This is a genomic window from Rhodoferax fermentans, assembly GCF_002017865.1.
Classification (GTDB): Bacteria; Pseudomonadota; Gammaproteobacteria; order Burkholderiales; family Burkholderiaceae_C; genus Rhodoferax; species Rhodoferax fermentans.
Genome location: NZ_MTJN01000002.1, coordinates 400470 through 457010 on the forward strand (window position 1 = coordinate 400470; position 56541 = coordinate 457010).

Sequence of the window (56541 nt, forward strand, 5' to 3'; positions counted from 1 at the left end):
CGAATCGGAGCCAGTGCGCACCGTAGAGACCACACCAATCAGGGCGGTTTGCATGCGATCCAGTGCCTGCAGGACCAGACCCGTTTCATCTTGGGAGGTGATGTTGATCTTGCCAGTGAGGTCACCGGCAGCCACACGGCCTGCAGCTTCCACCGCCTGGGTCAGCGGTCCGGTGATGGAGCGAATCAGCCAGAGACCGGCAATCGACGCCAGCACCAGGCCCACCAGGGCGGCGCCGATCATCATGTTGCGAGCAAAAATGTCCGCGGCATCACTGCGCTGGCCTTCAGCCACTGCACCGTCGTGATTGAGCTCCACCAGTTTGTTCAAGGTATCCGAGAAACGGCGGTAAACAGGGCTGCTTTCCTGATTCATCAAGGTTCTGGCCTGATCATTCTCGTTCTTGCGCGAGGCCTCAATCATGCGATCGTGTACCTGCAAATAAAGTTTCCAGTCGGTCGCAAAACTGTCGTACAGCTTGCGCTCCTGCTCACTGCTGATCAGCTTGACATAGGCATCGTGGTCTTTGTCAAAGCCTGCTTTTAACTCAGCCATCCGCTTTTCGACGTCAGCCATTTCCTGAGCGTCGGTGCTCAGCACATGTTTGAATTCCTGCGCACGGAAATTGGCAGTGGCGGTGTTCATCCTGTTGACCAACTCCACACTGGGCATCCAGTTGGTGGTGATCTGATGTGTGGAGGCGCTCATCACCGCCATTTGCCACAGGGCCAGTCCCGCAATGCCAAACAGCATGGCGGTCATGAACCCCAAAATCACCTTCAGGCGGGTGGCAATTTTCAGGTGGTTTAAAAAATCCATGGCTTTCCCCTTGTGTTAAACGACATATAACAGCTCAATTCAGCAAACTCGACACCGCCCCCCTGGCTGCGCCTGGCAGGCGCACCGGCGCAAAGGTGATCCGGTCAGACACCGTGTTCTCCACCATCCCAAAGGCCCGCTCGTCAAAACTCAGACTGATCGACACACTCACACCAAGCAGGTAGGCCTCACCGGGCATGTGTACCGGTGCAATGGCCAGATGCTTGAGGGGTTGAAGGCAGCGGATACCGTGCCCCTGCAGGATATCGATGCCCTCATCCTCACGCGCTGCGGGAAAACCAGACACCTGCGGCATGCCAATTCCTGCAAGTCAGCTGGAGAGACCACCGTGTCCACTGTGCTGCTACGCACTGTTGCTGCCTGAGCCATCTCATCATCTGACGCGAGCAGCGCAAAACTACATTATTTATCAAAATTATATATTTTTTAAAAACACCTTGCACACCACCTACGGTAACGAGGTGTTTATGGGTCCTGCTGATTTGAATGTCCCCAGGTTCGTCACAGGCTTGGTACAAACCCTTGGCACGAGGACGGCCGAACTCCTGGCGGCGACGCAGCAAAACCAGTAAGCGTGCAGATTCAGTCGGCGGGCTCCACCACCCAAAGCCGCCCCAGAGCCGACTTCAGGCGCCCAGAAGCAACAGCAGCAAGGCCACCCGTGCTTTGACGGGAGACAGCCCCTGCGCATGGGGAAATTCGCTCTGGGTGGTCGCCAACACACGGCCCTGGGCACAGCGGGTGGAGCGCACCACCTTCACCCCGGCCAACACCGCGCGGCGCAGCGCTGCTTCCAGATCGTGGTGCATCGTGCCGTTGCCAGTACCAGCTACCACCAGGCCACGCAGTGGCGCCACACCTTCACGTGGGCACAGCAAGGCATCCACCACCTCACCCCCACAACCGGCATAGTTCATCACAATCTCGACACGTGGCCAGAGCGCTGCATCTGGTATATCTTTGATAGCTACATGCCATTTATCCATAAGGGCTAGAGGCCAATTTTTTACCATCCTGACCTGCCCTTCCTCCACGTACGCCAGCGGGCCTGCGTCACCGGAGTTGAAAGCATCTATTTTGTAGGTGTGTCCCTTTTGCACGTCCAAGCCGCTGTGCACCGTGCCCGCACACACCACCACCACCCCATGGGCGCCGGGCGTCAGGGCCACGGCCGCCGCATCCATCAGGTTTTGCGGGCCATCCGGCGACTGCGCCGAGGCCGGTCGCATGGCGCAGGTCAGCACCACCGGCTTCTCATTGATCAACGCCGCAGGCAAGACAGCGTGTAAAAAATAAGCGGTTTCTTCCAGCGTGTCGGTGCCGTGGGTGATGAGCACCGCGCTTACATCGGCCTGCGCCAGGTGGTGGGCCACCCGTTGCGCCAAGCTCAGCCAGACGTCGAAGCGCATGTCCTTGCTGTCGACCTGAGCTACCTGCTCACTGACCAAGTCATGGTCGCTTAACACAGCTTTCAGGGCGGGCACTGCCGCCAGCAACTGCGCCACGCCGACCTGGGCGGCGGTGTAGCCAATGTTGTCGGCCGGGTTGCTGGCGGTGCCGGCAATGGTGCCGCCCGTGCCCAGCACCACCATTTTTTTGGGAATTAATTCAGATACCACTTGCACACTTTCAAAAACTGATTAAAAATACAGTTACTGGATAAGAAAACAGTACCACCCACAAGGAGTCACCATGCTCACCCGTCCCAAACTGACCGACCGCCAGCAACAGATCCTGGATCTTATCCAGAGTGCCATAACACGCACAGGTGCCCCACCTACACGCGCCGAGATCGCTGCAGAGCTGGGTTTCAAATCCGCCAACGCGGCCGAAGAACATTTGCAGGCACTGGCCCGCAAAGGTGCGATTGAGCTGGTCAGCGGTACCTCACGTGGCATCCGGCTGCGCAGTGATGACTTGCGTTCCATCAACGAGTCACGCCACGCCCAGCTGGCGTCGCCCCTGGCGGCGCTGGCCCAGTTGGCCTTGCCATTGATTGGCCGGGTGGCTGCGGGCTCACCTATCCTCGCACAAGAACATGTGGACAGAACCTATTACGTCGAAAACAGCCTGTTTCAGCGCAAGCCGGACTATTTGCTCAAGGTGCGTGGCATGTCCATGCGAGACGCCGGCATCATGGACGGCGACTTGCTGGCCGTGCAGACCACCCGCGATGCCAAAAATGGCCAGATCGTGGTCGCCCGTCTCGGTGAAGAGGTCACCGTCAAACGCTTCATGCGCAACAAAAACATCATCGAACTGCACCCAGAGAACCCGGACTACCAGACCATTGTGGTTGAACCCGGTGAGCCGTTCGAGATCGAAGGCCTGGCCGTGGGCCTGATCCGCAACACCATGCTGATGTGAACCCGCTCCTCCACCCTGCACTTCACCCCTGAACCACCTCTGTGAAAGCACGCACCATGAACCACGCATCCACCACATCGTCTGTTTTGCAATCGTTCAAGGTGCTTTGGCAGTGGCTGATGGCCAAGCCAGGGCAACCACTGCCACGGGGGTCCGTGCCAAGCACAACCTCAGAAAGAGCCGCCGCACTCACCCGGACAGATGCCAGCACATCGGACACTCCAACCCACACCACAGAGGCCAACAAGCAACCGGTGCGATCCAGTCGCCCCGTGCGGGTGCTGCAGGTGATGGAGTCAGGCCAAAATCCCAGCCAGTCAGGACGGTTGCGGATTTCCGGGCGCATGGCCGACGTGTGTGCCGAACTTGACCGACTGGCAGCCCGTGAGGCACTGCAACACTAGGCCTGGCTGACACGCTGCCGGCGCAGCTGGCCAGGCGGGTAAAAGTTGGTAATTCAGGATCACTGATTCCATCAGGTTGTCCCCGCCGAGGCACAATCGGTGGCATGAATATTGTGATTCTGGACGATTACCAAGACGTGGTGCGCAAGCTGGCATGTGCAGCCAAGCTGGAGCCACTTCAGGCTAAGGTGTACACCAACACCGTCAAAGGACTGGGGCAATTGACGGTCAGACTCAAAGACGCCGATGTGATTGTGCTCAACCGTGAGCGCACCCACTTGTCTCGTTCCGTGATTGAAAAGTTGCCCAAGCTCAAGCTGGTGGCACAAACGGGGCGGGTCGGCACCCATCTGGATGTCAGTGCCTGTACCGAGCGCGGTATCGCGGTAGCCGAGGGTACCGGCTCACCGGTGGCACCCGCCGAACTCGCTTGGGCATTGATCATGGCGGCCATGCGCCGCCTGCCGCAATACATCGGCAACCTCAAACACGGCGCATGGCAACAATCTGGTTTGAAGTCCAGTGCCATGCCGGTCAATTTCGGCCTGGGCACCACACTCAAAGGGCGCACGCTTGGGATCTGGGGTTATGGCCGCATTGGCCAGTTGGTCGCGGGTTATGGACGGGCTTTTGGCATGCGGGTGCTGATCTGGGGCAGGGCTCCGTCACGAGAGCGCGCCGTGCTCGACGGGTTTGAGGTCACCAGCAGCCGAGAGGAATTGTTTGAGCAAAGTGATGTGTTGTCCCTGCACCTGCGCTTGAACGAAGACACCACGGGTGTGATCAGTGCAGAAGATTTGTCCAGAATGAAACCGACCGCGCTGCTGGTCAACATCTCACGCGCCGAGCTGATCCAGCCCGATGCGTTGCTGGGTGCACTCAACCGGGGCCGCCCTGGCATGGCTGCGGTGGATGTCTACGAGTCTGAGCCGATTCTGCAAGGCCACGCTCTGTTGCGTCTGGAAAATTGTGTGTGTACACCGCATATCGGTTATGTCGAACTCGACAGTTACGAAATGTATTTCGGCGCCGCGTTCGACAACGTGGTGAACTTCATCAAGGGCCGCCCTACCAACATCGTGAATCCCGGCGCACTGCAGGTCAGGCGCTGAACACCTGCACAGCCGTTTCCCCACGACTGTGCCAAGCAGCGACTTTCAGAAAAGATACGCTGCCAACCCATCAAAAAAATAGCTGTTGTGCGGGCGGGCCAAAGTCACGCAGAATACCCTGACGCTGTTGTCGTACCGGAGCCAGACTGAGGCTGAACACATCTGAAGTTCTCGTTTCTTGTTGCCTTGGTTTGAGGCCAATCGATTGGGCGGCACAGCTATTGCTTTCAGCCATGCTTCGTTTCTTCTATTTTCGGAGTACCCAATGAAATTCGAGTTATTGATGCGACGCCTGAGCATCCGCCTGCGTATGTGGGGTGCGATCGGCATGGTGAGTACCGCACTGTGCCTGATTGGTGGCATTGGCATCGCTGCTCAGTTGTACGCCAACAGCATCACCGTCCATCTGGTTACCCGTGACGTCACTTCCATGACCGAGGTGGGACGCCTGCAACAGGCCATGCGTGACTTGCGAATCAACGAAAAAGACATGGTGATCCAGTATGAAAACTCGGTCGAAGCCTCAAAACACAAGGAAGCCTGGACAGCCGCTTATGCACAAATCGAGAAGTCAGCGCAAACACTGTCCCCTTTGCTTCCTGAAGAGGAACAACGCCAACAGTTAACGTTGATCCTCAACGACATGCAGCAGTTCAAGACCGAATTTGCCCCCATGGCGACACAGCTTGAAAACATGGGTTTCCCCTCTGCACAGGTCGCAGCAGCCACCATTGGCAAACTACAGCCCATCATTGACCGAGCCAATGCCAGCCTGACCGCATTGGCCTCGGAGCTGCAAACTGCCACAGAAACCAACCAGCAAGCACTGCAGCTGACCCTGAACAAGGTGATCTGGCTGATCGTTGGCATGACGTTGTTGGTACTGGCCATCATCATTCCTCTGACGCTGGCCAACATGAACTCCATTTGCCACCCGATTGACCAAGCAGAACGCATGGCACGCGCCATTGCCACTGGCGACTTGACACGGCAACAGATCGACACAGGCGGAAACGACGAAACCACGCACCTGCTGCTGTCCTTGTCCGACATGCAGACTGCACTCACCCAGTTGGTCGGGCAAGTGCGCAACACCACAGACAGTATTGCCACCGCCAGCGCTGAGATCGCCAGTGGCAATCAGGATTTGAGCGTCAGAACCGAACTGACCGCCAACCAGCTGCAACAGTCGGCCTCCAGCATGGACCAACTTACGGCCACGGTGCGCCAATCAGCGCAAGCCTCACAACAGGCCAACCAACTGGCGGCCTCCGCTGGTCAGGTGGCCGCACGTGGCGGCCAAGTGGTGGCCCAGGTGGTCAGCACGATGAACGACATCCAGGTCAGTTCCAGGAAGATCAGCGACATCATCAGTGTCATAGATGGCATCGCTTTCCAGACAAACATCCTGGCCTTGAATGCGGCAGTCGAAGCTGCGCGTGCGGGTGAGCAAGGACGCGGCTTTGCGGTGGTTGCCAGCGAGGTCCGCAGCTTGGCCGGACGTTCGGCAGCAGCAGCCAAGGAAATCAAAGGGATCATTGGTGCGAGTGTGGAACGCATTGACGCTGGCACGCGCCTGGTCACCGATGCAGGTCAGACCATGGAAGATATCGTCGCGTCGGTTCAGCGCGTGACCGATATCATGGCCGACATATCGAGGTCGTCTTCAGAGCAGGATCGTGAAATTCAAGGAGTTAATGCGGCTGTTGCCAATCTGGATGAAATGACACAACAAAATGCCGCCTTGGTGGAGCAATCTGCCGCTGCGGCTCAAAGCATGCGCGAACAGGCCCAAGTGCTGTCCACGCTGGTGGCTACTTTCAAATTGAACGACATCAACCAAGACGCACCCCAACTCGTCGGAACACCAAGCTTGCTAACCATGTGAGGCAGCATGCAACCCGGAGGCTCAGAAACTGTGCGCCAGTGAACCAGATCACGCACAGCAGTCAGTCAGCCTTAACGTGACAGATGACTGAGCCCTGACCATAAAGCATTGAGGTCCAGAAAGTTCCACTGTGCCGGGTCTTCGCGGTTGATGATCTTCTCCTGCGTCATTGGGTGCGACAAGTCAACCACGCACGGCACGATACGCATATTGGATTTGGTGGAGAAGAAGGCTTTGATGATGGGCATGGTGAGTGACTTGGGTGACTGCTCGATCACCACCCCAATGCGTCCGGACTTCAAACGCACCAGCGAACCCACCGGATAAATGCCCATGCTTTTGACAAACGCCTGAAACACCTTGGGGTCAAAGTGTCCACTCCATTCGGCCATGCGGCGTAAGGACTCTGCCGGATCCCAGCCAGATTTGTAAGGTCTGTTAGAGGTGATGGCATCGTAAACGTCACACACCGCAGCCATCTTGGCATACAGGCTGATGCCGTCGCCAGTCAACCCTTTAGGATAGCCACTGCCGTCCATTTTTTCGTGGTGATGGAGCACCACATCCAGTGACACTGCATCTACAGCACTGCTGGCGGTGAGTATCTTGTAGCCCTCGGCGGGATGGGAGCGTATGACTTCAAACTCGGCATCGGTCAACTTGCCAGGTTTGTTGAGCACATTGATCGGCATGGCCACCTTGCCCATATCGTGCAACAACCCCGCCATCCCGCACAGCCGCGTCTGAGTGTCATCCAACCCCAACTGCTTTGCCAATGCAACCATCATGGCGCACACTGCCACCGAGTGCATGTAGGTGTAGTCATCCGCCGTTTTGAGACGTGCCAGGCTGATGATGGCCCCAGGGTTGCGTGCAATCGAGGCAGAGATCTCTTCAACCAACTGCTGTGCGCCACCCACATCGACTGCTCTGCCCATCCGTGCCTCTTGAAACATGGATACCACAGCAGCTTTGGAGCGTTGGCAAATAAGCGCTGCACGCTCCAACTCCTGGCTGGCTGGCACCGTGCTGGCGTGTTGCGGCGACGGGGGAGAGATTTCAACACTCGGTTGCGTAGCAACTGGCGCCGATATCTCCTCTTGCCCAGCACCTGCCGTCACACTAATGGGCACATCCAAGCCCTTGCTGCAGTCGATCATCACCTCTTTGACGCTGCTGGCCAAAATCAACTCAATGTCTTTGGGGTCCTTGAGCACAAACTCGGTACGCCAGAACGGATGATCAATCCAGGAACCACAAAACTCCTTGAGGTGCATCCCCAAACGGAGCTGATCAACTTGAATACGTTTAAGCATTTTTTGATGGTGCCAGCACCCGTCCAACATCGGATGAAGCTGTGACAGTGCGACTCAATGCACTTGCCATGTCACAAGAGTTTGCCACAGACACATGAACAAAACCGGGAACCCGTTGCGCATTTGTGAATTAAGCCGCACATGCTAGATGTACTGTACTTGAGCCTCAACCACTCGGTTAAGTAGCACTGACCGATGAGCCAGTCAGTGGGACTAATGCAAATGACGGGGTTTGCGCCCCCCGCCGTGCCCCATGCCACTGGAGCCACCACCCGAACCACGTGGTGGCTTGCCCAACTGCAGGGAGTTGACCAAGTCGTCAAATCGCTGGCTGAACAAACTGTCGATGGCCGCAACCACACCGCCGAGTTCAGCGCCATCAAAGTGGCGTTCCATCAGATTGACCACATCCTGCACCAACAAATCACGTTGAACCTGCATGATGGATGCGGGATCTGGTCCAACAAACAGCATCACAAAATCATCGCGTGACTCGGCATCGGAGGCATCTTCTTCGTCTTCCTCGTCGAACTCGGTGTCGTAAAAGGTAACCTCAATGGCAGCACCGGATTGCGCCACGTCATTGAGGTTCATACACATCTCATCAAGCGCTTGGCGGAAGTCGTCATCACCCTCGACAGTCCAGCACATTTGTAACAAATGTTCCTGGGCATCAAACCGGATACCAGGCTCATCTTCGTAAAAACTGCCAGACGCAGCAACCAAAGATTTGGCACCCGCATACTTCCACAAGGGCTTGAGTGCATCCTGCAGATTGTCGAACGTCACATCGGTGCGCAAAGCCACCTGACCATGGACATGAATTTCAAAAGGGGCGTTGTAACGTGCCATAGCGCTGGAGTTTAAGTGGTGCCGAGACCGGAACCGCGTCCAGCCAGTAAGCATTTGATTTAATTGAATAAATTTGTAGCGTTAAAAATAAGTACCGTCAAAAGTACCGTCAATTCTCAATCTGTCTCAAATAAGCTACATCTTGACACCACGTGAATGGCTATGATTTTAACGCCTCGCACGCAAAAGGGAATGCGAGACGTTGCCAACGAAAGGACCGCCGGTAGCCCATAGCGGTCATGTCCGACAATTTACACCCAATCAAATTGGTACCGTTTCTGGCAGTCAAACAATCCGCATTTTTTTAAAAATGCCATGGGTAGGAACTGACAAAACTGACGAAAGCATTTGATATGACGCTTTCACAGGATTAGAAAGCCACATCAATCAGTTCTGAATTGACGTCAGCGTGTCGCCTTCAAAGTACAGATAGCCACCGTCGTACACCCATTGCTCATGTGTTCCATAGGCATTCGTTGTCCGGTTGACCTTGTTTGGCCTGCCCCATGAGCTATCAAGTGCATCTTGTTTACTCATGCCAATAGTGACACCTTCTTTTCTCTTCCTTGCCTTTTCGGCGCGCTCTTCTTTTTTCGCCTCAAGTGCAGCTACTTTCTGAGCCTTTGCCTCAATAGCTTCAGCATCTGCTATTTTTTTCAGTCTCTCCTTTTTCTGCGCTGGTGTTTCATTGGCCATTTCGTCGCGGAGCTTGTCGCACTGTTCTGGCTCTGCATTCCCAGCGCATTCCGGGTGTCTGGCGGTCTTTGACTGAACCGGAGATGCGGACACCTGCGTTATCGGCTGCGGTGGGGTGTCTCCTGGCTTAAACACCATCATGGCAACCGTGATAGCAAAAAGGCCACCGAAGAATATTGTGAACCTGCTTGTCGGCTTGGGCGGTATCGCGCCGCACTTTGGGCGGGCTTTTGCTTCGCTGCTGATCTCTGATCCGCATTCCTTGCACTTGATAAGCGCCATGATTCCCCCTATTTGGCTGTCCAAACCAACGGCTTACGGCCTTTGCGGCTCTGTTCACCAAAATAATACATTGGCTGGGTAGCTCAAATACTCCCCCCTTGTATATTGAAAGTTCGCTCGCGGTGCGTACTTATTGCGACGGAAAAACGGCTAAATCGTTCAGTTATTGTTGCGCAACAACCCGGCTTTACGGGTGTCTGTCATTGGGAAAACTGGCCTTTTTCTGTTGCGAAACAGTTAGGAAACTTTTGATACTGCTGCGAACTAAATTTGATTCTTCAGGCTGGCCATTTCCTGAACAAGCTGCTCAGGCGGGATGTGACACTTGGGCCAACTCTGCATCAGCGTCCAATCTACCTCGGTCGCGGTGTTGCCCTCAATCCGGCTTGCGAGTAGCTCAAGGTCTGATGGCTGCTCTACCCAGTAGAACGGTGCCACCTTGGCTGGTGCCCATTCGTTGCGCCAGTTGACTGATTCCCGCATGGCACTCAGGGCAGCGTGCAGATTAGCCTCTCGCACTGGGTCAGCCTTGGGCGGGCGAGCCTCCAGAGCTTGCAGGCGGGTTGCGAGTGATCCCATGTTCATCTGTCTTTCATCAGCGAGCGCCGTAACGCGGGCGTCAGTCCCAAGGATGGCAGCGAGTCCAGTAGTCTGGCGGCCTCGTCTGTTTCGGTTTCTGCGGTCAGTGCGTCACTGAATCGCTGTTCTGGCGTCCTCAAATCGCCGGGCGCGGGCGGTATCAAGGCCACCTGCGCGAGAACCAGCTTCATCAGTGCGTCAATCTGTCGGTCTTCTTCCGCTCGATTGGTGGGGCCTTTGGCCTCCAGGACTTGCAGGCGCTGTTCTAACTTCACGGCTGGCCACCATAGAACCGCTCCAGTCCGGTTACGTGCTCACGGATGGCGCGAACCCCACCAGGAACAGCAGCGACGGCGGCGCAGTCGTCATCTGTCGCTATGCCAGCGTCAAGCCGATCCAAAAGCACACGGCCCCCGCCTACCTTGTCAACAGCTTCAATCAGGTCATAGAAGTGGCTCAGGCCGCTGATCACCCGGCGCGATTTGTCGCGGGTCTCCAGTGATGCAAGGCGGGCGCTAAGTTTCTGCATTCTGTTGCTCCAATGCCGTGATGCGTGCAGCGAGTTCGTCAATCTCGGTGATCTTGGCAAGCGAACCAATCGCGGTGATCAGTTGCGCCGCTTGTGTGGGTGCGAGTTGGCCTGCAGCGACTGCAGACAGCACAGCATCGGCTTTGGCGGTCAGCGTACCGGACTCGGGAAAGTGCAGCGCCACCGCCTGTTCAATGGCTTTGACGGGTGGCAATACACGCTCCAGGATTAGGCGCGCGGCTTGTACATCGCCGGACTTTGCCGACGCGACCAGATTGGCGAGAATGCCTGGCAAATCTCTGGCAAGTGATGCGCGAAGCTTTGACACTTCGCTGGTGCCAGGCTTTCGCCCCTTGGGATTGCCGGACTCTCCAGCCTTCCAGCGTCCGGATTTTTTGGGCTTTTCTGTCATTGCTTTTTGCCTGCTATTGCAAGGTCAAACCTTTAAAGCTCCAGTGAGTACGGCGCAGATGTTCGGTTCGGCGTTTTCAAACCCTTTGCGAAGAAACTCCTTACTTGCCCCAGTCGCTTCCACGCTTTTAACCTGAGAATTCAACAATGTTGCCGTGTCAATGGGCATCAATACGCTGGCCCCGGATTGCCCGGGGATCAGCATCACATTAAACCAAGCTGGCAAAGTGTTGACAATTCCGATGCTTCGCATGATGGCCCCCTTAGATTGCTATTCCGTTGTGCAACCTGATCCCGGCCTGTGTCACCTCTGCCAGCATCAAACGGCCACCAATTGCCGCGCCAGGTAACGCCTCGCGGTGCTTTTGTACTTGAATCTTCACCAAGTCCGCCATGCTCTCCGGCGTGCTGACATCTTCAGATGGATAGCCCCAGGCCAGATCCCAGCACCCGACATAACCGGGGTCTTCAATTTCGAATTCTTCAAAGGCATCAGACATGCTTTCGCGGATGAAATGCCTGCAACAGACTCGCCCACCGGAATTCCCAACTAACAAGAACTCTTGACGCCCCATTTGTTCGCGTTGCGTTGCTGTCATATTCGCTGTCAGATTCTCACAAATGAACTTGTTCGCAGTTTCCAACATGGCGGGCATGGCATCACAAAGGGTGTCAAGGTCGGATATGTCTAGGTGCTGGATAGCCAACGAAAACACCGTAGAAAGATAGACGTTGTGTCCACGTTGCGCCATAACGACGCCAGCATGTGGAATAACAAGCAGCTTGCTACCGTCAAAGACTTGTCCAGTTAGAACAATTTGTGTTGCCGTGTCGGTCGCAATGAGTGCTCGCTCGGGAGATAGCCAAACATTAATGATGCTCATGATTTGTCACTCGCTGAGAAGGACACGCCACCGACAATGAATGGCGCGCTGGTCACAAATCCGGCGTTCATCATAAGGAACGCTCCTACAACTGTGTTTGATAAAAGCGTTGAACCGACATAAGAGACGGCGGCTGTAATGGCGGCTGGCATCACACACCTCCTTTACATTTTTGGGATTGGCTACCACTTGGTGACATTGATGGTTTCATGTTGATTTCACTTTCTAAAATTGCATCCAAACAGGTAAAGCGTGGATTCGCCCACCCGTGACTGAGTTACCTTGAATGACCAGCGTCCTGAGCGTTTGGGTTTGCCAGAAATGACGCTTTTCCCATTGGTGGCTACACCTTGAGGGAATCGGCAATTGCGGCGCGAATACTGGGCTCTGCGTTCTCAAAGCCCTTGGTCAGAAAAGACTTCTCAGCAGATGCGCGCCTGAATTCCTGCTTATGGTCAGGGTCGTGAACCACTGACGCATATTCAGCCTTGTAACCAGCCGTACCGACCACGCGCGTGGCGCTGACTTCGACTTTCTTATATTGCGAATTCAGCAGCGTGGACGTATCTATGGGCGTCATCACGCTGGCCTCAGACTGCCCCAAGATCAGCCCCTGAGTGATGCCATGGACTGCCTTGGCTTGCACCGTCGCAATGAAGTCAGGCAAGCGATTGATGATTCTTGTTTTTCCCATGATGAACTCCTATGCCTTGGTGTAGCGATTGGCGACACAGACGTCTGCCAAATACCCAGCGGGCACAGTTGCACTGCCTTGGTCGTAGTGGGCAACGACGATGTTTCCAGACACAGCAGCAGCCAAGCGCCCGCCACTGGATATGGTCAGTTCCTGCCCGGTGGCATACGTCCCAGCGGCCATAGCCCATAACACCTCATCTCCGGGCTTCAGCAGGTATGCCACCCCGTTTTGGCCGGATGTATAGGGTGTCATCAGCGGTTCAATGATCGAAAAAGCGAAGCTGAAAAGGCTACAAAAGTCCTGATCACCCAGCAGGGCCAGACGGCCACCAGAAGCGGCGGTTGCTTGGGTCAAGGTGGAAGCACCGACAAACACAGCGGTACCGGGCAGGTATGCGCCTGCAACAGCTCGGTCGGTGATGGTGCGCGGATTGCCGCGAGCACTGCGAAAAATTCTGTTTGCCATGGTGATGCCTTACAGGTCGTTGATTGAATAGTTTTCAAATTCGTCAGCAGGCTGGCCAGCGTTGCCAGTCACGGCGGCGGGTTGGTCGCCATTGGGGTTATTGAAGTCATACCCGGTAAATTCATCAGTCACGGCATTGGCTTGCATGCCACGGGCCTGAATCAGACGGTCGATATAGCTCTGCGCTTGGCTCAGGGCTTGTCGCGCCCCCGCCAGGTCGTTGGTATTGACGCAATAGCTCGCGTCGGTTGCCTTGCGGCTGGCCAGCTCTTGCAATAGTTGGGCGTCGGTAGGCATGATGGGTTTTCCTTTCGGGGTTGGGGTGGTAGCAGGCGCGGTCGCGTTAAATGCAGCAGCGGGCGATTTGATGTCCGTGGTGGGCTTATTCAGCACCGGGCGGGCGGCTGGCGTTGGGGCGTCACAAGTGACAAACATGGGGGCGCTTTTCATGGTCAGTTCCCCTGTTCTGCTTGGGCGCGGATGCGTTCGGCCTCAATTTCAAACCTTGTATCGTTCACCACGGTGTAATGCTCTACCCGGCGTCCGAAGTCACCAAAGGCGGCAATCCGGCTGGCGTGAAACGACAAAACCAGCTTTTCAAAATCTTCAGCAGCGACTGCAAGCGCCAGCTCAGCACAATCGGCGTGCGCTTTCAAAATCTCAGCTTCAGCGGCGCGGGTTGCCTTGTCAGCTTGCACCAGGGCGGTGTTTGCTTGGTCGATACGTTTCTGCGCGGCTGGGATGGCGTCATTCAGCAGGGCGTCAATCTTTAAATTGGCGTTGTCCAGAAGCTTGCCAGCAGCAGCGGCGGTCGTTTCCACTTTGTCACCAAACCCCAGCTCTGCCAATGTCGCGGCGCGTTGCAACAGGCTCGCAGCGGTCGCCTTTTGCTTTTCAGCCTCAAGAGCCGCATTGATGGCGGTCATTCCATCCTGGGCGTCCTGGGCGGCGCGGGTCGCAGTGACTTGTGCGTCAGCAGCATCACGCCAGGCTTGCCGGGCATTGGCCAGTGTCTCGCCAGAATTGAGCATCCGGGTCAGGTCGCTGGACTCTTGCCGGGCTTGGTTGATTTGGCCTTGCAGCTTGTTGAGGGCGTCCAGAGCGTGCGCCGTGCGTTGCTTTGCGGCGGCGCGGTCAAGGGCCATGCGCGGCGTTGGGTCGGCTTTATGCTGTTCGACGCACCAATCAAGCTGTTTTTGTGCGGTGGCGTGCGCTGCCTGCAATTTGGCCAGCTCAGGGCTGTTAATCACAGCTTTGACGGCTTCCAGTTTGGCGGTTAAGGTTTGGGTGGACATAGTGGTGGTGGGTGGTTAAGGGTTGATTGATGGAATGGAAACCAGCGTGTAAAGCGCCACGTTGTTGTGGCTGAAGCCGTCGCCGTCCACAGTCGTGATGCGGTCGACGTCGAAAACATAGCCGTCGCGGATCAGGTCGTTCACACGTCCCGCCGGATGGCTTATCCCGGCTCGCCTGAGTTCATACGTGTGATGCGGGCGGGTCTTGGTCAGCGAGATCAGTCGCGCAAATTGGGCGGCGGTGTCCGTTGCCCGTGATATCTTCTTGCGCTGCTTTTTGGGTGGTTTTTTATCTTCCATGCTGTCATGCTTGGAAGGGTTTTGGACAACGTCCAGGCCTTGCTGTCCAGATTTAACGCGGCCCCATGGCAATAGCCACCTTGACGCGGCGTTGGGCTGTTTTGATATCGACGCTGTAGCGGGCAGCAATTCGGAATTGAACAGCACGCGCAGCCAAACCACTGACAAGCAGTTGACGTGCAAACACAATCGAGCAATACCGGGTGAAGGCTTGTCGAGTGCTGGCAGGTGCAATGCTGGCCATGATGGCGATGGCGTCTGCTTCGCCCAATTTGGTTAACAGTAGGTCGAACTCACGCATAAACTGGCGCGGCGTGAAATCTGGCCGTCTGTTTGGCGGGTCTGGCAGCGTTACCTACCTTCAGGTATCGAGCGGTTGGGCGTGGTGGGCGCTGGCGTGCGCGGCGGGCCTGTTCTGCCTCTATCGCTTCCACGGTATCGGCATAGGGGTAAGTGATGCAGCGGGTGATGCCTATCTCGCGCTCGATTCGCCGTCCGACGATTGGGCGTCTGTCCGGTTCGGGTAGCCACTGAATCGGGCAGGCGTCCAACTGAAACACCTCGCACGGCCCCGCCGGGTGCAGGGGTGTCGCCAGGGTGGCGTTTACCGTGCGCTGGGTCACTGGCATCAGATCAATTTCATCATCATCTTGTTCCATGTCTGAACATGTTATGGAGACACCAATTTCGGCAGACACAAAAAGAATTGACGGTACTTTTGACGGTACTTTTTCATCAGTTGCCGTCAGAAAATTGGCGTTTTCATTGTGGAATTGGTTTTCGATGTGGTTCCCCGTAGAGGAATCGAACTGGCTAACAGCCATTGCCATCCAAGGTGGCGGGTACCGCTTTTGGTCCCGTTGTCTTCGCCGCTCATCCCGGCGCGGTGGCTTTTTGCGCATGGTGGTGTCCTCAAAAGTGGGCGGGCTTGCCGTTGAAGTGGTCTAGAAGGTCTTGCTGTTGGTGCGCTGGCACTGCCAGCACGTCTAGGCGCATTTGCTCGCGGGCGGTTGCGCTGTCGTTGAACTGATCACAGCGGCGCATGGCAGCCGCTATCGCTTCATTGGCCAGGCGCATGGCAGCAAAGGAAAGTTGCGAGTTGCGCGGGGTAGCAAACGCAACTCGCAACTCATCGTCTGAATCGCCTTGAGTTGCGCCTGTTTTTGGTGCCTGTTGCGCCCTTGTTGCGATGGCTGTTGCGCCCAAAACCCTTACTTCTTGCGGGTTTGCGGGGTGTTGTTGCGCTTGGGTTGCGATGCCTGTTGCGCTGTTTTCTGTCAGAGTTGCGGGTTGCGTTTGCTTAGGTGCGCAACTCGCAACTGTTGCCTTCAGTTGCGTTCTGAGTCCCATCATTTGCCCTCCGGTTGCACATCACCAAGCTCACGCGCTTTGCGCATATGGCGGCTGACGTTGCTCTTGTTCAGTTCAAGTTCGTTGGCAATTTCTGATTGACTCAGGCCTTCTTTGGCCAGCGCCACCACGCGGTCATAGGTCGAGGCTTCCACCGTGCGGTAAGTCCAGGTAGCCCTGTCGTCTGTGCCGCCTAGCTGCAGTTCCAGACTTTCAACAGCGTCACCTGTCAGAGCGCGCGATTTGGTGAACTCGCTGACAAAGACCGCGCCTTGAGTCGGGTCGTAGTCTTTGGGGCGGCTCAGGCCGATCACCACGTCGAGCAAGTCCTCGCGTTTGCTGGTGCCGCGTTGCTGGCCGCCCTTGCCAGCGTGATGCACCATAACCACTGCGATGCCGCGCCTTCTTAGGCTCAGAATCCAATCCGCGATAGGCAGCCAGGACTCAGCCTCGTTTTCGCGTCCTGAGCGTGCCCAGCAACTCAAGTTGTCAACAAAAACCACTTCGGCATCCTGAATCATGTGATCAATCGCTGCTTGTCCCTCCAACGTGGAAACGTCAGGCATCAATCTGCCCTCGGGCAACAAATCCGGCGTAAAGACGCGCAAATAACCCGGCTCAGGCTCCACGTCAGGGCAGTGCATCAGTAGGCGCTGTTGCATCACGCCACCGGGCAGTTCACCGTCAAGGTAAAGCACCTTTCTGGCCTTGGGTGCGCTCCACTTCGCAAACGCGCCGCCTGTCGCCACTGCATACGCAACACTCAGGGCAAAGTGGGTTTTGCCGATACCCCGGGCGGCGAAAACCATGCAAAGGTCTTGCGAGTGCAGCCACGGGTCAAGGATCACGTCGCGCATCTTGAATTTCATTTGCGCCAGGACGTGCACGTCCATGGCTTCGATGGGCAGCAGCTTTTTCAGTTCGCTGTAGGCGTCGCGCTCAGGCGGCTGATACATGGTCGCTGCCTTGGCGTCAACTTCGCTTAAGAGAGTGTCGTCAAGCATGCGTTCTCCCGGTCTGGTCGTTCAGTAGGCCAATGCGCCCGGCTGCCAGGCGTAAGCGTTCGGTGTCCGCTGGCGTCAACGTGATGCCGCGCAGGTAGTTGGTCAGGGCCACCGCGACAAACAGGCTCTCGCTGGCCAGCAGTTCAAGTGCCTGACTAGCGGTCAGAAGGTTGGCTATTTTTTTGGGTGCGTTGGCAGGAATATCACGGGGTGGGAATAGGTCGGTCATCTGCAGGCCCATAGCGGCCACCACGTCAGCGGTTTCGCAACCGCCAAAGCAGTGCAGCAGAACCGCGCCGTCTGGTGTCTCTCTCACGCTCAGGGACGGGCCTTTGTCATCGTGTGCAGGGCAGCGTGCTGACCACTGGCCAGGGCGACCGCGACGAACTTTTTCAAGTCGGTCTAGGACGTTTTCAAGCGGGGTCATGTTTCACCCCCACTTGTCTAGCAAATTGCGCCAGGCTGGCCAGATCAGGGCAATGCAGCGTCAGCCCCCAGCGTGAAGCCAAGAACCCTTGACCAAATCGGCTAACGTGGTGGCCTGCCGTTGCCAGTTGCGCTATTAATTGCGTAGTGCGCTGTTCGAATGTGACTTCTGCAGCGCTGTCGTGTGGTGCCAGTTGTTCAGGCGTGACTAGGCCCGGCATGGTGCCTTGTGTGGTGGTCATAGTGGCCACCTCTCAAACCGTCGCCAGTGCGCTTTTGCTGCGCTTGGGTGTACCCGTTGCCGGGGTGTAGGTCTGCGCTGCCTGAGCTGCCATCCACTCTCTGATTTGCGAAACTCGCCACGCTGTTACGCGCGTGCTTAGCTTGTGGGGCTTCGGAAAGCGTGAGTCGCGCACCATGCGCCACAGCGTTGGTGCAGAGAATGGCAGGGGCGCTGTCGAGTTTGGCCGCTTGGGGCTTTGGACTAGATCCGACTCGCGGATGTATGCGCTGTCTGGCAGTCGGTCAAATACTGCCTGAGCGGGTGCTGTAGTTGCCGCTGGCGTTGGTGCCGTAGGCTTGGTGGGTGCCTTGCCCACCGTGGTGGTGGGTTTGGTTTTGAAGTTGAAACCTTTTGACATGCTGTCCGTCCTTATGAAGTTGACGGGGTGCAATGTCGTTCTGTTTTGCTATCTTTTTTGCGCATGGCTGGCCAGCCGTTACGCGAAGCCAGCCATCCGTAGCGCGTAGCGGGCTACACGTTTTTTTTCAGTTTCTTATTTATGGCTTCACGGATGATCCGCTCGGGGTCGTTCGATGAGTTGGCTAACTCTATAGGCACTTTTTTCATCAGTTTTCGTGCTCTTTCGGTAGCATTCCCGCGCACCATATTTGAGCTTTCTGAAATCGCCCAGGCTTTTAGTCCGGCAGTTTTTTCCGCCCGCTTATTTCCTCCCGTCTTCCCGCGAATCGATTGCGCTTGACGACTCACACCGTCCTCGTGGATCACGCCAAAAGCCGCCCCTCGGCAAAAACCTATCTCTTCTGCCGCTTTAATCAAAAAACGGCTAGAGAATTCGTCACCTTCCTTGATGGCAATTTGCCTCGCTGAAAGGTGGGCAGCTGCAATGCACATCGCCTTAATCACATCCTTTGGAACTGTGATTTCCAGACAGTGAATGTGGTCCGCAAATGTTGCGTTGCTTCGATCTATTCCCTCTATAAAAATTTGAAGCAACCCATTGCAACCAGCATCCGAAAACGCCTTGAAAGGCAATTCAAAAAGCCCAATCCACTCCTCTAGGTTTGACCGAAGATGAGTTGCTTCTTCTTCAAATTTATCCATCCCGTCCCCCTACACGCCCCGATAAAGAACCAGCGCCAGCCGGGTCAGGGGTGTCCCGGTTTTCACCATCGGGGATCAGCCGATAGCTAGGCGTGGTCAAACTGGTTAGATGTACGGGTCGAATGCGGCCTGCACGCCTTGAATGCGCTCAATTGCCTGCCGTATCAGGCGCTCACCGCTTTCGCCTTGATTTTTGAATGGCAGTTCACGCGCGCCCTCAAGTAATGCAATAACGTCCCATAGTTCATCGCTTTGCGTGTGAACAACGGCGGCCAGCGTGGGTGCATCAGACATGGGACACCTCCAGCAGCTTGTCAATTTCTTGTTCGAATGAAATCAAGTTCTTGTTATCTCCAAGCATGTCGAAAATAACGTGGCACAGGATGCGGGTGTTGTGTAACTCCTCGCGGTCTTTGATGGCGCTGAAGATTGCGTCAGTAAGTGCGAACACTTGCTCTCGCTCCTCCTCCCAGCACTTAAGGATAGTCTTCGCGGTGTAACTTGCTTGGGTAAGATCCGGGTTAGCCATGATTGATCCTTTCTCGATCATTGTGGTCAGGGGTTGGAAAGTGCGTGAACACTTTCCTGCCCCGCCTTTTGCCCTGAATAACCAACGTCAGGGCTTCGCTGTTTCTATTAAGGATGGTGGTTCGGTTTCCTTTTCCCCATCTATCTTTCCCCTAATCCATGGGCCACCGCCAAGGCGTTTAAGCTTGTCCCGTTGCTTTGGCAATAGCTTCACAGTCACGGGCACCATGGCCTCGCCTTCCGGAAGTGGCTTCCGGCCTTGACCTCTTCCAGGTCCACCACGACCAGTAATTTTCTTTTCCATTTTGTTTATGGTAATACCAAAAACATTAAAAAGCAACATCCAATCGAAAATCTACTTCAATGATTTCAGGAGGCGGCATAGTTGTGGCAGAACCAACAAGGGACTTCCATGCCATCCAATCTCACTGAACTGCCGGGAAATTTCGACGGGCGTCACTTTTCAACGTACGTTGATCAAGTTAAAACGCTTCGGCGTTTGAAGCGAGACGACTGTGCTGCAGCACTGCTGTTACGGTTGCTGCCGGTAATAGAGGAAGAAGCAGTTTCAAGGGGTCCAAGATGGCCAGTTGCGCCGTGGTACTACGAACAGCTGGCAATCATCTACAAGAAGGCTAAGCGGTTTGAAGATGAGGTGGGCATTTTGAAGCGCTACGTTGATGCCCACGCATGCATTGAAGAAAAGCCGTTTGAGAAACTTGTTCAGCGGCTACAAAAGGCAGAGTTAGGGCTTCGCTGAGATCATGCTTTTTTGAGCTGGATCACGTCCGCCCCAATGCGCAGCTTGTCCAGATAGTCCGCCCACCGCTGCATCATGGCCCGGCGTGCTGGTAGGTGTGCGGTGCGGTTGTAGGCGCGTCCGTTGGGGTCTTTGACGGCATGGGCCAATTGGTGCTCGATCAGGTCGACCCGTTCCTCTAGAACTTCATCCATGATGGTTCTGGCCATTGCCCGGAAACCGTGCGCTGTGTGTGTGTCGGTGCCGTAGCCCATCGCTGCCAACGCGCTGTTGATGGTGTTTTCGCTCATGGGACGATCTTCACTGCGTCCAATGCTGGGGAAAACGTAGCGACGGTGCCCGGTCAGCTTTTTCATGTCCTGCAATACAGCAAGCGCCTGCGTGCAGAGCGGTACCAGGTGGTCGACATTCATTTTCATTTTGCTGGCCGGGATCACCCATTGCGCCGCGTCCAGATCAAACTCTGCCCACTCTGCCCCGCGCAGTTCGCCGGGTCGGACAAACAGCATGGGTGACAGTTTCAGCGCCGCAATAACAAAGGGGTGACCGGTGTAGTTGAAGATGCTGCGCATCAGGTCACCGGCCTGCTTGGGGTCTGTGATGGCCGCGTAATGTGCTGGCGCGTGTTTGGCCAGCGCACCTTTCAGATCCTGCGTCACGTCACGCTCTGCGCTGCCCGTCGCCACTGCGTAGCGAAACACCTGCCCGCAGATCTGCTTGACCCGCTGAACGCTGTCCAGCGCACCCCTGCCCTCCATATGCCGCAAAGCTGCCAGCACGTCACGCGGGCCAATGGATGATATAGCCATGCTGCCAATGTAGGGGAACACGTCCTTTTGCATCCAGGTCGTTACCTTGCCTTGCGTGCTGGCCATGCGGTCAGCTTTGGTCTTGTCCAGCCATTCCAGTGCGACACGCTCGAACGTGTTGGCAAGCACTGCCGCCTGCGCTGCCTTAGCTTCCTGTTTTGCTGCACCGGGGTCGACGTTGTGGGCAAGCTGTTTGCGTGCTGCCTCGCGCCGTTGTCTGGCCACCGACAAGCTGATCTCGGGGTAAGTTCCCAGCGCCAGCGTTTTGCGCTTGTCAGCAAAGCGGTAATCCATGCGCCAATACTTGCCAGCCGCCTTGACCAGCAGGTACATGCCGCCACCGTCCGCGTGTTTGTCGCCAGCAGGTGAACCCGTGTACTTCACATTCTTTGCAAACGTGTCTGTCAGTGCCATGCTGCCCCCAAATTGGTGTTTTGACGGTATCTATGTTTGTCGGTATCTACTGGTACCGTCACAAGTACCGTCAAATTGTCGGTATGTCATGATACGACGTGAGACCCGATAAGGCAAAGAAAAACCCGCTACGCTAGGGAAACGTGCGGGTTTTGAGTCGTTCTGATACGGTGTGAAACCGTTAAATGGTGCCCGAGACCGGAATCGAACCGGTACGCCCGTTATTCACGAAGCGGCGGATTTTAAGTCCGATGTGTCTACCTATTTCACCACTCGGGCACGGGTCTATTGTGAAACAAAAAAGCCCCGCACATAGAACTTGCGAGGCTTGCTTGAGCATTATTGAGCCCGTATCTGGAGGCGCGACCCAGAGTCGAACTGGGCTAGACGGATTTGCAATCCGTTGCATAACCGATTTGCTATCGCGCCAAAACTTTAACAAAAAGGGAAGCGATCGCTTCCCTTTTTAAATATCTGGAGCGGGAAAAGAGTCTCGAACTCTCGACCTCAACCTTGGCAAGGTTGCGCTCTACCAACTGAGCTATTCCCGCAAGGATGCGAACAACAAGTCCACATCAAATAAAAACTGGAGCGGGAAAAGAGTCTCGAACTCTCGACCTCAACCTTGGCAAGGTTGCGCTCTACCAACTGAGCTATTCCCGCGTTGCAAGCCCATTAGTATAAGATAAAAAAGGGCTTGTATGATCTAAAAATTAAAAACTTTGTCAGTGTTTCACGGCACCTGACAGTTGTGCGGGTGCAATCACCACCTCAGTTGATGCGGCGGCGGCCACAGGTTCTTCTTCGGGCAGCGGTGTTGGCATGCGCTCCAGCGCAATCTCCAGCACCTTGTCGATCCAACGTACCGGCACAATTTCAAGTCCATTCTTGACGTTCTCAGGAATGTCTTGCAAGTCCTTGGCGTTTTCTTCAGGGATCAACACGGTCTTGACATTGCCACGCAAGGCCGCCAGCAGCTTTTCTTTCAAACCACCAATGGCTGTGACCTCACCTCGCAAGGTGATCTCGCCAGTCATGGCCACGTCGCAACGGACTGGAATACCCGTCATGGCCGACACAAAGGCCGTAGTCATGGCTGCCCCCGCACTCGGACCATCTTTGGGCGTTGCTCCATCAGGGACGTGGATGTGGATGTCTTTTTTCTCAAAAAACTCATCCTTGATCCCCAGCCTGCGAGAGCGACTGCGCACCACCGTGCGTGCCGCCTCGACCGACTCTTTCATCACATCACCCAAAGAGCCGGTACGCGTGATCACACCCTTGCCAGGCATCATGGCTGCCTCAATGGTCAACAAATCGCCGCCAACCTCGGTCCAGGCCAAACCCACCACCTGTCCCGCCTGATTTTTCTTCTCGGCCCGGCCATAGTCGTACTTTCGGACACCCAGAAAATCGTTCAGGTTGGCACCGTTGACCGTCACCAGACCCGACATTTTCTTGAGCTGCAAACCCTTGACCACCTTGCGGCAGATCTTCGAGATCTCTCGTTCAAGAGAGCGTACGCCCGCTTCACGCGTGTAGTAACGCACGATGTCACGTACCGCTTCTTCGGTCACCAGCAGTTCAGACTCCTTCACACCATTGTTCTGGAGTTGCTTGGGCAACAGATACTTGATCGCGATATTGGTTTTTTCATCTTCGGTGTACCCCGCCAAACGAATGACCTCCATGCGATCCAGAAGCGCCGGTGGAATGTTCATGGAATTCGATGTCGCCACAAACATCACATCACTCAAATCAAAGTCCACCTCGACGTAGTGGTCGCCAAACTTGTGGTTCTGTTCTGGGTCCAGCACCTCGAGCAGCGCACTCGACGGATCACCACGGAAGTCTGTGCCCAGTTTGTCAATTTCATCCAGCAAAAACAATGGATTGCGTGTGCCAACCTTGGACAGGCTTTGCAGCACTTTGCCTGGCATGGCGCCGATGTAGGTACGTCGATGTCCCCGAATTTCGGCCTCATCACGCACCCCCCCCAGCGCCATACGGACATACTTGCGCCCGGTGGCCTTGGCAATGGATTGCCCCAGAGATGTTTTCCCAACGCCCGGAGGCCCAACAAGGCACAGAATAGGCGCCTTGACCTTGTCAACACGTTGCTGCACCGCAAGGTATTCCAGGATACGGTCTTTGACCTTGTCCAGCCCGTAATGGTCTTCGTTCAACACGGCCTCGGCATTGGCCAGATTGTGTTTGATCTTGGTTTTGGTGGTCCAGGGCATGCCGGTGAGCACATCAATGTAGTTACGCACCACCGTTGCTTCGGCTGACATGGGCGACATCAATTTGAGCTTTTTGAGTTCAGCCTCAGCCTTCTTCAAGGCCTCTTTCGGCATCTTGGCAGACTTGATCTTCTTCTCGATCTCTTCAATGTCCGCGCCGTCTTCACCTTCACCAAGTTCTTTCTGAATGGCTTTGACTTGCTCATTCAAATAGAAATCACGCTGGTTCTTCTCCATCTGCCGTTTGACCCGGCCGCGAATTTTCTTGTCCACATTCAGAATGTCGACTTCGCGTTCAATCTGACCGTAAAGGTTTTCCAGACGATCCTTGATGCTGGCCAGTTCTAGAACAGCCTGTTTGCTTTCAAGCTTCAAAGGCAGATGTGCTGCGATGGTGTCCGTCATACGACCTGGATCGTCGATGCTGGCAATCGAGGTCAAAATTTCTGGCGGGATCTTCTTGTTAAGTTTGACGTACTGGTCAAACTGTTGCATCACCGCACGGCGCAGAGCCTCGATTTCACTGGCTTTGTTCTTGGACTTGCCCTCCACCTCGGCGACGACCTCAACCGGTGTGATGCTGGCGACAAAATAAGACTCACCATCAGCCACTTTGGTCACCACCGCACGTTGCTGCCCCTCGACCAGCACCTTGACCGTGCCATCGGGGAGTTTGAGCATTTGCAAAATGGTGGAAATACAGCCCACGTCAAACATGTCGGTGACCAACGGGTCATCCTTGGCAGCCGCTTTTTGCGCCACCAACATGATGCGCCGATCCACACTCATGGCTGCTTCAAGTGCTTTGATGCTCTTGGGACGACCCACAAAAAGCGGGATGACCATGTGGGGAAAAACCACCACATCGCGCAATGGCAGCAGCGGCAGGTCAAGAGAATCAGCAGGTAATGGTGTGTGGTCAGACATAAGACATCCTTGTGTTACCTGTCGGATATGGAGCGACGTGGCCGCATTTCAAGCGGCCAGCCCATTATCTGCAGATCATAAAAACGCGATGGGGGCAAAAAACCCCCGAAGACAGACCAAATCAAGCCTTTTTGGCCACTTCGCGGTACACCAGCAAAGGTGGCTTGTTTTCTTCGATGGTGGATTCGTCAAGCACCACTTTTTCAACGTTCGAAGCATTGGGCAAGTCGAACATGGTGTCGATCAAGGCCAGTTCCAGAATAGAGCGCAAACCGCGCGCACCTGTTTTACGAGCCAGCGCCTTTTTGGCGATGGCATTCAAGGCCGACGGGCGGATTTCGAGATCAACCCCCTCCATCGCGAGCAACTTGCTGTACTGCTTGACCAAGGCATTTTTGGGCTCGGTCAGTATCTGCACCAGTGTCTCTTCGCTGAGCTCTCCCAACGTCGCCACCACGGGCATACGACCCACCAGTTCCGGGATCAAGCCAAACTTGATCAGATCTTCTGGCTCAACCTCTTTGAACACCTCGGTCAGATTGCGGTTTTGCTTGCTTTTAACAGCAGCACCAAATCCGATCCCTGATGATTCTGTGCGGTTGTCGATGACTTTTTCCAAGCCAGCAAAAGCACCACCGCAGATAAACAGGATGTTGGTGGTGTCAACCTGAACAAAATCCTGATTGGGGTGTTTGCGCCCGCCTTGCGGCGGCACACTGGCCATGGTGCCTTCAATCAGCTTGAGCAAAGCCTGCTGAACACCTTCGCCCGACACGTCACGGGTTATCGATGGGTTGTCAGATTTGCGTGAAATTTTGTCAATTTCATCGATGTAAACAATCCCGCGCTGCGCACGCTCCACCTCGTAGTTACAACTTTGCAGCAGTTTGAGGACGATGTTTTCGACGTCTTCACCCACATAACCTGCTTCGGTCAAGGTGGTGGCGTCCGCCATGACAAACGGCACATCCAGCATACGTGCCAAGGTTTGCGCCAACAGCGTCTTACCCGAACCCGTGGGGCCAATCAGCAAGATATTGCTTTTGGACAACTCCACATCGTCTTTGGAAGACTTTTCCTGGTGCTTCAAGCGCTTGTAATGGTTGTAAACCGCCACCGCCAAAATACGTTTGGCCGGCTCCTGACCAATCACATAGTTGTCCAGATTGGCCTTGATCTCGGCCGGCGTGGGCAACTCGTTCTTGCCAACCGTGTCGGTGGACTGAGGCAATTCATCACGAATGATTTCGTTGCAGAGCTCAATACACTCATCACAGACAAAAACCGAAGGGCCAGCGATCAGTTTCTTGACTTCATGCTGGCTCTTGCCACAAAACGAGCAATACAGCGTTTTTTCGCCGGAGGAGCCTTTTTTTTCGGCCATTTGAACTACGCCCTTTTTGAGATAACCTGGTCAATCAGACCATATTCCTTGGATTCATCAGCCGACATGTAGTAGTCACGTTCGGTATCGCGTTCAACACGCTCCAGCGGTTGCCCTGTGCGCTCTGCCAAAATCTTGTTGAGCTGCTCACGCGTTTTCAGAATTTCACGTGCCTGAATCTCGATCTCTGTCGCCTGGCCCTGACTGCCACCTGAGGGCTGGTGAATCATGATCTTGGAGTTGGGCAACGAGAACCGTTTGCCTTTTTCACCCGCAGCCAGCAAAAACGCGCCCATGCTGGCGGCAAAACCGGTACACAGGGTGGAGACCTGCGGCTTGATGAAGTTCATGGTATCAAAGATCGCCATACCGGCGCTCACGGAGCCACCTGGCGAGTTGATGTAGAACGAAATGTCCTTGTCAGGGTTTTCGCTCTCCAGAAACAGCAACTGCGCCACCACCAGATTGGCCACATGGTCATTGACCGGGCCGACCAAGAAAATCACACGTTCCTTGAGCAGACGCGAGTAAATGTCGTAAGAACGTTCACCACGGCCTGACTGCTCAATCACCATGGGCACCATGCCCAAATTCTGTATGTCCATTGCACTCCCGCGAAGGTTTGGGTTAGATCTCAAAAACTGGCTCTACTGTAGCTAAAAACACAAGCCAATAAATGAAATAGGGCTTGTTTGTCTGACTACAAGCCAGACCCAAGCCCCAATTTAAAGACCGACAGTGGCAAACGCTTAGTTTTGCGCCATCAGCTCGTCAAAGCCAACCGCTTTTTCAGTCACTTTGGCCTGGGACAACACAAAGTCAGTCACATTGTTTTCCAGAACAATGGCTTCCACCTCGGCCAGACGCTTGTTGTCGCTGAAATACCAACGCGACACTTCGGCGGGTTTTTCGTAGCTGGCAGCCAACTCATCCACATGGGCCTTGATTTGCTCCATCTTGGCCTGCAAGCTGTTGGCACGCACCAACTCAGCCACCACCAGACCCAAACGCACACGGCGCTCAGCTTGGGGACGGAACACATCATCGGGAATCGTGACCTTGTCCGCATCTTTGATACCGCGTTGCTTGAGGTCAGCGCGGGCACCTTCGAGCAAACGGGCAATTTCAGCCTGAACGCTGGCATTGGGCAAATCGAGTTCAGCCTTGGCCACCAACGCATCCATCACGGCAGTCTTGTTGCGAGCCAGCAGACGGAACTTCACTTCACGCTCCAGATTCTTCTTGATGTCAGCGCGCAAACCTTGCACGGAGGCATCTTCAATACCGAGCGATTTGGCCAGCGCATCATCCACCTCTGGCAGGTGAGCTGCTTCGATCTTCTTGACCGTGACCATGAAGTCAGCGGTTTTGCCCGCCACATCCTTGCCATGGTAGTCAGACGGGAAGGCCAACGGGAAAGTCTTGCTCTCGCCCGACTTCAGACCCAGCGTGGCCTCCTCAAACTCCTTGAGCATCTGACCATCACCCAGGATGAACTGGAAGTCTTGCGCCTTGCCGCCGTCAAACGGCTCGCCGTCAATTTTTCCTTCAAAGTCAACGGTGACGCGGTCACCCGTAGCAGCCTGGCTGTCATGGGCACGCTGCGAGAAGGTGCGACGTTGTTTGCGCAGGATCTCCAGGGTCTTGTCGATGGCGGCATCGGTCACCTCTGTGGTGATTTTTTCCACCTCAGCGGTGGACAGGTCACCAATTTTGACCTCTGGATAAACCTCAAAAATGGCTTCAAAGGCCAATTCACCCTCAGGTGCACCGTCTTTTTCGTTGATCTTGGGCTGACCTGCCACGCGCAATTTCGCTTCGTTGGCGGCATTAAAAAACGCCTCACCCACCTTGTCGTTCATCACTTCGTACTGAACCGAATAGCCGTAACGCTGGGCCACCACATTCATCGGCACCTTACCCGGACGAAAGCCATCCATCTTCACGGTGCGGGCCATCTTCTTCAAACGCGCGCTCACCTCTGCCTGAATGGTGTCCAGGGGCAGGCTCAACGTCATTTTGCGTTCGAGCTTCTCAAGAGTTTCTACAGCAACGGCCATCTTTCATCTCCAAAAATATGAGTGGTGCGCGGGGCGGGACTCGAACCCGCACACTGTTGCCAGCGTCAGGACCTAAACCTGGTGCGTCTACCAATTTCGCCACCCGCGCAAATTAATGGGGGCTGGTAAAAACCGCCCCCAGAAATTGGTCAGCCTCGGATTTTAACCTGAGGCACAGCCCCCACTTGCTCCACCCCAGCGCTTAAATCTTGAGAAATTGCCGCAGCTCAGTTATTTGCTGTGGACAGTCACCCTGAACCAGGCGGCATACATGGCGGGCAAAGCCAACAGCGTCAGCACCGTTGCCACGATCAACCCCCCCATGATGGCCACCGCCATCGGCCCCCAGAACACCGAGCGCGACAGCGGAATCATCGCCAGCACCGCAGCGGCTGCGGTCAGCACAATCGGGCGCAGCCGGCGCACAGCGGCCTCCACAATCGCCTCCAAGGGAGCCACGCCGCGGGCGCGGTCCTGCTCGATCTGGTCAATCAGGATCACCGAATTGCGCTGGATCATGCCCATCAAGGCGATCACCCCCAGCAGCGCCACAAAACCGAAGGGTCGATTCAGCAGCAACAACGCCGCAGCCACACCCACAATGCCCAAGGGCCCGGTCAAAAATACCAGCACCGCCCGGCTGAAGCTGTGCAACTGCAGCATCAGCAGCGTGAAGGTAATGAACAACATGATCGGGATACCCGCCACAATCGCCGCCGATCCTTTGGCGCTCTCCGCCACCGCACCGGCCACCACAATGCGGTAGTCACCCTGCCCGGCCTGCGCCCATTGGGCCTCCAGCACCTTGAGCTGCGGCAGCAACTCCTGGGTCACGGTGGCGCCCTGTTTGCCGTCGGCAATGTCACTTTGCACGGTGATGGCGTAGTCCCGCCCCTCGCGCCAGAGCACACCGGGCTCCCAGGTGAACACCGGCTTGGCGATTTGCAGCAACGGCACCGACTGGCCCGAGCTGGTGGGCACATAGGCATTGGCGATGTCGGTGATGGCGCTGCGCTCATCGAGCGGCTGGCGCAACACGATGTCAATCAGTTTGTCTGCCTCGCGGAACTGGCCAATGCTGCTGCCGCTCAGCGTGGTTTTGGTCGCCTGGGCAATGGACTGGCTGCTGACACCCAGCGCACGCGCCTTGGTCTGGTCCACCTCCAGGCGCATGACCTTGATCGACTCATTCCAGTTGTCATTGACACCCCGGGTGTGCGGGTTTTGCCGCATCAGCGCCTTGACCTCGTCGGCACGTTTGCGCAAGCCCTGCGGGTCTTGGCCGATCACCCGGAACTGCACCGGGTAGGCCACCGGTGGCCCGTTGGCCAGCAGTTGCACCCGCCCCCGCACCTCGGGAAACTCCTGGGCCAGCAGCGCTGGCAGCTTGTGGCGCAAACGCTCACGTGTCGCCAGATCCTGGGGCAACACAATCAGCTGCGACACATTGGTCTGCTGAAAAATCTGCTCCAGCGGCAGATAAAAACGCGGCACGCCAGAACCCACCCATTGCGTCACCGACACAATGCCCGGCTCGGCCAGCAGACGTGCCTCCACCCGTTTGGCCACCTCTTCGGTGTTGGCAAAAGCGGTTCCCTCGGGTGACCACAAGTCCACCGTGATTTCCGGGCGCGCCGAATCCGGGAAAAACTGCTGCTGCACCTGGCCCATGCCCAGCAGTCCCAACACAAACAGCAACAGCGTCACCGCGATGGTGAGCCAGCGTCGGCGCACACAGGCGCTCACCGTGCGGCGAAACCAGTTGTAAAACGGGGTGTCGTACATGTCGTGCACTTCGCCGTTTGCCAGCACCGCTCCACTCTCGGCATGGGCCACCACATGCGGCGGCGCAGTCAAGAGGCGCACACCGAGGTAAGGCACAAAATACACCGAGACGATCCAACTCAAACACAGCGCAATCACCGTCACCGCAAAAATCGCAAAGGTGTATTCACCGGTCATCGACTTGGCAATGCCAATCGGCAAAAACCCGGTCGCGGTGATCAGGGTGCCGGTCAACATCGGCATCGCGGTGATCTCGTAGGCGAAGGTGGCGGCGCGCACCTTGTCAAACCCCTCTTCCATCTTGCGCACCATCATTTCCACCGCAATGATGGCGTCATCCACCAGCAGACCCAGCGCAATGATCAGCGAGCCCAGCGAAATCTTGTGCAGCCCGATGCCCCAGTAGTGCATCGCCAAAAAGGTCATCGCCAACACCAGCGGAATGGTGATGCCCACCACCAGCCCAGGGCGCATGTCGAGCGTCCAGCGCTTGAAAAACGGGTGGTTGCCGGGGCGCTTGTGCAAACCCAGGCTCAGAAAACTCACCGCCAGCACAATCGCCACGGCCTCGATCAACACCCTGACAAACTCGTTCACCGAGTTGGCCACCGACTTGGGCTGATCCTGGATTTGCGCCAGTGTCACCCCCACCGGCAAGGTTTTGCCAATGTGCTGCGTGGCCAGGTCCAGCGCCTTGCCCAGGGCAATGATGTCGCCCCCCTTGGCCATCGACACACCCAAGGCCACCACCTCCTGCCCCTGAAAACGCACTTTCACCGCCGGTGGGTCCACATAAGCCCGCCGGATGCTGGCAATGTCGCCCAGTCGGAGTTGTTTGCCCGCCACCCCAGGGGCACGGATCGGCATCGCAGCCAGCTCATCCACTGCGGTGAACTGGCCCGCCACGCGCACCTGCACCACATCCAGCGGGGTTTGCACCGCACCGGCCGACTCCACCGCATTCTGTTGTGTCAGTTGTGCCAGCACGGTGTTCATGTCCAGACCCAGCTGGGCCAGCCGTTTGGCCGAAATCTCCACAAACAGTTTTTCCGCCTGGTCACCAAACAACTCGACCTTGGCCACATCGGGCACCCGCAGCAGTTGCTGGCGCACCTCGTCAGCAAAGGTTTTGACTTCGGCATAACTGAAACCAGGTGCCTGCAGCGCGTAAATCACGCCAAACACATCCCCAAAGTCGTCGTTGAAAAACGGACCTTGCACACCCTGCGGCAAGCTGCTGCGCATGTCGCCAATCTTTTTGCGTGTCTGGTACCAGACGTTGGCCACCTCATCGCCGCGCGCATGCTCCTTGATCTGGAAGATGATTTGCGACTCACCCGGCTTGGAGTAGCTGCGGATCTTGTCGGCATAGGGCACCTCCTGCAGCGTGCGCTCGAGCTTATCGGTGACCTGCTCGGCCATTTGCTGCGCGCTGGCACCGGGCCAATAGGCGCGCACCACCATCGCCCGAAAGGTGAAGGGCGGGTCTTCGTCCTGACCGAGCTGGAAGTAGCTGGCCGCGCCCAGCACCATCAGCACCACCATCAAAAACCGTGTCAGCGGCGCGTGCTCCAACGCCCAGCGTGACAGGTTAAACCCTTGGTTGTTGTCCAGATCGGGGCTCGTCATACGCGCCTCACTGCGCCGGGGCCGACACGGCAGCGGCAGGGGCGGCGCCAATCAGCGCCTGGGGCGCTACACCGTTGATAGCTGTCTGCGCTTGACTGGTCAGGGCTTGAGGCACATTTGGCTTGTAAATCGTGACTTTCTGGCCGGGTGTCAACACATGCACACCGGCCGTCACCACCAACATGCCGGGGCTCAGGCCGCTGGCCACCACCACCTCGTTGCCGTCGGCGGTGGCGATCTGGATTGGCTGCCATCTGACCGTCATCGTGCCGGTGTCCAGCAGCCAGACCACGGTGGCCTGCCCCTCCTGGCGCAAGGCGGTGGTCGGCAGCTTGATCGCCTGCTGGTTGCTGCGCTGCAAACCGGCAGGCAACACCGACACGGTGCTGCCCAGCGCCAGATCGCTGGTGGCGGGTAACGACGCCTTGACGGTGAAGGTGCGTGTCACCGGGTCGGCGCTGGCGGCCACCTCGCGTATCTTGGCGTTGTGTGAGCTGCTCGCCACCCAGCCACGCACGGCCACGCTGGCGCCCACCTGAATCCCGCCCAGTGTGTCCTCGGGCACGGCAAACACCACATCACGCGCACCGTCCTGTGCCAGCTGCACCACCGGCGTGCCTGCTGCCACCACCTGACCCACTTCGGCCTGTACCGCCGTCACCACACCGGGCCCATCGGCCACCAGGGTGGCGTAGGCCGCCTGGTTGGCCTGCGCCGAGAGTTGCGCCTGGGCGGTGTCCAGCTGCGCTTGTGCGGCTTTCAGGCTGGTGTCGCGGCGCTCCAACTCGGCCGCACTGATGAAGTTCTGTTCTTTGAGGGACTGGTAACGCTTGAAATCAGCCGCCGCCAGGTCGCGGTTGGTGCGGGCTGCTGACACCTGAGCGCGTGCCGCATCCGCCGCCAGTTTGAGGTCTTGCGGGTCCAGCTGGGCCAGCACCTGTCCGGCCTTGACACGCTGGCCGGGCTCTACGTTGCGACTGATCAGCTTGCCACCGACCCGAAAGCCCAGACGCGACTCCACACGGGCGCGCACCTCGCCCGCATAGTCCAGCCCGGCCACCAGCGGCTGGGCACCCACCGTCATCACCTTCACCGCACGCACCGGCTCCTCGGGGACCGCTGGTTTGGAGCAGGCCACCAGCAGCAGGCCCAAGGCTATAGTCAGGCTCAAACCCGGCCAACGGGTGGTGGATGCTTGCAAGGGCATAAGACGGTACTTTCAAAAAACAAACACACTACTGACCAATTGGTTATTAATTTTAGGCCATTGCACTGCCCTGTCAATTCATCAATTGCCCCGCCACCTCGCCCCACTGTGACGCCCTGAAACCGATCCCGCCATGAGCCCGTCAGCCCCCACACCCCCTGTCACCACCACACCGGCGCCGCAAGCCCTCACCCATTACGAGAACTTTCCGGTGGCCTCGCTGCTGTGTCCACCGCACCTGCGCCCGGCCATCACTGCCATCTACCACTTTGCCCGCACCGCCGATGATCTGGCCGATGAGGGTGAGGTCGATGTACGCACCCGCCTGGCTGACCTGCAGGCCTACCGTGCTGACCTGCTGGCCAGCACCTGCGGGCAAACCGACAGCGGCCGCTGGACGAACGTTTTTGCGCCTTTGCAACACATCGTGCAGACCCACCAGTTGCCGGTGCAGCTGCTCACTGACCTGCTCGACGCGTTTGAGCAGGATGTGCGTTACACCCACGAACAACGCCGCTACACCGATGAGCCCGAGCTGCTGGACTATTGCCGACGCTCGGCCAACCCGATCGGGCGGCTGCTGTTGCACCTGTATGGTGTGACAGACCCCCTGTCGCAGCAGCAAAGTGACCAGATTTGCAGCGCCTTGCAACTGATCAACTTCTGGCAGGATGTGTCGGTGGACGCCCAGCGCGGGCGCTGGTACATCACCCAGGCCGCGCTGGTCCGTTTTGGCCTGACCGAGGCCGACTTTTCGCCCGCCAGCCAGAACCCAAATGCTGCGCGTTTGATAGCTGACAATGTCCGCTCTGCGAGGGCTCTGATGCTCCAAGGTGCAGCACTCCCGATGAAGGTGCCGGGACGCGCGGGTTGGGAATTACGACTGGTGGTGCAAGGTGGGTTGCGCATCCTGGGCAAGATTGAGGCTTTGGGTTGTGTCACCTGGCAAAAACGGCCCAAGCTGGGTATTTGGGACGTGCCGGTGCTGCTTTGGCGGGCTGTTTGGATGAGATAAGAAATTGGCCTCTAGCCCTTATTTATAAAGGGCGAGTTGCTACTTATTTTGCACAACCTGTATTTCGCAGAGCCTATTCCACCACTGGCCAGCCGCCTGGTACGTCCTCCGTTTGGACACACGGCCAAATACGGCGGTTAAGCTCCTCTTTCCGCCCCGGCGGGGGTGGAAAGAGGCGGGGGAGATAGGGGGGGGATCAACGCGCGTAGCGAAACAACAAAGCAACGACCCAAGATGAAGTGTCATATTCATTGTCAATGGGTGCGGGCAGAACCAGCCGTATAAACTCAGCCCCAACCAACCAAACCCATGACTCCCCAAGACTACGTCCAGCAAAAGGCCGCCGCCTCCGGCAGCAGTTTTTATTACGCTTTTTTGTTCCTGCCACCGCCCCGGCGTGCCGCCATCACCGCGTTTTATGCGTTTTGCCGCGAAGTCGATGATGTGGTCGATGACGCCACCGACATCGGTGTGGCCGCCACCAAGCTCGCCTGGTGGCAACAAGAGGTGTCCAAATCTTTTGCTGGGCAAGCCAGCCACCCGGTGATGCAGGCGTTGATGCCGCTGACCCAGGAATTTGCAATTGAGCAGCGCCACCTGCAGGCGGTGATCGAAGGCTGCCAGATGGACCTGAACCAGACCCGCTACTTGGACTACCCCGGCCTCTCGCGTTACTGCCATCTGGTGGCCGGTGTGGTGGGTGAAGTGGCGGCGCAGATTTTTGGCCAGACCCAGGCACAGACCACGGCCTACGCCCACACCCTGGGCCAGGCGCTGCAGCTCACCAACATCATCCGCGACGTGGGTGAAGACGCGATGCGTGGCCGCATTTACCTGCCGGTCAACGAGTTGCAGCAGTTTGGCGTGACCGCACAAGAGATTTTGAACCGCAGCTATTCGGACCGTTTCACTGCTTTGATGCGTTTTCAAGCCCAGCGCGCACAAGGCCTGTACGACCAGGCTCTGACCCTGCTGCAGGCCGACGACCGGCGCGCCCAGAAGCCCGGCCTGATGATGGCCAGCATCTACCGCGCGCTGCTCGGTGAGATCGAGCGTGAAGAGTTCAAGGTGCTGCACCAACGCATCAGCCTGACCCCGTTGCGCAAGTTCTGGCTGGCCTGGCGCGTGCAGGCGCTGGGACGCATGTAACACCCTTGGTTGTGGCCGCAGGTTTGAACATTGCCGTGGTGGGCGCCGGCTGGGCTGGGCTGGCCGCTGCCGTGAACGCCACACAGGCGGGTCATACCACTACTGTTTTTGAAGCAGCTGAGACTGTGGGTGGAAGGGCCAGAGCCCTCAAAGCCACATTGCCCGATGGCACACCGGTGATTCTTGACAACGGCCAGCACATTCTGATTGGTGCGTATTCAGACACCCTGGCGCTGATGCGGCAGGTGGGTGTGGCGCCAGAGCAAACGCTGCTGGACCTGCCGATGCGCTTGCCGTTCCCCGATGGCCTGGGCATCCGTTTCCCCAAATGGCCAACACCACTCGACGCGCTCGGCGGCATCCTGGGAGCACGCGGCTGGTCGCTGGTCGACAAATGGTCGCTGTTGCGCGCCGCAGCAAGCTGGCAGCGCCAGGGTTTTGTCTGTGACGACGCGCTCAGTGTGGCCGCTTTGTGCCGCAGCCTCACACCCCGCATCCTGGCCGAACTGATCGAGCCGCTGTGTGTGTCGGCCCTCAACACACCGGCAGACCAGGCCAGTGGTCGCGTCTTTTTGCGGGTGTTGCGCGATGCCTTGTTTGGTGTGGCGGGTGGCTCCCATCTGTTACTGCCCACCACCGACCTGAGTGCCTTGTTGCCACAAGCTGCAGCCGATTGGCTGCAGCAACGCGGCGCTCAGGTGCTGTGCAAAGCGCGGGTGGAGGGCTTGCAGCGCTGCGGCACCCAGTGGCAGCTGGCAGGCACCGGTCTGGGCCCAGCGGCTGACAAGGGGTTTGACGCGGTGATCTGGGCCACTTCGGCCTCCAATGCGGCTCAGGCCCTTATGAAATATGGGCCAGATGCTCCTGAAAATATATCAAAGGCGGTGCTGAGCTGGGCCCAGACAGCGCAGGCCCTGCAGTTTGAGGCCATTGCCACGGTCTACGCCTGGTCGGCCAACGCGCACCTCAGCCAGCCCATGCTGGCGCTGCGCAGCAGTGCAACGTATCCAGCGCAGTTTGTGTTTGACCGCGCAGCACTGGGTGGCCCGAGAGGCTTGCTGGCCTTTGTGGTGAGTGCCGCCCAGGGCGACCGCGCCACGCTGCAGGCGCAGGTGCTGGCGCAAGCCAAGGCGCAGCTGGGACTGGACCTGTTGCCGGTGCTCACCGTGGTGGAAAAACGCGCCACTTTTGCCTGCACCCCCGGCTTGCAACGCCCGGCACAACACATTGCACCAGGGATCTTGGCCTGTGGCGACTATGTGGAAGGCCCCTACCCGGCCACGCTGGAAGGCGCCGTGCGCAGCGGCATCGCTGCTATCCAAGCACTGAGCCTGGGCGCCGTGGGCGCCTGAACACACACATTGGCCTCGTATGATGCGGCCATGAAACGGATTTTTGTCGCAGACACACCATGAAGCTGGCTTTCAAAATTTTTGCGGGCCTGTTGCTGGCCCTGCTCTTGGCGGCGCTGGCAGGTGGCTATTGGTACGTGTCCAACAAACAACCGCAACGCTCGGGTGAATTGACACTGAACCAGCTCAGCGCCCCGGTCACGGTGCGTTATGACGAACGTGGCATCCCGCACATCAAGGCGGCCAACGAAGCCGACCTGTACCGGGCACTTGGTTATGTGCACGCCCAGGACCGCCTGTTTCAGATGGAAATGGCACGCCGCCTGGCGCAAGGTGAACTGGCTGCGGTGCTGGGGCCGGATCTGGTCAAAGTCGATAAGCTGTTTCGCACCTTGCGCCTGCGTGAACACGCAGCCCAGGTGGTGGCCAAGCTCGACCAGAACAGCCCGGCCATCAAGGCACAGCTTGCTTACCTGGACGGCATCAACCAGTACCAGGCCAGCCACCCGGCGCCAATGGAGTTTGACTTGGTGGGTATCCCCAAGCGTCCGTTCACCCTGGCCGACACGGTGGCGGTCTCGGGTTACCTGGCCTACAGCTTTGCCGCCGCTTTCAAGACTGAACCGGTGTTGACCTATGTGCGCGACGAACTGGGGCCAGACTATCTGCGCATCTTTGACCTGGACTGGCATCCCCTGGGGGTGCTGAGCAAAGCCAACACCGCAAGCCTCCAACCCGACTGGCGGGCCCTGAACCAGTTGAGCCAGGCCGCCAACGAGGTGCATGAGGTGGCTGGTGTGCCGCTGTTTGAGGGCAGCAACGCCTGGGCCGTGTCGGGGCCCCGCACATCGAGTGGCAAACCGATGCTCGCGGGCGACCCGCACATCAACTTCAGCGTGCCCTCGGTCTGGTACGAGGCGCACCTGAGTGCACCTGGTTTTGAGCTGTATGGTCACTTCCAGGCCCTCAATGCCTCGGCCCTGATGGGCCACAACCGCCAATTCGTCTGGACACTGACCATGTTCCAGAACGACGACATGGACCTGGTCAAGTTGCGCACCAACCCCAACAACCCGAACCAGGTGGCCTACATGGGTGAATGGGTTGACCTGCAGACGACCCAGGAGACCATCCAGGTCAAGGACGGCAAACCGGTGACCCTGACCCTGCAACGCGCACCCCAAGGCCCGGTCATCACCAGCGCCTTTCGCGACAACCTGGGTGAGGGGCAGCCCGTGGCCATGTGGTGGACTTTTCTGGAAACCGAAAACCCGGTGCTGGATGCGTTCTACGAACTCAACCGCGCCGACACCCTGCCCAAGGCACGCGAAGCCGCCAGCAAAATCCACGCACCGGGTCTGAACATCGTCTGGGCCAATGCCAGTGGCAACATCGGCTGGTGGGCGGCCGCCAAGTTGGTGATCCGCCCGCAGGGTGTGCAGCCGATGTTCCTGCTGGACGGCGAAGAGGAAGAGTCGGACAAGCTGGGCTTTTACCGCTTCAGCGACAACCCGCAGGAAGAAAACCCGGCGCGTGGTTACATCGTCTCGGCCAACCAGCAGCCGCTGGCCACAAGTGGCCTGCCGGTGGCAGGTTATTACAACGCCTATGACCGCGCCCAGGCGCTTGAAGACCGCCTGGGTGATGACAAGATCCAGTGGAACGCGCTCAACACCCAGTCCCTGCAACTCAGCACCCAGACCGCCTACTACTGGCGGGTGCTCAAGCCCCTGCTGCCGCTGCTCAGCGAGGTGGTGCGTGACCCGATGGAGCGCTCGGTGTTTGACAGCCTGACGGTCTGGGATGGGCAATACACCCCGTTCAACATCCCACCCACGGTGTTCACCCAGCTCCTGTACGAGCTGACCCAAGCGGCACTGGCCGACGAACTCGGCGAGATGCAGTTCAAGAACCTGCTGAGCACCCGGGCGCTGGACCTGGCCCTGCCCCGCCTGGCGCAAGACGAGGATTCCCCTTGGTGGGACAACATCAACACCAAAAAGGTCGAGACCCAACAGGACATTGTGCGCATCGCCTGGCGCGCCACCATGGCCCACCTGAAGGCCACTCTGGGCAACAGTCCCAACGACTGGGGCTGGGGGCGTGCCCACACCCTCACCCACAGACACCCGCTGGCGGTCCAACAACCGTTGAGCTGGCTACTCAATGTCGGGCCGTTTGAGGTGGGTGGTGCACGCGAGGTGCCCAACAACCTGTCACAAGCCATCAGCCCGGCCCCCTGGCAGGTGGTGTATGGCCCCTCCACCCGACGCATCATTGACTTTGCCGACCCTGGTCAGGCCCGTGGCATCAACCCGGTGGGCCAAAGTGGTGTGCCGTTTGACCGCCATTACCAGGACCAGGCCGCCGCCTACGCCGTGGGTGGCTACATGCAGGAATACCTCAACGAGTCCGACGTGGCCATCAACACCCGCAGCACCTTGCGCTTTTTGCCGAGCCGGCGCTAAGCTGGGCCGCATCACCTGCCGTCTGCGTCTCAAAAACACCACATGACCTACGGCGTGCCGCCGTGGGTGAAAATGCAGCAATGTCTCTTTTTCTTCCCCCTTACGCCGCCGAGCCGCCTTTCGCCCATGGACAGGCGCCACGGACCGGTGTTTTGTACTGCAATCTGGGCACCCCAGACACCCCGACCACCCCGGATGTCCGACGTTTTCTGGCCGAGTTCCTGAGTGACCCCCGTGTGGTCGAAATCCCGCGCCTGATCTGGCTGGTGTTGCTGTACGGTGTGGTGTTGCGGGTGCGGCCAGCCCAGTCGGCGGCGAAATACGCCAGCATCTGGAGCGCAGAGGGCTCGCCCCTGAAAGTCTGGACCGAAAGGCAGACCCGCGCCCTGCAAGCCTGGCTGACACAACGCAAACACCAGGTGCTGGTACGGTATGCGATGCGCTACGGCAGCAGCTCCATCCCGAGCCAGCTCGATGCCCTCAAGGCCGAAGGCGCCACCCGGGTGCTGATCGTGCCAGCTTACCCGCAGTACTCAGCCACCACCACCGCCAGCCTGTGGGATGCGGTCTACAAATGGGCCGCCACGGTGCGCAGCATCCCCGAATTGCGCTTCATCAACCACTACCACGACGACCCGCACTACATCGCGGCACTGGCATCAAGGGTGTCGCACCACTGGTTGGCGCATGGCCGCCCGGATGTGCTGGTGATGAGTTTCCATGGGGTGCCAGAGCGCACGCTGCACCTGGGCGACCCCTACCACTGCGAGTGTTTCAAAACCGCCCGTCTGCTGGCAGAACAACTGGGCCTGAACGCCAGTGAGTTCAAAGTGACCTTCCAGTCCCGCCTGGGCCGCGCCAAATGGTTGGAACCTTATACCGAACCGACCCTGATCGAGATGGGCAAAGCGGGTGTCAAACGGGTGGATGTGGTGTGCCCGGCCTTCACCAGCGACTGCCTGGAAACCCTGGAAGAGATCAACCAGGAGGCCCGCGAGGCCTTCCTGCATGCGGGTGGCCAGAGTTTTCACTACATCCCCTGCCTCAACGACGACGAGGCCTGGATTGCGGCTTTGGGCGAGATCACCCAGCAACACCTGATGGGCTGGCCTACGCAGTCCCTGCCCGACCCACAAGCACTGGCCGCATCCAAGGCCGCTGCGCACGCACTGGGTGCCGAGGTCTAGGTCCGCTGCAAAATCACCCGGATCGTGATCCGGGCCTCACCGCACCATCACGCCAGAGAGCTGCTGCATGATCTCGCGCCCAATGGCCATCAAAGGCACGGTTTTCTCAACACCCCCACGTTTGACCGCCTCCTTGGGCATGCCGTAGACCACACAACTGGCCTCATCCTGCGCCACCGTGCGGGCACCCGCTTTGCGCATCTCGGCCAGACCTGCGGCACCATCGTCCCCCATACCGGTCATGATCACACCCAGGGCATTGGCCCCGGCACACTTGGCCACCGAGCGGAACAACACATCAACCGACGGGCGATGCCGATTGACCAGTGGCCCGTCCATCACCTCCACGTAATACTGGGCACCGGTACGGCGCAGCAGCATGTGTTTGCCACCTGGCGCAATCAGGGCGCGGCTGTTGACCACGCGGTCGTTGTTCTGCGCCTCTTTCACCTCGATCTGGCACAGGCTGTTGAGCCGCTGGGCAAAGGCCGCCGTGAATTTCTCCGGCATGTGTTGCACGATCACCATGCCCGGCGTCACACGCGGCAGGCTGGTCAACACCACCTCCAGCGCCTGGGTGCCACCGGTTGAGGTGCCCAGCGCCACCACCCGATCAGTTGTCTGGATCATGGCCACTTGTTTGTCCGCCGCTGGCATGATCACATCGGCGGTGTTCTTGACCGACACATGCAGCGCCTTCACATTGGCCTTGGCTGCCGCCTTGACTGCCGTCACCATGTCTTCACTGGCGTCTTCCAGAAACTGCTTGAGACCAATCTTGGGCTTGGCGATGATGGCCACCGCACCAGCGGCCAAAGCCGCCATCGAGGTTTTGGCACCCGACTCCACCAGGGTGGAGCAGATCACCACCGGGGTGGGTCGTTCGGTCATCACCATTTTCAGGAAGGTGATGCCGTCCATGCGTGGCATCTCGATGTCGAGCACGATCACATCGGGCCACTGCACCTTCATACGCGCCATGGCCAGGATCGGGTCCGCCACCGCCGCGATGACCTCGATCTCGGGGTCTTGCGCCAACTGGCTGGCAACCACCTGGCGCACCACCGCAGAATCATCCACCACCAACACCTTGATGCGACTCATCACGCACTTCCTCCAGCGGCATATTCTGCGGCGATCTCCAGCTGAGAAGGCCGGATCTGGCGCGCCCAGACATCCCCGTTGCTGACATTAAAAATAATCTGCCGATGGCCCACGCCATACAGACTCTCGGTCACCACCTCAATACCCTCATTTTGCAGCAACAAACGTGCGGCCTCGCCGTTGCGCTGCCCCACGGTGATGGCACTGGCTCGCACCTGGTCTGGAAACATGTTGCCACCCCCAAAAATCTTGGCCTGACACTGTCGGGGGTTGATGCCTGCAGCTTTCAAGTCCTTGATCATCCAGCGCAAGGCCTCATCCCCATAACGACCGTCCAGCACATTTTCATGTACCGCCACACTGCGGGTAGGTAACAAAAAATGCGACATGCTGCCGACATGCTCAAACGGATGCCACAGGGTGATGGACACACACGAGCCCAAAATGGTGCGAATCTGAAAGCTGGCGTCCCCCACAAACAGCTCACCCGGCTGCAGGAAGATGTCCATCAGGTCTTTCAGGCGCGTCACCTCAGACTCCTTTGCGGTAAATCGCTGGCGCCACCATCGTCACCGCCTGGGTGATGTCATTGAGGCTCTCGGAGTGCCCGACACAAAAGTAACCACCCGGCTTGAGGGTGGCAATCACCCTTGCCACCACATCACGCTTGGTGTCGTTGTTGAAATAAATCATCACGTTGCGCAAGAACACCACATCAAACTGTCCCAGCTCGGGCAGTGCCGCGTTCAGATTGACCTGGCGAAATGTCACCTTGCTGCGCAGGCCACGCTCCACCAGAAAATACCCATCATAGGGGCCTCCCCCTTTTCGGCAAAAGCGCCGCAGATACTCCGGCGGGATGTGTCGGCCACGCTCCATCGGGTACAGGGCACGGCGTGCGCCGTCAATCACGCGGGTGCTGATGTCACTGCCCAAAATCTCCCACGGGGTGGTCTGTATACAGTCAGCCAGCACCATGGCCATGCTGTAGGCTTCCTCCCCACTGGAGCTGGCCGCACTCCAGACCCGAAACGGTTGGGGCCGGCTGCGCTCTTTCAAAGCCTGGCTGCGCAAAAAATCAAAGTGTTTGGGTTCGCGGAAAAAGTAGGTTTCGTTGGTGGTCAACAGGTCGACCGCCATCTGCACCTCTGCCGGATACTGACCCGACTTGAGCAGCTTGAAATACGCGCCAAAGCTGCTGAGCTCATGCGCGGCCAGGCGTTTGCCCAGCCGCCCTGTCACCAGCGCCTTTTTGGCGTCCCCCATGGTGATGCCGGCCGCGTCAAAGATAAAACGCTGAAACTGGGCAAACTCGGCGTCAGAAATGGAGACAAGCTGCACGATCAATCCTTGGGCAATTTTTAATGGTTTTTGCCTCTAGCCCTTAATATAAAAGGGATAGCAGCTATTAAATTCATACCAATCCACCAACCTCCCTGCTCCCCTGGGCTCTGGCCCAGCCACCCAGCTCAGCCCGCAGCGTTTGCCAACTGCCCCATCTGGCTGATCTCCTGCATCGACAACACATGGTTGACGTTGAGCAAAATCACAAACTTGCCGTTGACCTTGGCAATGCCTTCGATGAAGTCCGGGCGGATCTTGGCGCCAAAACTCGGTGCCGGTTCAATCTCACTGGTGGGGATCTCCAGCACCGCCTGCACCGAGTCCACCACCACCCCCATGGCATGTTGTTCTCCCTCCTCGTTGGGCACCTCCACAATCACGATGCAGGTGCTCTTGATCACCGGTGTGCTGGGTTTGCCAAAGCGGTTGGACAAGTCCATCACCGGCACCACCGCACCACGCAGGTTGATCACCCCGCGAATACACGCGGGCATCATCGGCACCTCGGTCAGGTTGGCATACCAAATGATCTCTTTGATACAAAGGATGCCAATCGAGAACATCTCACCACCGAGCATGAAGGTGAGGTATTGCTTCTCCTCCACCACACTCTGGCTGGCCCCGGGCTTGGAGGGGTCCGCTTTGGCCACTGTGTTCATGTCCGGCTCCTGTCAAAACTTGGTGAAGTGGGCTTCATCCAGATCGTCTGCATCACTCGTGCTGTGACTGTGGCTCAGTCGGACCACTGCCGGTTTATGGGCCAATTTGCTGTTGGCGCTGCTTTTGCGCACCTGTGAACGTACCACCCGCCCCTGGGGGGCACCATCAAGCTTGAAGAAGGACATGGTTTGCTGCAGTTGCTCAGCCTGACCACTCATTTCCTCTGAGGTGGCCGCCAACTCTTCGGAGCTGGAGGCGTTTTGCTGAGTGGTGGTGCTCAGCTGGCTGACCGCCGAGTTGATCTGGCCCACACCGCTGCTTTGCTCGGTGGATGCCGCCGTGATCTCTTGCACCAAGTCACTGGTTTTGCGAATATTAGGCACAATTTCGGCCAGCAAACGCCCAGCTTTTTCGGCCAGCTCCACACTGCTGCCCGCCACCTCACCAATCTCCTGGGCGGCAATCTGGCTGCGTTCGGCCAGTTTGCGCACCTCGGCGGCGACCACGGCAAAACCCTTGCCATGTTCACCGGCCCGGGCGGCTTCAATCGCGGCGTTCAGGGCCAGCAGGTTGGTCTGCGCGGCGATGTCGTCAATGATGCCGATCTTCTGGGCAATCTGCTTCATGGCCGTGACCGTGGCTTCCACCGCCTCGCCACCATCCGCCGCGTCCTTGGCGGCCTTGCTGGCCATGCCGTCGGTGATCTTGGCGTTTTCGGTGTTCTGGGCGATGCTGCTGGTCATCTGCTCAATGCTGGCCGAGGTTTCTTCGACACCGGCTGCTTGTTCGCTGGCGGCCTGGCTCAGGCTCTGGGCGGTGGCGCTCACTTCTTCCGAGGCGCTGGCCAGGGCTTGGGCACCGCTGTTGACATCGGTCACCACTTCGACCAGCTTCTTCTGCATGTTGGTCATGGCCGATTTCAGCTCGTCCCAGGTGCCGGCGTAGTTTTTCTTCATCGACACGGTCAGGTCGCCGCCTTCCAGGGCGCCCAAAACTTCTCGCAGCTCTTGCACCGGGCTGTTGACCGCCACCATCACGGCATTGAGGCCTTCCACCACTTTGCGGAAGTCGCCCTGGTGTTGGGTGGCATCGGCGCGCACAGCCAGGTCACCATCCACCGTGGCTTTGGCCAGCAACATGCCGTCGGCCACCAGCGCGTTCACGGCCTTGATCACGTCAATCAACGCCTTGGCCAGCATGTCGCCTTCACTGCGCACCGTCACTTGCGCGGTCAGGTCACCCTTGGAGATGGCTTGCGCCGCGGCGGCTTGGGCGTTGGTGGCGTCGATCAGCGCGTTCAGGTTGTTTTTGATGATGTTGTAGTCGCCGCTGTAGGCTGCAGTGATCTTCGGGGGCATGTCGCCCTTGGAGATGCGCTCGACATAGTCGGCGGTCACGTTCAGGGGGTTGACGATGTTGGTGACGGTCTCGTTGACACCCAGTACCAGCTTGTTCCAGCCGCCGACAAACTTGGTGGCATCGGCCCGCTTTTCCAGCTCGCCGTTGGCTGCGCCTTGAATGATGATGTCGATCTGCGCCAGCAGTTCGCTCATCATCTTGACCATGGCATTGAGGTTGTTCTTGATCAGGTTGAAGTCACCGTTGTAGTTGTCGGTGATCACGGGTGGAATCACGCCCTTGGAGATGTCGTCCACATACTTGGCCGTCACATTCAGCGGGCCGATCACGGCGTCCAGCGTGCCATTGACACCTGAAATAATCTTTTGGAAGTCGCCCTGGTGTTTGGAAGCATCGGCGCGGGTGGCGAGTTTGCCTTCCACCGCGGCTTTGGAGAGCATGTTGGCATCGGCGATCATGGCTTGCACGGCGGTTTGCATGGCCCCCACGGACTGGGCCAGGGCACCGATCTCGTCTTTGTTGGTGATGTCGAGTTTGAAGTCAAAGTTACCAGCCGCCATCTTTTCAGCACCTTCCATCAGCTTGCGGGTGGGGCCGGTGATGCTGCGGGTGATGATCCAACCCGCCAGCACGGCCAGGATGCCCGCCACAATGGCAAGGATGATCACCAGGTTGGCAGACGACTTGGCCAGCTCATCGGCTGCTTTGCCCTCTGTGACCATCATTTCGTCCTGAAAATCGATGAGCTTGCGGGTGGCGCTGATGTACTGTGCATAGTTCTTGGCCAAATCACCAAACAAAAGCACCTGGGCTTGCGCGTTGTCATTCGCAGCGATCAGCTCGAGGTATTTGTCCAAAACAGCAACATAGTCACTGCGGGCAGTGGTCATGTCCGACAGGATTTTTTTACCTTCCACCGACTTGACAGTTTCTTCAAGCTTGCCCACGTTGTCCGAAATGATTTTGCGATGCGCCGTCATCTCGACAAGGAGCTTTTGACGTTCACCCTGATCAGCCCGGAGCAGCAGGTTGCGGTTGACGAGGGCCACGTTGTTGACCGCGCGAATGATGTCAATGGCTTGTATTGCCTTCGGGTAGCGATCGTTGACCACTTTGTCAATGCCCTCGTTCAGCGCCCCCAATCGGTTGTAGCTGATGGCTGATACAACGATCAGCAGGATCAATGTCACCGCAAAGCCGATGGCCAGCCGCACACCAATTTTCATATTCGCAAACATGTCAAACCCCTTAAAAAACTGAACAACTCAAACCGCTGACCGGACTCAACCCACCACGGCGCGCTCTGGCGGTGCCTGGCCACTCTTGCTCATGGCCTGGCGTACCAAGGCTGGCACATCCAGAATCAAAGCCACATCGCCGCTGCCCAGGATGGTGGAGCCGCTGATGCATTTGCTTTGCGCAAACATCTGCCCCAGCGGTTTGATCACCGTCTGGAACTCGCCCAACAGGGTGTCCACCACCAGCCCGGCTTTTTGCCCGGCGTGTTTGAGCACCACAATGTTTTCACCCTTGGCCGGTTTGCCCGGCACCGAGAACAACTCACGAATCCGGATGAAGGGCAACACCTCGCCGCGCAGGTTGGTGTAGTCATGGCCTGGTTCGGCGCTGTAGGCCACACACTCTTCGATCATGTCCAGCGGAATCGCATACACCTTCTTGTCCACACCCACCAGGAAACCATCGATGATCGCCAAGGTCAGCGGCAGGCGTACCGTGACTGTGGTGCCCACACCCTCGGTGCTGCTGATGCCCACGGTGCCGCGCAGCGCCGTGATGTTGCGTTTGACCACATCCAGCCCCACACCGCGACCCGAGAGGTTGGTCACTTTGTCGGCGGTAGAAAAACCAGGCTCGAAAATCAGCCCAAACACCTCTTCGTCGCTGAGGTGGTGATTCACATCCACCAAACCGCGCTCGATGGCTTTGGCCAGAATTTTGTCGCGCTTTAAACCACCACCGTCGTCTTCAACACTGATGACGATGGCGCCCGAGTCGTGGTAGGCGTTGAGCTTCAGAATGCCTTGTGCCGGTTTGCCTGCGGCAGCTCGCAGCTCGGCAGCCTCAATACCGTGGTCCATAGAGTTGCGTACCAGGTGCATCAGCGGGTCGCCAATTTTCTCGACCACGGTTTTGTCAAGCTCGGTGTCTTCGCCGGCAATCACAAGAGCGATGTCTTTGCCAAGCTCGCGTGACACATCGTGCACCACCCGCTGGAAGCGGTTGAAGGTGGCACCAATACGCACCATGCGCAACTGCAGGGCACTGTCGCGCACCTCTTCGACCAGCGTGGCCAACTTCGAGGTAGCCTCAGTGAGCTCGATCACCCGGGAGCGGTGTGCAATCGTGTTGACGCTGGCACCAGCGATGATCAACTCACCCACCAGGTTGATCAACTTGTCAAGCTTGTCGGCATCAATACGGATCGAACGGCTCTCAGAGCCACCCGTGTCTTTGACTTGTTTTTGCTTGCTCAAGGCGGCATCCAGCACCTCGGCTTGTATCGAACCCTGTTCAACCAGAATGCTGCCAATCGGCTTGCCGGGCACATCGACCTGGGTGTCGAGTGCCATGTCCAGCTCTTGTGCAGTGAGTGTGCCGCAGCGCATCAGCATTTCACCCAGCCGGGTGACCTCGCCGTCCTGCTGGTTGATCAGATTGACGTACTCGGAGATGTGGCTGTGCGGCGGCAGGATCACCAAGCGGCAGTCGTCACGCACAAATTCAAACACCCGTTCAATGGCTGCCTTGTCCACCTCGGACTGAAAGGCCAGCTCAAACCCCAGGTAACACAGCTCGGGGTCCATGTGCTCGGCGTCCGGCAGGCCATCTGTGACGGTTTCAATCGCCACCACCCGGCCCATGGTGCCCAGGTAGCGGATGAAGGAAAGCGGGTCCATGCCATTGCGCAGCACATCCGGGCCGAAGCGCACCGAGATGTGCCAGTGGTCGGCGTTGGCGGTGTCGCCGTGGATGCGCTGCACCTGCTCGGTATCGGCGGTGGGCATCTGGCGCGACGGGTCCGGCGCGTTCTGCGCCTGTGCTGCGGCTTTGGCCGCGTCCAGGAAAGCGCGCAACTGGGTGACCAGTGGCTCACCCGCTGCCAGCAGCTCGGGCGTGCCCGCCAGTTGACCAGCGGCCACGCCATCGATCAGTGAGCCGATGTGGTCGCTGCAACCGAGCAGCAACACCACCAGTTTGTCGGACAGCGCGATCTGGTCGGCGCGCACCTTGTCCAGAACACTTTCCACCACATGGGTGAAGGCCACCACGTGGTCCAGGCTGAACAGGCCACTTGACCCCTTGATGGTGTGGGCCGCGCGAAAGATGGCGTTGACCATCTCGGTTTTGTCGTCGGCGCCTTCCAGGGCCAGCAGCGCGGCCTCCATGTCTTCCAGCAGCTCACGGCTTTCGACAATGAACAGCTCCAGTGCGTCATCCATGTCCATGTCAGCTCCTTGTGCCAACCGCAGGGGCAGGCAAATCCGTCACCATATGGTCATCAAAATAGGCTGCCACATTGAGCAACTCAAACACGTCCAGCACCGCCGGACTGTGGCCGGTGAACTGCAGCTCACGTCCCTGCGCCAATGCGGCCTTTTTTGCCAACATCAGCAACTGCAAACCAGCGGTGTCCAACTCGGTCACAGCGGAGAGATCAATCTCGGTGGCAACAACTGCGTCCAGCAGCAAGGGCTTGAGTTCCGCAGCGCGGAAGATGGTGAGCTCACCCTCCATCTTCAGGACGGTGGGCGCACTCATGGCAGGCACAACCTTTGTACGGCATCCACCAACCGCTCTGGCTGGAACGGCTTGACCACCCAGGCACGGGCCCCGGCTGACTGGCCTTCGCGTTTTTTGGACTCATCTGACTCGGTGGTCAACATGATCACCGGGGTGAACTTGTAGGCAGGCATCTGCTTGACCGACTTCAGGAAGGTGATGCCGTCCATATTGGGCATGTTCACATCGCTGATGATCAAGTGCACCTTCTGCCCGGTGAGTTTGGCCAAGGCGTCCCGGCCATCTGCCCCTTCGAGCACGTCGTAACCCGCGCCCTTGAGCGCAATACTGACCACCCGTCTCATGGAGGCGGAGTCGTCAACAATCATGATGGTCTTGGCCATGGTATTTCCTCTAGAAAAAACTGATGTCGGTGGCGTTGCTCTGAACCACCTTGCCCCCGGCATGGATGACGTGCTGATCCGCCATCACATAGGTCTTCTTCATCTCCACCAAAGTGTCCTGCGCGTTGGGGGCGGTCAGCACACCGGTCTGGGCATACGCCAACTGGGTTTCCTGCAACACCGCCGGCAGGCGTTCGATGTTTTTGATCACCTGCGTCAGGATCTGGCTCACCCGATCCTGAAACTGCAGCTGCACCAAGGCCTCGTTCACCTCGGACTGGATGCTCAGACTCTCTCCCTGCAACACATCACGGGACCTCTGAAACGCCTCGGTGATGCCTTTGAAGTCGGTGATCACGCGGTCAATGGTGGCGTGGGCCGATTCGAGTGAGCCGTCTTCTGCCACCACCGACTCACGCACGGTGCTGCAGGTGTCCACAATCGCGGTACTGATCACTTTGACTTTCTCGGCAATCTTGCGCCCGGTCTCGCCCGACTGGTTGGACAACATACGAAACTCTTTGGCCACCACCGCAAAACCACGCCCCAGGTCACCCGCCCGGGCAGCCTCAATCGCTGCATTGAGCGCCAGCAGATTGGTCTGCTGGGCAATGCGGGCCACGTCGGCCGCCATGTCTTGCATTTCGACCACAAACTGGTCGAGTTGCTGAACTTTGGCCAGCATCTGCTCCATATTTCCCATGGTGGACTTCTGCACCTCAATCAGCGCACTCAGGTCTTGCTGAGCTTTGGCAAACAGGGCCAGCAAGCCACCCCCACCTTCCATGCCATCGGTTTCTTGTGTCGCCGTGCGCAAGGCCACGTCGAGTTTGTCAACAATGCCACCAAAGCGTTCAGACAGGGCATTGACGGCCACCTCCATTTGCGCGCGGGATGACTCAATGTGGCCGTTCCAGACCGGCACCACGTCCGCACTGTAGGTGCTCTGTCCGACCAAATAGTCGGCAACCGCCTGATGCAGGGCCGCCTCCTTTTGGGCCAACAACCACGTGATGACGCCACCACCGGCCAACAGCAAACCGGCCAGCGCCACGGACAACAGGCTGGCTTGGCCAACCCACAACAGCGCCAGCACAGCCAAACCACCCCAGAGCAGCGGAAGATACTTGTGTGCACCTTGAGTTGGCAAACGTGTCATGAAGAGACCCCCTTTGGCGAGGCTGCCAGGCCAGCAAGGATGGGCAGCAGTTCGCTCACAAAATTGGACTTGCTCACCAGCCCCAGGCTGCCCAGGGATTCGGCCGCAAGGCGGTAAGACTCGTTGTCATGCATCGACAAAAACAACACCTGCGGCGCACGCGGCCACACTTGCATGGCTTTGGCCACCTCCAGCCCACTCAGGCCTGACATCACGATGTCAAGCAGCACCAGATCCGGCTGCAGCTGCTGTGCCAGTGCCAGCGCTTGAACACCGTCATGCGCCTCAGCCAAAACGCTGGTATTGGATATTAGCCTGAGTGATTTCTTGACGGACGCCAAAAAAGTCAGGTTATCGTCTACCAGCAGAATCTGCAGCGTCATAAAAGGCTCCGCTGCAGGTGGGCAACAAGCAGCCGCATGCTGCAAAGCGCTGGTGCCAGTGTCATAGCCAGATGATTCAACATAAGCAGCAATGTAGAGACAGCCGCAACCAGGCGGTATCAGTACAACACCCTAGTCTGGCGGGGAAAACACCTGAGCAAAAAACTCCACAGAAAAAGCGGCACCAGGCCCGGTGTCAATCGTGAGCTGGCCACCGAGCTGGCGTGCCAGGTCGGACACCAGTTGCAGGCCCAGTGACAAAGAACGGCGCGCCTCAAAGTCTGGCGGCAGGCCGACCCCGGTGTCAGACACCGACAGACACCACCAGCCCGCACGATCCGCAGGCTGCAGGCTCACTGTCACCTGCCCGGCTTGACCGCGCACAAAAGCATGTTTGAGGCAGTTCGACAGCAACTCATTCACAAGCAGACCACAAGGGGTGGCCTGGTCCATGCCGACATGCACCTCGGCCAACACCAACACCAGCCGGACATCACCGACCACCCCGGCCTGACTCCGAAACGCCTGCGTAGCCAGCTGCCGCAGGTAGGCGCCCAGCTCAACTGAGGCAAAGGTACCAGACCGGTACAGGCTCTCGTGCAACAAGGCCATGCTGTAGATGCGGCCCTGCATGTCCTTGAGCACAGCCCGGGTGTGGGGTTCATCGCTGCGACCCGCCTCCAAGCGCAGCAGGCTGGTGATGATCTGCAAGTTGTTCTTGACCCGGTGATGCACCTCGTGCAACAAGGCCACCTTGTCTTTGAGCGAGGCTTGTAACGCCAAGTCCGCCTGTTTGCGCTGGGTGATGTTGTCCTTGATGGCCACGTAATGGCTGGTCTGCCCCTGGGCATCGAGCACCGGGGCAATCACCGCATGCTCAATGAACAACTCGCCGCTTTTTGTGCGGTTGTGAAGTTCACCCTGCCACACGCCGCCCCGGACCAGGGTCTCCCACAAGGCCACATACTGCTCTGGGGGCGTTTGACCGGACTGCAGAAAACGCGGGTTTTTACCAAGCACCTCCTCCAGGCTGTAACCCGTCAGGTGACTGAAGGTGGGATTGACGTAAAGGATATTGGCATGCAGATCGGTGATCAGAATCGACACTGGCGCCTGCTCCACCGAGCGCGACAACTGGCGCAAGCGCTCATCGGCCGCCTTGCGTTCGGTGATGTCAGTGATGAAACCGTGCCACTGGATCGAGCCATCCGCCAGTTGCTCAGGCAGAGAGTCCCCAAACAACCAGCGTACCGTACCGTCGTCAAAGCTGACGCGGTACTCCTGCTGCCAGGGTGTCAGGTGCCGAGCTGATTGCTCAATGGAGTCAAGGACCTGTTGCTGATCCTCAGGATGATGTTTGTCAAAAAGCACCGAGGCATCCAGCTGGGCCTCCTGTGCGCTCACCCGGTAGATGTCCGAGACTGCATCGCTGACAAAAGGCACGGCGGAGCTGCCATCGGGTCGCCGAACAAACTGGTAAACCATGCCCGGCACACTGTTGGCGAGTTTCTGCAAACGCTGCAAAGCCTCGTCGCGGGCGGCACTTGCCCGTCGCTGACCCGTGATGTCGAGTGCAATCCAGAGGGAGGTGCCCTTTGTGTTGGCCAGCATGGAACCACTGAGCTCAACCCACATGCGGGAGCCATCACTTCGGACAAGTTCGGTCTGCGTGCGATAGATCTTGCCATCCAACAGCATGCCATAGGCCTGGTCGCCAAATGCTTGGTAGTCCTGCTCGCTGGCGTAATAACGGCGCATGGCTGTTCCTGCCATCTCACCGGCCCCATAACCCAGCATGCGCTCGATGGCCGGATTGACCCAGACAAGCACCCTGTTGTGGACCTTGGCAATCCCCACCATCTCGTTGTCTAGCATGGCTTTTTGTTCGGCCAAAGCACGCTCCAGGCTCTGCCGGGTCTGCTCCAGAACCTTGACCGAATGCCAAAGGGAGCGGTTTTTTGCCCGAACCGTCTGGCGCAAGACCACATTCCACGCCACCAGCAGCAGCGCGAGTACACCCACCGCCAACGCGGCGTCTGCGGCATAACGTGCATACGGCGAAACCAGCACATCAGCCACGCTGGCCCCCAGCCATTTGCGGTCAATCTGCTGCAACTCGGCCTCGCTGATGCGATCAAAACCGGCCTGTACCAGGGCGAGCAAGGCGGTATCACCCCGGTGAACCGCCCAGTGCAACTCCCCCTCTGCGATCGGCTCTGAAAAGCGGAAACTGTCGGCCAGATTGCGATGGTTCAGCAGATAAGCCGCAGAGGGCATATCCATACAAAAGACCCGCACCTCGCCGGCCTCGGCCGCTGTGATCAGGTCCGAGTAGCTGAGGAAGCGCTTGACCGAGTCCACGCCCTTGGACTGCAGCAGGTCGATGCAGGCATCTCCATCCATGGCCCCCACGTTGAATCCGCGAGCCGAGGTGATATCCACCACACCACTGATGCTGTGGTGAAAAAACAAGGCCACTTTGACACGGGCATAGGGCCGACCAAAGTCATACAGCTCCTGGCGCTCGGCTGTTTTGAACGGTGTGTCGATCACATCGGCCAATTCGGCCTGCATGATGCGCTGGGCCTGCGCCCAGTGCTGGGCCCGGAGGTTGACCGAGATGCCGGTGTGCGCCTGCCACAGCGCCCAGCGGTCTTTCAAACTGCCTTGCAGTTCACCCTTGGCATCACGAAAAAGATAAGGCGGATAGTCGTCGTTGACCACCACGGTGATCGACTCAGGAGGCGGCATGGGCTGCGTCTGGGCTGGGGCCAGTCCAGCCAAGCAGCACATCAAGAGCAACAGAAGGTAGCGCAAATCGCTCATCAAACAATAGCTATCAGCCCTTATTCAATAAGGGCTTGATGCGCTTTTATCATATGAATTTCAAAAGACAGCAGCGCCTCGGGCGGCATCGGCCGACCATACAGATAACCCTGGAAAGCATCACAACCGATCCCTGCCAGGAAATCACGCTGCCCCAGTGTTTCCACCCCTTCGGCGATCACCTGCATGCCCAGATTGTGGCCCAGCGCCACAATGGTCTGGCAGATCATCGCGTCATCCGGATCGGCCAGCAGATCACGCACAAAAGACTGGTCGATCTTGAGCTGGTTCATCGGCAGGCGTTTCAAGTGGGTGAGTGAGGAGTAACCGGTGCCAAAGTCGTCCAAGGAGAAACTCACCCCCAAGTCCTGGATGCAACGCATTTTGTCGATCACCTGCGGCAGGTCGTCAATCAGCATGCTCTCTGTGAGTTCCAGCTTGAGATGGCTGGCATCGATGCCGTTGCGTGCCACCGCCTGCGCCACAGTGTGGACAAAATCATCCTGCGCAAACTGCAGGGCACTGACATTCACCGCCATCGTCCAGTTGGCAGTGTGTGACTGCGTGGCCCACAACCTGAGTTGTTGGCAGGCCGCATCCAGCACCCAATGGCCCAGCGGCAGGATCAGCCCGGTGTCCTCTGCCACCTCAATGAACTGGCCGGGCATCATCAAGCCGCAGACCGGATGTTGCCAACGCACCAGTGCCTCCACACCCCGGGGTTTGCCGTGTGCATCCACCTGCAGCTGGTAGTGCAGCACAAATTCCTGCTGGTCCAGACCACGCTGGATGTCTTTTTCCAGCGCCATGCGGGCCACCGCCAAGGCCTGCAGGTCGGGGTCAAAAAAGCGCACGGTCTTGCGCCCGGCCGATTTGGCCTGGTACATCGCAGCATCGGCCATCTTCACCAAGCCATCAAAACCAACAGCGTGTTTGTCAAACATCACAATGCCCAGGCTGGCCGAACTGAGGTAAGGGCGTCCCGCCAGTTCATAGGGTTGGCTCAGCGCGTGCAGGATTTTTTGCGCCACCGCCTCGGCATGGATGGCGGCGGGCTGCGCACTCACACCCAAGGCTTCGAGCATGACCATGAACTCGTCCCCACCGAGGTGCGCCACGGTGTCTTCCTCGCGCACACAGGCCAGCAAGCGCCCGCCCGTCTGGCGCAGCAGTTCATCTCCAAACGCGGGCCCCAAGGTATCGTTGATGCGACGGAAACGGTCCAGGTCGAGCAAAATCAAGGCACCACGCTGGCCTGAACGGGCGGCCGAGACCACCGCCTGCTGCAACCGGTCCAGCAAACACCTGCGGTTGGGCAGTCCGGTGAGTTCGTCAAAAAAAGCCAGGTTCTCGATGGTCTGCTCGGCCTGGCGGCGCATGCTGATGTCTGACAGGATCACGATGTAAGACAACTGGGCTGCCACCACAATGCGCGACACCGTGACCTGCAGCGGGAAAGTGCGGCCGTCCTTGCGCAGCCCCTCCACCTCGCGCTCATGGCAGATCACCCGGTTGACCAGCTCCGAGGCATCCTGCTGCATGAACCGGTTGTGGCCGTCACGCCAACTCTCAGGGATCAGCATGGCCAGGTTCTGGCCCACCATCTCTTCGGTCGTGTAACCAAAAATCTCACAAGCCCCCCGGTTGCAGGAGACAACCGCTCCCTGCGGACCCACAGTCAACACCCCGCTGGCCAGGTTGTCCAGAATGACCCGGTTACGCAGTGCCATGTCTTTTTCGCGCAGGTCCATCTGGTGTTTGTAGAGCGCCATCTGTAGCACAGTGTGTAACTCGCGCTCGGTAAACGGTTTCAGGACATAGCCGTAGGGCTCGGCCAGCATGGCCCTCTCCAGGATGTCGTCGGCAGCAAAAGCACTCAGGAACACCACCGGCAGGGCATGCTTGGCACGGATGGTTTGGGCAGCGGTGATGCCATCCATTCCGGCGCCCAGGCCAATGTCCATCAACACCAGGTCCGGTTGCAACTGCTGGGTGAGCTGCAGGCTTTCCAGCCCGGTAGAGGCCTCCCCCACCACCTGATAACCCAAGATCTCCAGCTGCTGGCGAATATCACGCCGGATGACGGCCTCGTCTTCCACGATCAGCAGTCGCACCGGCCCTGTTCGCCGTGTGGACAAGCCAGGCGGTCGGGCAAAGTCAGACGATGTGAGCATGCCCAAAGATACTTGCAAAAGCCCACCTGCGGCATCCGGCAAACACCTGAGTCTGTCAGATGAAACACCTGATCCACCCGGCTGAGCCTGCCAAAGAAGCACGGTCAAACGAACAACAGTTGGACTGTTGGGCGAACAGTCAATCCTGAATTCATAGCTGCATGCCCTTTATATATAAGGGCCAGAGGCATTTTTCTTTTAGATGGTGAGCAAACCAAGCTTCAGGGCGTAACGCACCAGGCCGGTGACCTCGTGCACATCGAGCTGGCGCATCAGACCGGTGCGGTGCGTCTCGATGGTTTTGATCGACAGGTCCAGCCGACGCGCAATCTCCTTGGTGCTCAAGCCCTCGGCAATCAGTTGCAGCACCTCGCGCTGACGCGGCGACAACTGCTCGCCGGTTTGGTCGTCTTCACGCAAGCGGTGCACATAATCGGCCAGCACCCCTTTGGAGACCGTCGGACTCAGGTAGGTCTCACCGCGCAAGACAGCGGTCACGGCCAGCTCCAGCTCCATCGGCGCTGCGTCTTTGAGCAAATAGGCCACCGCACCGTGGCGCAGGGCGCGGCGCACGTACTCCTCACTCTGGTGCATCGACAAAATCATCACCCGGATATCGGGCATGGACTTGACCAGGCGCGCGGTGGCTTCCAGTCCGTTGAGGCCGGGCATGGCGATGTCCATCAGCACCAGATGGGGCTTGAGTTCCTCCGCCAGTGCCAGCACGGCCAGGCCGTCACCTGCCTCACCCACCACGGTGATACCGGGCATGGTTTCAAGCAATTTACCCAGACCCGCCCGCACCAGGGCGTGGTCGTCCGCCAGCAAGACACGGGTGGCGCTCACAAACGCTCCTCCTGGCTGCGCCAGGGGCAACGCAGCGCCACCGTGCTGCCCTGGCCGGGCCAAGAACGGATGTCCAACTGCCCCCCCACCAGGGTTGCCCGCTCCTGCATACCCAGCACACCGAGGCTGGCGCCGGTGGTGGCACGCTCCTGCATGGCCACGGTGTCAAAGCCCAGCCCATCGTCGGTCACGGTCAGCACCATCTCACCGGCCTCGTGACACAAATTGATCTGCACCTTGCTGGCCTGGGCATGGCGGGTGATGTTGGTCAAGGCCTCCTGAACAATGCGAAAACAGGCGGTTTAGATCGCGGGCGCCAGGCGCTCCAGCGCGCGATCATGGTGAAACTGCACCTCAAAGCCGCTGCGGCTGGCACTTTGCTCGGCCATCCATTTCAAAGCCGGTGCCAACCCCAAGTCATCGAGCATCGACGGTCGCAGACCGGTTGCCAGCGAACGTACCTGCTGCAGCGCGTCTTCCACAATGCGGATGTTCTCCTGGTACAGGTCGGGGGGCGCCTGGTCCTTGAAGCGTTCACCGAGTTGCAGGTTGATCTTGATGGCGGTGAGTGACTGGCCCAGC

58 protein-coding genes, 5 tRNA genes and 2 pseudogenes (2 of these 65 running past the window's edge) are annotated in these 56541 nt (G+C 58.0%); 10 read left to right on the top strand and 55 right to left on the bottom strand.

Features of this window, described 5'->3' with window-relative positions; translation table 11 throughout:
• The 3 genes from RF819_RS01940 to RF819_RS01950 all read right to left on the bottom strand — a co-directional run.
• Positions 1–819: the 5' portion of a methyl-accepting chemotaxis protein gene (locus tag RF819_RS01940; RefSeq protein ID WP_078363414.1), read on the bottom strand. Its footprint begins 900 nt before the window's first position; the window shows 819 of its 1719 coding nt (coding positions 1–819); it begins with the start codon at positions 817–819; its stop codon lies off the left edge, out of view.
• A 34-nt stretch (positions 820–853) separates the two neighbouring features.
• Entirely contained in the window at positions 854–1135 is a 282-nt protein-coding gene (locus RF819_RS01945; protein ID WP_078363415.1) for a hypothetical protein, read from the bottom strand.
• Between the two features lie 331 nt (positions 1136–1466).
• Positions 1467–2432 (bottom strand): asparaginase, encoded by a 966-nt coding sequence (locus tag RF819_RS01950; RefSeq protein WP_078366722.1) that lies wholly within the window; start codon positions 2430–2432, stop codon positions 1467–1469.
• A gap of 100 nt (positions 2433–2532) precedes the next feature.
• Between RF819_RS01950 and lexA the strand changes: the two genes are divergently transcribed.
• The 3 genes from lexA to RF819_RS01970 all read left to right on the top strand — a co-directional run bounded on the left by lexA (position 2533) and on the right by RF819_RS01970 (position 6611).
• Positions 2533–3207: a transcriptional repressor LexA gene (gene lexA / locus RF819_RS01955; protein WP_078363416.1), complete on the top strand. Its 675-nt coding sequence runs from the start codon at positions 2533–2535 to the stop codon at positions 3205–3207.
• A gap of 508 nt (positions 3208–3715) precedes the next feature.
• Positions 3716–4723: a D-2-hydroxyacid dehydrogenase family protein gene (locus tag RF819_RS01965; protein WP_078363418.1), complete on the top strand. Its 1008-nt coding sequence runs from the start codon at positions 3716–3718 to the stop codon at positions 4721–4723.
• A 265-nt stretch (positions 4724–4988) separates the two neighbouring features.
• Positions 4989–6611, top strand: a complete 1623-nt coding sequence (locus RF819_RS01970) for a methyl-accepting chemotaxis protein (RefSeq protein ID WP_078363419.1) — start codon at positions 4989–4991, stop codon at positions 6609–6611.
• A gap of 71 nt (positions 6612–6682) precedes the next feature.
• Here the strand turns inward: RF819_RS01970 and RF819_RS01975 are convergent, their stop codons facing one another.
• The 13 genes from RF819_RS01975 to RF819_RS20820 form a co-directional block, all read right to left on the bottom strand.
• On the bottom strand, positions 6683–7927 hold the full coding sequence (locus RF819_RS01975; RefSeq protein ID WP_078363420.1) for a cyclic di-GMP phosphodiesterase: 1245 nt from the start codon (positions 7925–7927) through the stop codon (positions 6683–6685).
• Positions 7928–8140: 213 nt separating this feature from the next.
• Entirely contained in the window at positions 8141–8779 is a 639-nt protein-coding gene (locus RF819_RS01980; protein ID WP_078363421.1) for a DUF6806 family protein, read from the bottom strand.
• Between the two features lie 387 nt (positions 8780–9166).
• Positions 9167–9757 (bottom strand): hypothetical protein, encoded by a 591-nt coding sequence (locus tag RF819_RS01985; protein WP_143541550.1) that lies wholly within the window; start codon positions 9755–9757, stop codon positions 9167–9169.
• A 264-nt stretch (positions 9758–10021) separates the two neighbouring features.
• Positions 10022–10336 (bottom strand): hypothetical protein, encoded by a 315-nt coding sequence (locus tag RF819_RS01990; RefSeq protein ID WP_078363423.1) that lies wholly within the window; start codon positions 10334–10336, stop codon positions 10022–10024.
• 2 nt (positions 10337–10338) lie between these two features.
• Positions 10339–10611: a hypothetical protein gene (locus RF819_RS01995; RefSeq protein WP_078363424.1), complete on the bottom strand. Its 273-nt coding sequence runs from the start codon at positions 10609–10611 to the stop codon at positions 10339–10341.
• On the bottom strand, positions 10608–10865 hold the full coding sequence (locus RF819_RS02000) for a hypothetical protein (protein ID WP_078363425.1): 258 nt from the start codon (positions 10863–10865) through the stop codon (positions 10608–10610). Before RF819_RS02000 ends, RF819_RS01995 begins: the two co-directional genes overlap by 4 nt.
• Positions 10852–11277: a DUF5681 domain-containing protein gene (locus tag RF819_RS02005; RefSeq protein ID WP_244899851.1), complete on the bottom strand. Its 426-nt coding sequence runs from the start codon at positions 11275–11277 to the stop codon at positions 10852–10854. The genes RF819_RS02000 and RF819_RS02005 overlap by 14 nt, the downstream gene beginning before the upstream one ends.
• 24 nt (positions 11278–11301) lie before the next feature.
• Positions 11302–11529, bottom strand: a complete 228-nt coding sequence (locus RF819_RS02010) for a hypothetical protein (protein WP_143541551.1) — start codon at positions 11527–11529, stop codon at positions 11302–11304.
• Positions 11530–11539: 10 nt separating this feature from the next.
• Positions 11540–12160, bottom strand: a complete 621-nt coding sequence (locus RF819_RS02015) for a hypothetical protein (RefSeq protein ID WP_078363428.1) — start codon at positions 12158–12160, stop codon at positions 11540–11542.
• A gap of 343 nt (positions 12161–12503) precedes the next feature.
• On the bottom strand, positions 12504–12854 hold the full coding sequence (locus RF819_RS02020) for a hypothetical protein (RefSeq protein WP_078363429.1): 351 nt from the start codon (positions 12852–12854) through the stop codon (positions 12504–12506).
• Positions 12855–12863: 9 nt separating this feature from the next.
• Positions 12864–13322 carry a hypothetical protein gene (locus RF819_RS02025; RefSeq protein WP_078363430.1) on the bottom strand — a complete coding sequence of 153 codons (459 nt, stop codon included), beginning with the start codon at positions 13320–13322 and terminating at the stop codon, positions 12864–12866.
• A gap of 9 nt (positions 13323–13331) precedes the next feature.
• The gene (locus tag RF819_RS02030) at positions 13332–13772 is read right to left on the bottom strand and encodes a hypothetical protein (protein WP_078363431.1); all 441 of its coding nucleotides are present in this window, start codon (positions 13770–13772) and stop codon (positions 13332–13334) included.
• A 2-nt stretch (positions 13773–13774) separates the two neighbouring features.
• Positions 13775–14248 carry a hypothetical protein gene (locus RF819_RS20820; protein ID WP_143541552.1) on the bottom strand — a complete coding sequence of 158 codons (474 nt, stop codon included), beginning with the start codon at positions 14246–14248 and terminating at the stop codon, positions 13775–13777.
• Positions 14249–14383: 135 nt separating this feature from the next.
• Between RF819_RS20820 and RF819_RS20825 the strand changes: the two genes are divergently transcribed.
• The gene (locus tag RF819_RS20825) at positions 14384–14602 is read left to right on the top strand and encodes a hypothetical protein (protein WP_143541553.1); all 219 of its coding nucleotides are present in this window, start codon (positions 14384–14386) and stop codon (positions 14600–14602) included.
• A gap of 30 nt (positions 14603–14632) precedes the next feature.
• Here RF819_RS20825 and RF819_RS02040 read toward each other — a convergent pair whose 3' ends face one another.
• The 11 genes from RF819_RS02040 to RF819_RS20835 all read right to left on the bottom strand — a co-directional run bounded on the left by RF819_RS02040 (position 14633) and on the right by RF819_RS20835 (position 19913).
• The gene (locus tag RF819_RS02040) at positions 14633–14917 is read right to left on the bottom strand and encodes a helix-turn-helix domain-containing protein (RefSeq protein WP_078363433.1); all 285 of its coding nucleotides are present in this window, start codon (positions 14915–14917) and stop codon (positions 14633–14635) included.
• A gap of 52 nt (positions 14918–14969) precedes the next feature.
• Positions 14970–15218, bottom strand: coding sequence for a hypothetical protein (locus RF819_RS02045; RefSeq protein WP_078363434.1), 249 nt, complete (start codon positions 15216–15218; stop codon positions 14970–14972).
• Positions 15211–15819, bottom strand: a complete 609-nt coding sequence (locus RF819_RS02050) for a hypothetical protein (protein ID WP_078363435.1) — start codon at positions 15817–15819, stop codon at positions 15211–15213. The genes RF819_RS02045 and RF819_RS02050 overlap by 8 nt, the downstream gene beginning before the upstream one ends.
• Positions 15820–15829: 10 nt before the next feature.
• A complete protein-coding gene (locus RF819_RS20830; RefSeq protein WP_158081217.1) occupies positions 15830–16267 on the bottom strand; it encodes a hypothetical protein in 438 nt (145 codons plus the stop codon).
• Positions 16267–17271 carry an AAA family ATPase gene (locus RF819_RS02055; protein WP_078363436.1) on the bottom strand — a complete coding sequence of 335 codons (1005 nt, stop codon included), beginning with the start codon at positions 17269–17271 and terminating at the stop codon, positions 16267–16269. The genes RF819_RS20830 and RF819_RS02055 overlap by 1 nt, the downstream gene beginning before the upstream one ends.
• The gene (locus tag RF819_RS02060) at positions 17264–17587 is read right to left on the bottom strand and encodes a hypothetical protein (RefSeq protein ID WP_143541556.1); all 324 of its coding nucleotides are present in this window, start codon (positions 17585–17587) and stop codon (positions 17264–17266) included. Before RF819_RS02060 ends, RF819_RS02055 begins: the two co-directional genes overlap by 8 nt.
• Before the next feature lie 364 nt (positions 17588–17951).
• A complete protein-coding gene (locus tag RF819_RS21860; RefSeq protein WP_078363438.1) occupies positions 17952–18338 on the bottom strand; it encodes a helix-turn-helix transcriptional regulator in 387 nt (128 codons plus the stop codon).
• Positions 18339–18451: 113 nt separating this feature from the next.
• A complete protein-coding gene (locus RF819_RS02070) occupies positions 18452–19042 on the bottom strand; it encodes a hypothetical protein (protein WP_078363439.1) in 591 nt (196 codons plus the stop codon).
• Positions 19043–19147: 105 nt separating this feature from the next.
• Positions 19148–19336 (bottom strand): hypothetical protein, encoded by a 189-nt coding sequence (locus tag RF819_RS02075; RefSeq protein ID WP_078363440.1) that lies wholly within the window; start codon positions 19334–19336, stop codon positions 19148–19150.
• Positions 19329–19571, bottom strand: a complete 243-nt coding sequence (locus RF819_RS02080; protein WP_143541557.1) for a hypothetical protein — start codon at positions 19569–19571, stop codon at positions 19329–19331. Before RF819_RS02080 ends, RF819_RS02075 begins: the two co-directional genes overlap by 8 nt.
• 87 nt (positions 19572–19658) lie before the next feature.
• Complete coding sequence (locus tag RF819_RS20835) at positions 19659–19913, bottom strand: hypothetical protein (RefSeq protein WP_143541558.1); 255 nt, start codon at positions 19911–19913, stop codon at positions 19659–19661.
• Between the two features lie 69 nt (positions 19914–19982).
• Here RF819_RS20835 and RF819_RS02085 point away from each other — a divergent pair, with 69 nt between their 5' ends.
• Positions 19983–20330: a hypothetical protein gene (locus tag RF819_RS02085; protein ID WP_078363442.1), complete on the top strand. Its 348-nt coding sequence runs from the start codon at positions 19983–19985 to the stop codon at positions 20328–20330.
• A 2-nt stretch (positions 20331–20332) separates the two neighbouring features.
• Here the strand turns inward: RF819_RS02085 and RF819_RS02090 are convergent, their stop codons facing one another.
• The 12 genes from RF819_RS02090 to RF819_RS02145 form a co-directional block, all read right to left on the bottom strand.
• Positions 20333–21553, bottom strand: a complete 1221-nt coding sequence (locus RF819_RS02090; RefSeq protein WP_078363443.1) for a tyrosine-type recombinase/integrase — start codon at positions 21551–21553, stop codon at positions 20333–20335.
• Between the two features lie 186 nt (positions 21554–21739).
• Positions 21740–21832, bottom strand: a tRNA-Leu gene (locus RF819_RS02095).
• Positions 21833–21908: 76 nt separating this feature from the next.
• Positions 21909–21982 (bottom strand) — tRNA-Cys (locus RF819_RS02100).
• Between the two features lie 46 nt (positions 21983–22028).
• Positions 22029–22104 (bottom strand) — tRNA-Gly (locus tag RF819_RS02105).
• Positions 22105–22140: 36 nt separating this feature from the next.
• Positions 22141–22216: transfer RNA gene (locus tag RF819_RS02110), tRNA-Gly, on the bottom strand.
• 62 nt (positions 22217–22278) lie between these two features.
• Positions 22279–24723: an endopeptidase La gene (lon, locus tag RF819_RS02115; RefSeq protein WP_078363444.1), complete on the bottom strand. Its 2445-nt coding sequence runs from the start codon at positions 24721–24723 to the stop codon at positions 22279–22281.
• Between the two features lie 121 nt (positions 24724–24844).
• On the bottom strand, positions 24845–26107 hold the full coding sequence (gene clpX, locus RF819_RS02120; protein ID WP_078363445.1) for an ATP-dependent Clp protease ATP-binding subunit ClpX: 1263 nt from the start codon (positions 26105–26107) through the stop codon (positions 24845–24847).
• Between the two features lie 5 nt (positions 26108–26112).
• Positions 26113–26712 carry an ATP-dependent Clp endopeptidase proteolytic subunit ClpP gene (clpP, locus tag RF819_RS02125; protein WP_078363446.1) on the bottom strand — a complete coding sequence of 200 codons (600 nt, stop codon included), beginning with the start codon at positions 26710–26712 and terminating at the stop codon, positions 26113–26115.
• Positions 26713–26856: 144 nt separating this feature from the next.
• Complete coding sequence (gene tig / locus RF819_RS02130) at positions 26857–28167, bottom strand: trigger factor (RefSeq protein WP_078363447.1); 1311 nt, start codon at positions 28165–28167, stop codon at positions 26857–26859.
• 22 nt (positions 28168–28189) lie between these two features.
• A tRNA-Leu gene (locus RF819_RS02135) sits at positions 28190–28276 on the bottom strand.
• A 122-nt stretch (positions 28277–28398) separates the two neighbouring features.
• Positions 28399–31581, bottom strand: a complete 3183-nt coding sequence (locus tag RF819_RS02140) for an efflux RND transporter permease subunit (protein ID WP_078363448.1) — start codon at positions 31579–31581, stop codon at positions 28399–28401.
• Between the two features lie 7 nt (positions 31582–31588).
• Positions 31589–32788 (bottom strand): efflux RND transporter periplasmic adaptor subunit, encoded by a 1200-nt coding sequence (locus RF819_RS02145; RefSeq protein ID WP_078363449.1) that lies wholly within the window; start codon positions 32786–32788, stop codon positions 31589–31591.
• 133 nt (positions 32789–32921) lie between these two features.
• On the opposite strand from RF819_RS02145, the gene hpnC reads away from it, so the two are divergent.
• From hpnC to hemH, 5 genes are all read left to right on the top strand, one after another.
• The gene (gene hpnC / locus RF819_RS02150; protein WP_078363450.1) at positions 32922–33803 is read left to right on the top strand and encodes a squalene synthase HpnC; all 882 of its coding nucleotides are present in this window, start codon (positions 32922–32924) and stop codon (positions 33801–33803) included.
• Between the two features lie 309 nt (positions 33804–34112).
• Positions 34113–34952, top strand: a complete 840-nt coding sequence (hpnD, locus tag RF819_RS02155; protein WP_078363451.1) for a presqualene diphosphate synthase HpnD — start codon at positions 34113–34115, stop codon at positions 34950–34952.
• Positions 34953–34975: 23 nt separating this feature from the next.
• On the top strand, positions 34976–36304 hold the full coding sequence (gene hpnE, locus RF819_RS02160) for a hydroxysqualene dehydroxylase HpnE (RefSeq protein WP_078366723.1): 1329 nt from the start codon (positions 34976–34978) through the stop codon (positions 36302–36304).
• Positions 36305–36363: 59 nt separating this feature from the next.
• Positions 36364–38772 (top strand): penicillin acylase family protein, encoded by a 2409-nt coding sequence (locus RF819_RS02165; protein ID WP_078363452.1) that lies wholly within the window; start codon positions 36364–36366, stop codon positions 38770–38772.
• An 80-nt stretch (positions 38773–38852) separates the two neighbouring features.
• Positions 38853–39959, top strand: coding sequence for a ferrochelatase (gene hemH, locus RF819_RS02170; protein WP_078363453.1), 1107 nt, complete (start codon positions 38853–38855; stop codon positions 39957–39959).
• A 36-nt stretch (positions 39960–39995) separates the two neighbouring features.
• Here the strand turns inward: hemH and RF819_RS02175 are convergent, their stop codons facing one another.
• The 16 genes and pseudogenes from RF819_RS02175 to RF819_RS02245 form a co-directional block, all read right to left on the bottom strand.
• The gene (locus RF819_RS02175) at positions 39996–41063 is read right to left on the bottom strand and encodes a protein-glutamate methylesterase/protein-glutamine glutaminase (RefSeq protein WP_078363454.1); all 1068 of its coding nucleotides are present in this window, start codon (positions 41061–41063) and stop codon (positions 39996–39998) included.
• Entirely contained in the window at positions 41063–41593 is a 531-nt protein-coding gene (locus RF819_RS02180) for a chemotaxis protein CheD (protein ID WP_244899853.1), read from the bottom strand. Before RF819_RS02180 ends, RF819_RS02175 begins: the two co-directional genes overlap by 1 nt.
• Position 41594: 1 nt before the next feature.
• Positions 41595–42404 carry a CheR family methyltransferase gene (locus RF819_RS02185; protein ID WP_078363455.1) on the bottom strand — a complete coding sequence of 270 codons (810 nt, stop codon included), beginning with the start codon at positions 42402–42404 and terminating at the stop codon, positions 41595–41597.
• A 128-nt stretch (positions 42405–42532) separates the two neighbouring features.
• A complete protein-coding gene (locus RF819_RS02190; protein ID WP_078363456.1) occupies positions 42533–43066 on the bottom strand; it encodes a chemotaxis protein CheW in 534 nt (177 codons plus the stop codon).
• Positions 43067–43078: 12 nt separating this feature from the next.
• Positions 43079–44095: pseudogene (locus tag RF819_RS22005) on the bottom strand (methyl-accepting chemotaxis protein); the annotation flags it as partial.
• A 306-nt stretch (positions 44096–44401) separates the two neighbouring features.
• A pseudogene (locus RF819_RS22010) lies at positions 44402–45664 on the bottom strand (MCP four helix bundle domain-containing protein); the annotation flags it as partial.
• A 45-nt stretch (positions 45665–45709) separates the two neighbouring features.
• Complete coding sequence (locus RF819_RS02200) at positions 45710–47893, bottom strand: chemotaxis protein CheA (protein WP_078363458.1); 2184 nt, start codon at positions 47891–47893, stop codon at positions 45710–45712.
• A gap of 1 nt (position 47894) precedes the next feature.
• Complete coding sequence (locus RF819_RS02205) at positions 47895–48206, bottom strand: STAS domain-containing protein (protein WP_078363459.1); 312 nt, start codon at positions 48204–48206, stop codon at positions 47895–47897.
• Positions 48203–48571 carry a response regulator gene (locus RF819_RS02210; protein ID WP_078363460.1) on the bottom strand — a complete coding sequence of 123 codons (369 nt, stop codon included), beginning with the start codon at positions 48569–48571 and terminating at the stop codon, positions 48203–48205. Before RF819_RS02210 ends, RF819_RS02205 begins: the two co-directional genes overlap by 4 nt.
• Before the next feature lie 10 nt (positions 48572–48581).
• Positions 48582–49730, bottom strand: a complete 1149-nt coding sequence (locus tag RF819_RS02215) for a methyl-accepting chemotaxis protein (protein ID WP_078363461.1) — start codon at positions 49728–49730, stop codon at positions 48582–48584.
• Positions 49727–50113: a response regulator gene (locus RF819_RS02220; protein ID WP_078363462.1), complete on the bottom strand. Its 387-nt coding sequence runs from the start codon at positions 50111–50113 to the stop codon at positions 49727–49729. The genes RF819_RS02215 and RF819_RS02220 overlap by 4 nt, the downstream gene beginning before the upstream one ends.
• A gap of 132 nt (positions 50114–50245) precedes the next feature.
• Positions 50246–52864: a PAS domain S-box protein gene (locus RF819_RS02225; RefSeq protein ID WP_158081218.1), complete on the bottom strand. Its 2619-nt coding sequence runs from the start codon at positions 52862–52864 to the stop codon at positions 50246–50248.
• A gap of 95 nt (positions 52865–52959) precedes the next feature.
• Positions 52960–55113 (bottom strand): putative bifunctional diguanylate cyclase/phosphodiesterase, encoded by a 2154-nt coding sequence (locus RF819_RS02230; RefSeq protein WP_078363464.1) that lies wholly within the window; start codon positions 55111–55113, stop codon positions 52960–52962.
• A gap of 198 nt (positions 55114–55311) precedes the next feature.
• Positions 55312–55959, bottom strand: coding sequence for a response regulator (locus RF819_RS02235; protein ID WP_078363465.1), 648 nt, complete (start codon positions 55957–55959; stop codon positions 55312–55314).
• Positions 55956–56246: an ATP-binding protein gene (locus RF819_RS02240; protein WP_078363466.1), complete on the bottom strand. Its 291-nt coding sequence runs from the start codon at positions 56244–56246 to the stop codon at positions 55956–55958. Before RF819_RS02240 ends, RF819_RS02235 begins: the two co-directional genes overlap by 4 nt.
• A 15-nt stretch (positions 56247–56261) precedes the next feature.
• Positions 56262–56541, bottom strand: the 3' portion of a protein-coding gene (locus RF819_RS02245; RefSeq protein WP_078363467.1) for a response regulator. It continues 500 nt past the right edge of the window; 280 of the gene's 780 nt are visible here — the last part of the coding sequence; its start codon lies off the right edge, out of view; it ends in the stop codon at positions 56262–56264.

Excerpts from the sequence above, each read along its gene's own strand:
- RF819_RS02085 (WP_078363442.1), top strand. The coding sequence starts at position 19,983 with ATGCCATCCAATCTCACTGAACTGCCGGGAAATTTCGACGGGCGTCAC.
- RF819_RS02055 (WP_078363436.1), bottom strand. The coding sequence starts at position 17,271 with ATGCTTGACGACACTCTCTTAAGCGAAGTTGACGCCAAGGCAGCGACC.
- RF819_RS02165 (WP_078363452.1), top strand. The coding sequence starts at position 36,364 with ATGAAGCTGGCTTTCAAAATTTTTGCGGGCCTGTTGCTGGCCCTGCTC.
- RF819_RS02010 (WP_143541551.1), bottom strand. The coding sequence starts at position 11,529 with ATGCGAAGCATCGGAATTGTCAACACTTTGCCAGCTTGGTTTAATGTG.
- clpX (WP_078363445.1), bottom strand. The coding sequence starts at position 26,107 with ATGGCCGAAAAAAAAGGCTCCTCCGGCGAAAAAACGCTGTATTGCTCG.
- tig (WP_078363447.1), bottom strand. The coding sequence starts at position 28,167 with ATGGCCGTTGCTGTAGAAACTCTTGAGAAGCTCGAACGCAAAATGACG.
- RF819_RS02175 (WP_078363454.1), bottom strand. The coding sequence starts at position 41,063 with ATGAGTCGCATCAAGGTGTTGGTGGTGGATGATTCTGCGGTGGTGCGC.
- lon (WP_078363444.1), bottom strand. The coding sequence starts at position 24,723 with ATGTCTGACCACACACCATTACCTGCTGATTCTCTTGACCTGCCGCTG.
- RF819_RS02025 (WP_078363430.1), bottom strand. The coding sequence starts at position 13,322 with ATGGCAAACAGAATTTTTCGCAGTGCTCGCGGCAATCCGCGCACCATC.
- RF819_RS02140 (WP_078363448.1), bottom strand. The coding sequence starts at position 31,581 with ATGACGAGCCCCGATCTGGACAACAACCAAGGGTTTAACCTGTCACGC.
- RF819_RS02050 (WP_078363435.1), bottom strand. The coding sequence starts at position 15,819 with ATGCGCAAAAAGCCACCGCGCCGGGATGAGCGGCGAAGACAACGGGAC.
- RF819_RS02015 (WP_078363428.1), bottom strand. The coding sequence starts at position 12,160 with ATGAGCATCATTAATGTTTGGCTATCTCCCGAGCGAGCACTCATTGCG.
- RF819_RS02225 (WP_158081218.1), bottom strand. The coding sequence starts at position 52,864 with ATGCCGCCTCCTGAGTCGATCACCGTGGTGGTCAACGACGACTATCCG.
- RF819_RS01990 (WP_078363423.1), bottom strand. The coding sequence starts at position 10,336 with ATGGGATCACTCGCAACCCGCCTGCAAGCTCTGGAGGCTCGCCCGCCC.
- RF819_RS01970 (WP_078363419.1), top strand. The coding sequence starts at position 4,989 with ATGAAATTCGAGTTATTGATGCGACGCCTGAGCATCCGCCTGCGTATG.
- RF819_RS02190 (WP_078363456.1), bottom strand. The coding sequence starts at position 43,066 with ATGAACACAGTGGCCAAAGCGGACCCCTCCAAGCCCGGGGCCAGCCAG.
- lexA (WP_078363416.1), top strand. The coding sequence starts at position 2,533 with ATGCTCACCCGTCCCAAACTGACCGACCGCCAGCAACAGATCCTGGAT.
- RF819_RS02080 (WP_143541557.1), bottom strand. The coding sequence starts at position 19,571 with ATGGCTAACCCGGATCTTACCCAAGCAAGTTACACCGCGAAGACTATC.
- RF819_RS02215 (WP_078363461.1), bottom strand. The coding sequence starts at position 49,730 with ATGACACGTTTGCCAACTCAAGGTGCACACAAGTATCTTCCGCTGCTC.
- RF819_RS02005 (WP_244899851.1), bottom strand. The coding sequence starts at position 11,277 with ATGACAGAAAAGCCCAAAAAATCCGGACGCTGGAAGGCTGGAGAGTCC.
- RF819_RS20835 (WP_143541558.1), bottom strand. The coding sequence starts at position 19,913 with ATGTTGCTTTTTAATGTTTTTGGTATTACCATAAACAAAATGGAAAAG.
- RF819_RS01980 (WP_078363421.1), bottom strand. The coding sequence starts at position 8,779 with ATGGCACGTTACAACGCCCCTTTTGAAATTCATGTCCATGGTCAGGTG.
- hpnD (WP_078363451.1), top strand. The coding sequence starts at position 34,113 with ATGACTCCCCAAGACTACGTCCAGCAAAAGGCCGCCGCCTCCGGCAGC.
- RF819_RS02090 (WP_078363443.1), bottom strand. The coding sequence starts at position 21,553 with ATGGCACTGACAGACACGTTTGCAAAGAATGTGAAGTACACGGGTTCA.
- RF819_RS02020 (WP_078363429.1), bottom strand. The coding sequence starts at position 12,854 with ATGGGAAAAACAAGAATCATCAATCGCTTGCCTGACTTCATTGCGACG.
- hpnC (WP_078363450.1), top strand. The coding sequence starts at position 32,922 with ATGAGCCCGTCAGCCCCCACACCCCCTGTCACCACCACACCGGCGCCG.
- clpP (WP_078363446.1), bottom strand. The coding sequence starts at position 26,712 with ATGGACATACAGAATTTGGGCATGGTGCCCATGGTGATTGAGCAGTCA.
- RF819_RS01965 (WP_078363418.1), top strand. The coding sequence starts at position 3,716 with ATGAATATTGTGATTCTGGACGATTACCAAGACGTGGTGCGCAAGCTG.
- RF819_RS01985 (WP_143541550.1), bottom strand. The coding sequence starts at position 9,757 with ATGGCGCTTATCAAGTGCAAGGAATGCGGATCAGAGATCAGCAGCGAA.
- RF819_RS01975 (WP_078363420.1), bottom strand. The coding sequence starts at position 7,927 with ATGCTTAAACGTATTCAAGTTGATCAGCTCCGTTTGGGGATGCACCTC.
- RF819_RS01950 (WP_078366722.1), bottom strand. The coding sequence starts at position 2,432 with ATGGTGGTGCTGGGCACGGGCGGCACCATTGCCGGCACCGCCAGCAAC.
- RF819_RS02030 (WP_078363431.1), bottom strand. The coding sequence starts at position 13,772 with ATGAAAAGCGCCCCCATGTTTGTCACTTGTGACGCCCCAACGCCAGCC.
- RF819_RS02205 (WP_078363459.1), bottom strand. The coding sequence starts at position 48,206 with ATGAGTGCGCCCACCGTCCTGAAGATGGAGGGTGAGCTCACCATCTTC.
- RF819_RS02040 (WP_078363433.1), bottom strand. The coding sequence starts at position 14,917 with ATGGAAGATAAAAAACCACCCAAAAAGCAGCGCAAGAAGATATCACGG.
- RF819_RS02220 (WP_078363462.1), bottom strand. The coding sequence starts at position 50,113 with ATGACGCTGCAGATTCTGCTGGTAGACGATAACCTGACTTTTTTGGCG.
- RF819_RS02045 (WP_078363434.1), bottom strand. The coding sequence starts at position 15,218 with ATGCGTGAGTTCGACCTACTGTTAACCAAATTGGGCGAAGCAGACGCC.
- RF819_RS02000 (WP_078363425.1), bottom strand. The coding sequence starts at position 10,865 with ATGCAGAAACTTAGCGCCCGCCTTGCATCACTGGAGACCCGCGACAAA.
- RF819_RS02070 (WP_078363439.1), bottom strand. The coding sequence starts at position 19,042 with ATGGATAAATTTGAAGAAGAAGCAACTCATCTTCGGTCAAACCTAGAG.
- RF819_RS20820 (WP_143541552.1), bottom strand. The coding sequence starts at position 14,248 with ATGACCGCCATCAATGCGGCTCTTGAGGCTGAAAAGCAAAAGGCGACC.
- RF819_RS20830 (WP_158081217.1), bottom strand. The coding sequence starts at position 16,267 with ATGGGACTCAGAACGCAACTGAAGGCAACAGTTGCGAGTTGCGCACCT.
- RF819_RS02210 (WP_078363460.1), bottom strand. The coding sequence starts at position 48,571 with ATGGCCAAGACCATCATGATTGTTGACGACTCCGCCTCCATGAGACGG.
- RF819_RS02145 (WP_078363449.1), bottom strand. The coding sequence starts at position 32,788 with ATGCCCTTGCAAGCATCCACCACCCGTTGGCCGGGTTTGAGCCTGACT.
- RF819_RS21860 (WP_078363438.1), bottom strand. The coding sequence starts at position 18,338 with ATGTCAAAAGGTTTCAACTTCAAAACCAAACCCACCACCACGGTGGGC.
- RF819_RS01945 (WP_078363415.1), bottom strand. The coding sequence starts at position 1,135 with ATGCCGCAGGTGTCTGGTTTTCCCGCAGCGCGTGAGGATGAGGGCATC.
- hemH (WP_078363453.1), top strand. The coding sequence starts at position 38,853 with ATGTCTCTTTTTCTTCCCCCTTACGCCGCCGAGCCGCCTTTCGCCCAT.
- RF819_RS02230 (WP_078363464.1), bottom strand. The coding sequence starts at position 55,113 with ATGCTCACATCGTCTGACTTTGCCCGACCGCCTGGCTTGTCCACACGG.
- RF819_RS02075 (WP_078363440.1), bottom strand. The coding sequence starts at position 19,336 with ATGTCTGATGCACCCACGCTGGCCGCCGTTGTTCACACGCAAAGCGAT.
- RF819_RS02200 (WP_078363458.1), bottom strand. The coding sequence starts at position 47,893 with ATGGACATGGATGACGCACTGGAGCTGTTCATTGTCGAAAGCCGTGAG.